This is a genomic window from Streptomyces sp. NPDC088733 (assembly GCF_044751185.1).
Taxonomy (GTDB): domain Bacteria; phylum Actinomycetota; class Actinomycetes; order Streptomycetales; family Streptomycetaceae; genus Actinacidiphila.
On record NZ_JBIVLH010000015.1, the window covers coordinates 1 to 57198 of the forward strand.

The 57198-nt window shown below is 72.5% G+C and carries 51 protein-coding genes and 1 pseudogene (1 of these 52 only partly in view); 12 read left to right on the forward strand and 40 right to left on the reverse strand.

Annotation, left to right across the window (positions count from 1 at the left end; translation table 11 throughout):
• Window positions 1-338: 338 nt before the first annotated feature.
• The 4 genes and pseudogenes from ACIP64_RS25680 to ACIP64_RS25695 all read right to left on the reverse strand — a co-directional run.
• Entirely contained in the window at window positions 339-2024 is a 1686-nt protein-coding gene (locus ACIP64_RS25680; RefSeq protein WP_401591129.1) for a ribonuclease J, read from the reverse strand.
• 127 nt (window positions 2025-2151) lie between these two features.
• Window positions 2152-3060, reverse strand: a complete 909-nt coding sequence (gene dapA / locus ACIP64_RS25685; RefSeq protein WP_401591132.1) for a 4-hydroxy-tetrahydrodipicolinate synthase — start codon at window positions 3058-3060, stop codon at window positions 2152-2154.
• A 168-nt stretch (window positions 3061-3228) separates the two neighbouring features.
• Window positions 3229-4608: an FAD-dependent thymidylate synthase gene (gene thyX / locus ACIP64_RS25690; protein WP_401591523.1), complete on the reverse strand. Its 1380-nt coding sequence runs from the start codon at window positions 4606-4608 to the stop codon at window positions 3229-3231.
• Window positions 4588-4893 (reverse strand): annotated as a pseudogene (locus tag ACIP64_RS25695) (FAD-dependent thymidylate synthase); the annotation flags it as partial. The pseudogene ACIP64_RS25695 and the gene thyX, both read right to left, overlap by 21 nt.
• Before the next feature lie 172 nt (window positions 4894-5065).
• On the opposite strand from ACIP64_RS25695, the gene ACIP64_RS25700 reads away from it, so the two are divergent.
• Window positions 5066-5611, forward strand: a complete 546-nt coding sequence (locus tag ACIP64_RS25700) for a hypothetical protein (protein WP_401591134.1) — start codon at window positions 5066-5068, stop codon at window positions 5609-5611.
• A gap of 338 nt (window positions 5612-5949) precedes the next feature.
• Window positions 5950-6810, forward strand: a complete 861-nt coding sequence (gene argB / locus ACIP64_RS25705; protein ID WP_401591137.1) for an acetylglutamate kinase — start codon at window positions 5950-5952, stop codon at window positions 6808-6810.
• 16 nt (window positions 6811-6826) lie between these two features.
• Here the strand turns inward: argB and ACIP64_RS25710 are convergent, their stop codons facing one another.
• From ACIP64_RS25710 to eccD, 6 genes are all read right to left on the reverse strand, one after another.
• Window positions 6827-7276, reverse strand: a complete 450-nt coding sequence (locus ACIP64_RS25710) for a hypothetical protein (protein WP_401591139.1) — start codon at window positions 7274-7276, stop codon at window positions 6827-6829.
• Between the two features lie 43 nt (window positions 7277-7319).
• Window positions 7320-8072 (reverse strand): 4-hydroxy-tetrahydrodipicolinate reductase, encoded by a 753-nt coding sequence (gene dapB, locus ACIP64_RS25715; RefSeq protein WP_401591142.1) that lies wholly within the window; start codon window positions 8070-8072, stop codon window positions 7320-7322.
• Window positions 8073-8142: 70 nt separating this feature from the next.
• Window positions 8143-9519, reverse strand: coding sequence for a M16 family metallopeptidase (locus ACIP64_RS25720; RefSeq protein WP_401591144.1), 1377 nt, complete (start codon window positions 9517-9519; stop codon window positions 8143-8145).
• The gene (locus ACIP64_RS25725) at window positions 9516-11759 is read right to left on the reverse strand and encodes a polyribonucleotide nucleotidyltransferase (protein ID WP_401591146.1); all 2244 of its coding nucleotides are present in this window, start codon (window positions 11757-11759) and stop codon (window positions 9516-9518) included. Before ACIP64_RS25725 ends, ACIP64_RS25720 begins: the two co-directional genes overlap by 4 nt.
• Window positions 11760-12051: 292 nt before the next feature.
• Window positions 12052-12339: a 30S ribosomal protein S15 gene (rpsO, locus tag ACIP64_RS25730; RefSeq protein WP_018562610.1), complete on the reverse strand. Its 288-nt coding sequence runs from the start codon at window positions 12337-12339 to the stop codon at window positions 12052-12054.
• Between the two features lie 217 nt (window positions 12340-12556).
• Window positions 12557-14026, reverse strand: coding sequence for a type VII secretion integral membrane protein EccD (eccD, locus tag ACIP64_RS25735; RefSeq protein ID WP_401591149.1), 1470 nt, complete (start codon window positions 14024-14026; stop codon window positions 12557-12559).
• Between the two features lie 295 nt (window positions 14027-14321).
• Between eccD and eccCa the strand changes: the two genes are divergently transcribed.
• On the forward strand, window positions 14322-18272 hold the full coding sequence (gene eccCa / locus ACIP64_RS25740) for a type VII secretion protein EccCa (protein ID WP_401591152.1): 3951 nt from the start codon (window positions 14322-14324) through the stop codon (window positions 18270-18272).
• Between the two features lie 75 nt (window positions 18273-18347).
• Here eccCa and ACIP64_RS25745 read toward each other — a convergent pair whose 3' ends face one another.
• Window positions 18348-18785, reverse strand: a complete 438-nt coding sequence (locus ACIP64_RS25745; protein WP_401591155.1) for a hypothetical protein — start codon at window positions 18783-18785, stop codon at window positions 18348-18350.
• 84 nt (window positions 18786-18869) lie between these two features.
• Window positions 18870-19262 carry a VOC family protein gene (locus tag ACIP64_RS25750; RefSeq protein ID WP_401591157.1) on the reverse strand — a complete coding sequence of 131 codons (393 nt, stop codon included), beginning with the start codon at window positions 19260-19262 and terminating at the stop codon, window positions 18870-18872.
• A 65-nt stretch (window positions 19263-19327) separates the two neighbouring features.
• On the opposite strand from ACIP64_RS25750, the gene ACIP64_RS25755 reads away from it, so the two are divergent.
• Window positions 19328-19867, forward strand: a complete 540-nt coding sequence (locus ACIP64_RS25755) for a GNAT family N-acetyltransferase (RefSeq protein ID WP_401591160.1) — start codon at window positions 19328-19330, stop codon at window positions 19865-19867.
• 33 nt (window positions 19868-19900) lie between these two features.
• Here the strand turns inward: ACIP64_RS25755 and ACIP64_RS25760 are convergent, their stop codons facing one another.
• Window positions 19901-20419 (reverse strand): GNAT family N-acetyltransferase, encoded by a 519-nt coding sequence (locus ACIP64_RS25760; RefSeq protein WP_401591163.1) that lies wholly within the window; start codon window positions 20417-20419, stop codon window positions 19901-19903.
• A 157-nt stretch (window positions 20420-20576) separates the two neighbouring features.
• Between ACIP64_RS25760 and ACIP64_RS25765 the strand changes: the two genes are divergently transcribed.
• Window positions 20577-20981 (forward strand): SRPBCC domain-containing protein, encoded by a 405-nt coding sequence (locus ACIP64_RS25765; RefSeq protein WP_401591165.1) that lies wholly within the window; start codon window positions 20577-20579, stop codon window positions 20979-20981.
• Between the two features lie 22 nt (window positions 20982-21003).
• On the forward strand, window positions 21004-21702 hold the full coding sequence (locus ACIP64_RS25770; protein ID WP_401591168.1) for an alpha/beta fold hydrolase: 699 nt from the start codon (window positions 21004-21006) through the stop codon (window positions 21700-21702).
• Window positions 21703-21794: 92 nt separating this feature from the next.
• On the opposite strand, the gene ACIP64_RS25775 is transcribed toward ACIP64_RS25770, so the two are convergent.
• From ACIP64_RS25775 to eccB, 15 genes are all read right to left on the reverse strand, one after another.
• Window positions 21795-22112 (reverse strand): hypothetical protein, encoded by a 318-nt coding sequence (locus ACIP64_RS25775; protein WP_401591171.1) that lies wholly within the window; start codon window positions 22110-22112, stop codon window positions 21795-21797.
• A gap of 8 nt (window positions 22113-22120) precedes the next feature.
• A complete protein-coding gene (locus ACIP64_RS25780; RefSeq protein ID WP_401591173.1) occupies window positions 22121-22450 on the reverse strand; it encodes a hypothetical protein in 330 nt (109 codons plus the stop codon).
• Window positions 22451-22453: 3 nt separating this feature from the next.
• Entirely contained in the window at window positions 22454-23212 is a 759-nt protein-coding gene (locus ACIP64_RS25785; protein ID WP_401591176.1) for a hypothetical protein, read from the reverse strand.
• On the reverse strand, window positions 23212-23538 hold the full coding sequence (locus ACIP64_RS25790; protein ID WP_401591179.1) for a hypothetical protein: 327 nt from the start codon (window positions 23536-23538) through the stop codon (window positions 23212-23214). Before ACIP64_RS25790 ends, ACIP64_RS25785 begins: the two co-directional genes overlap by 1 nt.
• A 248-nt stretch (window positions 23539-23786) precedes the next feature.
• Complete coding sequence (locus tag ACIP64_RS25795) at window positions 23787-24320, reverse strand: hypothetical protein (RefSeq protein WP_401591182.1); 534 nt, start codon at window positions 24318-24320, stop codon at window positions 23787-23789.
• 25 nt (window positions 24321-24345) lie between these two features.
• Window positions 24346-25866, reverse strand: coding sequence for a putative T7SS-secreted protein (locus tag ACIP64_RS25800; RefSeq protein WP_401591185.1), 1521 nt, complete (start codon window positions 25864-25866; stop codon window positions 24346-24348).
• 24 nt (window positions 25867-25890) lie between these two features.
• Window positions 25891-26586 (reverse strand): hypothetical protein, encoded by a 696-nt coding sequence (locus ACIP64_RS25805; protein WP_401591187.1) that lies wholly within the window; start codon window positions 26584-26586, stop codon window positions 25891-25893.
• Window positions 26587-26609: 23 nt separating this feature from the next.
• On the reverse strand, window positions 26610-26960 hold the full coding sequence (locus ACIP64_RS25810; RefSeq protein ID WP_401591190.1) for a hypothetical protein: 351 nt from the start codon (window positions 26958-26960) through the stop codon (window positions 26610-26612).
• Between the two features lie 51 nt (window positions 26961-27011).
• On the reverse strand, window positions 27012-28364 hold the full coding sequence (locus ACIP64_RS25815; RefSeq protein WP_401591193.1) for a S8 family serine peptidase: 1353 nt from the start codon (window positions 28362-28364) through the stop codon (window positions 27012-27014).
• A 100-nt stretch (window positions 28365-28464) separates the two neighbouring features.
• The gene (locus ACIP64_RS25820) at window positions 28465-29928 is read right to left on the reverse strand and encodes a hypothetical protein (RefSeq protein ID WP_401591195.1); all 1464 of its coding nucleotides are present in this window, start codon (window positions 29926-29928) and stop codon (window positions 28465-28467) included.
• Window positions 29929-29984: 56 nt separating this feature from the next.
• Complete coding sequence (locus ACIP64_RS25825; protein WP_360916109.1) at window positions 29985-30305, reverse strand: hypothetical protein; 321 nt, start codon at window positions 30303-30305, stop codon at window positions 29985-29987.
• A gap of 21 nt (window positions 30306-30326) precedes the next feature.
• On the reverse strand, window positions 30327-31625 hold the full coding sequence (gene mycP, locus ACIP64_RS25830; protein ID WP_401591198.1) for a type VII secretion-associated serine protease mycosin: 1299 nt from the start codon (window positions 31623-31625) through the stop codon (window positions 30327-30329).
• Between the two features lie 132 nt (window positions 31626-31757).
• A complete protein-coding gene (locus ACIP64_RS25835) occupies window positions 31758-32048 on the reverse strand; it encodes a WXG100 family type VII secretion target (RefSeq protein ID WP_360916103.1) in 291 nt (96 codons plus the stop codon).
• A gap of 100 nt (window positions 32049-32148) precedes the next feature.
• Complete coding sequence (locus ACIP64_RS25840) at window positions 32149-32475, reverse strand: WXG100 family type VII secretion target (RefSeq protein WP_360916100.1); 327 nt, start codon at window positions 32473-32475, stop codon at window positions 32149-32151.
• 198 nt (window positions 32476-32673) lie between these two features.
• Window positions 32674-34203 (reverse strand): type VII secretion protein EccB, encoded by a 1530-nt coding sequence (gene eccB / locus ACIP64_RS25845; RefSeq protein ID WP_401591201.1) that lies wholly within the window; start codon window positions 34201-34203, stop codon window positions 32674-32676.
• Window positions 34204-34460: 257 nt separating this feature from the next.
• Between eccB and eccE the strand changes: the two genes are divergently transcribed.
• The 3 genes from eccE (at window position 34461) to ACIP64_RS25860 (ending at window position 39200) form a co-directional block, all read left to right on the forward strand.
• Window positions 34461-35798, forward strand: coding sequence for a type VII secretion protein EccE (gene eccE / locus ACIP64_RS25850; protein WP_401591203.1), 1338 nt, complete (start codon window positions 34461-34463; stop codon window positions 35796-35798).
• Window positions 35798-36622, forward strand: coding sequence for a hypothetical protein (locus ACIP64_RS25855; RefSeq protein ID WP_401591206.1), 825 nt, complete (start codon window positions 35798-35800; stop codon window positions 36620-36622). The genes eccE and ACIP64_RS25855 overlap by 1 nt, the downstream gene beginning before the upstream one ends.
• Window positions 36623-36953: 331 nt before the next feature.
• A complete protein-coding gene (locus ACIP64_RS25860) occupies window positions 36954-39200 on the forward strand; it encodes an SCO5717 family growth-regulating ATPase (RefSeq protein WP_401591209.1) in 2247 nt (748 codons plus the stop codon).
• A gap of 80 nt (window positions 39201-39280) precedes the next feature.
• On the opposite strand, the gene ACIP64_RS25865 is transcribed toward ACIP64_RS25860, so the two are convergent.
• From ACIP64_RS25865 to rimP, 9 genes are all read right to left on the reverse strand, one after another.
• Window positions 39281-40234 carry a bifunctional riboflavin kinase/FAD synthetase gene (locus ACIP64_RS25865; RefSeq protein WP_401591211.1) on the reverse strand — a complete coding sequence of 318 codons (954 nt, stop codon included), beginning with the start codon at window positions 40232-40234 and terminating at the stop codon, window positions 39281-39283.
• 130 nt (window positions 40235-40364) lie between these two features.
• Window positions 40365-44018 carry a serine protease gene (locus ACIP64_RS25870; RefSeq protein WP_401591214.1) on the reverse strand — a complete coding sequence of 1218 codons (3654 nt, stop codon included), beginning with the start codon at window positions 44016-44018 and terminating at the stop codon, window positions 40365-40367.
• A gap of 742 nt (window positions 44019-44760) precedes the next feature.
• Window positions 44761-45633 (reverse strand): tRNA pseudouridine(55) synthase TruB, encoded by an 873-nt coding sequence (gene truB / locus ACIP64_RS25875; RefSeq protein WP_401591217.1) that lies wholly within the window; start codon window positions 45631-45633, stop codon window positions 44761-44763.
• Complete coding sequence (gene rbfA / locus ACIP64_RS25880) at window positions 45630-46115, reverse strand: 30S ribosome-binding factor RbfA (protein WP_401591220.1); 486 nt, start codon at window positions 46113-46115, stop codon at window positions 45630-45632. The genes truB and rbfA overlap by 4 nt, the downstream gene beginning before the upstream one ends.
• 42 nt (window positions 46116-46157) lie before the next feature.
• Window positions 46158-46454 (reverse strand): DUF503 domain-containing protein, encoded by a 297-nt coding sequence (locus tag ACIP64_RS25885; RefSeq protein ID WP_401591223.1) that lies wholly within the window; start codon window positions 46452-46454, stop codon window positions 46158-46160.
• Between the two features lie 144 nt (window positions 46455-46598).
• On the reverse strand, window positions 46599-49751 hold the full coding sequence (gene infB / locus ACIP64_RS25890) for a translation initiation factor IF-2 (protein WP_401591226.1): 3153 nt from the start codon (window positions 49749-49751) through the stop codon (window positions 46599-46601).
• Window positions 49752-49911: 160 nt separating this feature from the next.
• A complete protein-coding gene (locus ACIP64_RS25895) occupies window positions 49912-50190 on the reverse strand; it encodes a YlxR family protein (RefSeq protein WP_360911311.1) in 279 nt (92 codons plus the stop codon).
• A gap of 78 nt (window positions 50191-50268) precedes the next feature.
• Window positions 50269-51255 (reverse strand): transcription termination factor NusA, encoded by a 987-nt coding sequence (gene nusA / locus ACIP64_RS25900; protein ID WP_401591230.1) that lies wholly within the window; start codon window positions 51253-51255, stop codon window positions 50269-50271.
• A gap of 2 nt (window positions 51256-51257) precedes the next feature.
• Window positions 51258-51782, reverse strand: coding sequence for a ribosome maturation factor RimP (rimP, locus tag ACIP64_RS25905; protein ID WP_401591233.1), 525 nt, complete (start codon window positions 51780-51782; stop codon window positions 51258-51260).
• 148 nt (window positions 51783-51930) lie between these two features.
• Here rimP and ACIP64_RS25910 point away from each other — a divergent pair, with 148 nt between their 5' ends.
• From ACIP64_RS25910 to ACIP64_RS25920, 3 genes are read left to right on the forward strand one after another with little or no spacing between them, the layout of a single operon-like run.
• Window positions 51931-52521 carry a hypothetical protein gene (locus ACIP64_RS25910; RefSeq protein WP_401591235.1) on the forward strand — a complete coding sequence of 197 codons (591 nt, stop codon included), beginning with the start codon at window positions 51931-51933 and terminating at the stop codon, window positions 52519-52521.
• Between the two features lie 8 nt (window positions 52522-52529).
• Window positions 52530-52958: a ferritin-like domain-containing protein gene (locus ACIP64_RS25915; RefSeq protein ID WP_401591238.1), complete on the forward strand. Its 429-nt coding sequence runs from the start codon at window positions 52530-52532 to the stop codon at window positions 52956-52958.
• A gap of 30 nt (window positions 52959-52988) precedes the next feature.
• The gene (locus tag ACIP64_RS25920; protein WP_401591241.1) at window positions 52989-53927 is read left to right on the forward strand and encodes an aminoglycoside phosphotransferase family protein; all 939 of its coding nucleotides are present in this window, start codon (window positions 52989-52991) and stop codon (window positions 53925-53927) included.
• A 561-nt stretch (window positions 53928-54488) separates the two neighbouring features.
• Here ACIP64_RS25920 and ACIP64_RS25925 read toward each other — a convergent pair.
• The 3 genes from ACIP64_RS25925 to ACIP64_RS25935 all read right to left on the reverse strand — a co-directional run.
• The gene (locus ACIP64_RS25925) at window positions 54489-56165 is read right to left on the reverse strand and encodes a proline--tRNA ligase (RefSeq protein WP_401591244.1); all 1677 of its coding nucleotides are present in this window, start codon (window positions 56163-56165) and stop codon (window positions 54489-54491) included.
• Between the two features lie 81 nt (window positions 56166-56246).
• Window positions 56247-56780: a GNAT family N-acetyltransferase gene (locus ACIP64_RS25930; protein ID WP_401591246.1), complete on the reverse strand. Its 534-nt coding sequence runs from the start codon at window positions 56778-56780 to the stop codon at window positions 56247-56249.
• Between the two features lie 14 nt (window positions 56781-56794).
• Window positions 56795-57198, reverse strand: the end of a protein-coding gene (locus ACIP64_RS25935) for a GNAT family N-acetyltransferase (RefSeq protein ID WP_401591249.1). It continues 442 nt past the right edge of the window; only the last 404 of its 846 coding nucleotides appear in the window; its start codon lies off the right edge, out of view; it ends in the stop codon at window positions 56795-56797.

The window sequence follows — 57198 nt, forward strand, 5'->3', positions numbered from 1 at the left end:
ATCTGGCGTTGACTTTTGGCACGCTGTTGAGTTCTCAAGGAACGGAAGCTTCCTTCGAGACCGTTTCACCGGCCCCTCCGGGCTTTCCCTTCGTTTTCACCAGCTTATCAGACTCTTTCGGGCCCGATTCCCGCCGGCGGGGATTCTCGCTTTCCTGCTTTTGCGTTCCGGCCTTTCGGCTTTCCCGCTTCACCGAGTTTAGCAGATGCTTTCCGTCGGATTTACCACCTCGATTTCGAGGGCACACGTTTCCGTGCTCACTCGTCCCGGGGGTTGTGACAACGTACTGGAGCGGGCCGCCCCGATGCAAATCGGGGCGGCCCGCTCCTGGTGGGTCGTCAGACCTCCACGACCACAGGGAGGATCATCGGGCGCCGGCGGTAGGTGTCGGAGACCCACTTGCCGACCGAGCGGCGGATGAGCTGCTGCAGCTGCCGCACCTCGGCGACACCGTCGGACGCCGCGCGGGCGAGGGACTCCTCGACCTTGGGGAGCACGGCCGCGAATGCCTCGTCGTCGATGCCGGAGCCGCGGGCCTGGATGAACGGACCGCCGACGAGCTTGCCGGTGCTGGCGTCCACGACGACGAAGACCGAGATGATGCCTTCCTCACCGAGGATCCGGCGGTCCTTGAGCGAGCTCTCGGTGATGTCGCCCACGGAGAGCCCGTCGACGTACACGTAACCCGCCTGGACCTTGCCGACGACCTTGGCGACGCCGTCGACCAGGTCGACCACGACGCCGTCCTCGGCGATGACGCAGCGCTCCTTGGGGATGCCCGTCGCCGCGCCGAGTTCGGCGTTGGCGCGCAGATGGCGCCATTCCCCGTGGACCGGCATGAGGTTGCGCGGCTTGCAGATGTTGTAGAAGTACAACAGCTCGCCCGCGGAGGCGTGGCCGGAGACGTGCACCTTGGCGTTGCCCTTGTGCACCACGTGGGCGCCCCACCGGGTCAGGCCGTTGATCACGCGGTACACCGCGGTCTCGTTGCCGGGGATGAGGGAGGACGCCAGGACCACGGTGTCGCCCTCGACGATGCGGATCTGGTGGTCCCGGTTGGCCATGCGCGAGAGCGCCGCCATGGGTTCGCCCTGGGAGCCGGTGCAGACCAGCACGACCCGCTCGTCGGGGATGTCGTCGAGCGTCTTGACGTCGACGATCAGGCCGTTCGGCACCCGGAGGTAGCCGAGGTCGCGGGCGATGCCCATGTTGCGGACCATGGAGCGCCCGATGAAGGCGACCTTGCGGCCGCGTTCGTGGGCGGCGTCCAGGACCTGCTGGATGCGGTGGACGTGGCTGGCGAAGCTGGCCACGATGATCCGCTTGTCGGCCTTGGCGAAGACCTGCCGCAGCACCGGCGCGATGTCCCGCTCGTGCGGGATGAAGCCGGGGACCTCGGCGTTGGTGGAGTCCGACAGCAGGAGGTCGATGCCCTCCTGCGACAGCCGCGCGAACGCGTGCAGGTCGGTGAGGCGGCCGTCGAGCGGCAGCTGGTCCATCTTGAAGTCGCCGGTGTGCACGACCATGCCGGCCGGGGTCCGGATCGCGACGGCCAGCGCGTCGGGGATGGAGTGGTTGACGGCGACGAACTCGCAGTCGAAGGGGCCGATGCGCTCGCGCTGCCCCTCGGCGACCTCCAGGGTGTACGGCCGGATCCGGTGCTCGGCGAGCTTGGCCTCGATCAGGGCGAGGGTCAGCTTGGAGCCGATCAGCGGGATGTCCTCCTTCTCCCGCAGGAGGAAGGGGACGGCGCCGATGTGGTCCTCGTGGCCGTGCGTCAGGACGATGCCGACGATGTCGTCCAGCCGGTCCCGGATCGACGTGAAGTCCGGCAGGATCAGGTCGACTCCGGGCTGCTCCTCCTCCGGGAAAAGCACCCCGCAGTCGACGATCAGCAGGCGTCCCGCGTACTCGAAGACCGTCATGTTGCGGCCGATCTCGCCGAGGCCGCCGAGTGGGGTGATCCGCAGGCCGCCCGTGGGCAGCACGGGGGGTGGGCCGAGCTCAGGGTGCGGATGGCTCAAAGTCTCTCCTCACCACACACGCCGCATCCCCCGGGGGAATCCCCCGGGGGCACGGGACGCGTGTGACATCGTGTTTTCTTCTGTCTGGTTGCTTCTCTTGGCCGGTATTCAGTTGTGAAGTCTGTGATTACAGCTGTACCCCGCCGGCGGCCAGATCTTTCTTCAGCTGCGCGGTCGCCGCTTCGCCGAGTGCGTCGAGGCCGACGAGCGGCAGTCGCAGCGGTCCGGCCGGGAGTCCCTGCCAGGCCAGCGCGGCCTTGGTGGTGATCACGCCCTGGGCGCGGAACACCCCGGTGAAGACGGGGAGCAGCTTCTGGTGAATCTCGGTCGCCTTGTGGGCGTCACCGGAGAGATACGCCTCCAGGAGGGCGCGGAGCTCAGGGGTGACCAGATGTCCCACGACGGAGACGAAGCCGACGGCGCCGACGGACAGCAGCGGCAGGTTCAGCATGTCGTCGCCGGAGTACCAGGCGAGACCGCTGCGGCTGATGGCCCAGCTCGCGGCGCCGAGGTCGCCCTTGGCGTCCTTGTTGGCGACGATGCGGGGGTGCTCGGCGAGCCGGACCAGGGTCTCGGTCTCGATGGGCACCCCGCTGCGGCCGGGGATGTCGTAGAGCATGACCGGCAGGCCGGTGGCGTCCGCGACGGCGGTGAAGTGCCGGTACAGGCCCTCCTGCGGGGGCTTGTTGTAGTACGGCGTGACCGCGAGCAGGCCGTGTGCGCCGGCGCGCTCGGCCTGGCGGGCGAGCTCGACGGTGTGGTGGGTGTCGTTGGTGCCGATGCCGGCCACCACGAAGGCGCGGTCCCCGACCGCTTCCAGGACGGCCCGGACGAGCTGCTCTTTCTCCACGTCACTGGTGGTCGGGGACTCACCGGTGGTGCCGTTGACGACCAGGCCGTCATTGCCTGCGTCGACCAGGTGCGCGGCCAGGCGCTGCGCGCCGTCGAGGTCGAGAGCACCGTCCGCGGTGAACGGTGTGACCATTGCGGTCAAGACCCGGCCGAAGGGGGTCTGCGGGGTGGAGGTCGGAGCCATGAGTACAACGCTACTCGGTGCCGGTGTCCGGAGGACCCCTCGGGACCTGCGAGGAGGACTCCGGCGCTGCCTGCTCGGGGGTTCAAGCAGCACCGGAATCCGTTTCTGCAGACTAGACGAACTGCAGGAAACCCGGCAATCGGAACATTCCGGATGAGTGGCGCAGCGCTACGGAGCGATCCGGCCGTTCGCGTTGAACGCACTGTGCGTGAGCGGCATGAGCTTCGCCCATTCGGCTTCCATCCGCTCCCCCACCATCTCGATCTCCCGCTGCGGGAAGGACGGCACCTTGGCCAGCTCGTGCTGGGTGCGCAGGCCCAGGAAGTGCATCAGGGAGCGGGCGTTGCACGTGGCGTACATCGACGAGAACAGGCCGACGGGCAGCGTGGCCCGGGCCACCTCGCGCGCGACGCCGGCGGCGAGCATGCTCTGGTACGCCTCGTAGGACTGGCGGTATGAGGCCTCCATCGCCTCGCTGACCGCCTTGTGCTGCTCGGGGGTGCCGTGCACGAACTCGTACTTCCCCGGCCGCCCCTGCTGCACCAGCCTGCGGTCCTCGCCGGGCACGTAGAACACCGGCTGCAACTCGCGGTAGCGGCCCGACTCCTCGTTGTAGGAGTTGTGCACGACGATGCCGTCGGCGAGGAAGTTGTGCCACGGGCCCTCGACGGAAAGGTCGTAGGTCATCTCCTCGCCGTCCTGCGCGATGGAGACGATCGGGTCTGGCAGGGCCGGGCCGCTTGCGGCGCCGTCACGCGCCTGCGCCCGCTCCTCGCCGCTCCTGCGGGTGTGGCACTCCTCGCACACGGGGGCCAGGTTGCGCTCGTCCAGGGCCAGCGCGAGGTCCGCGGCGACGGGGACCCGGTGGTCCAGGGCCAGTTCCCCACCGGGGAAGGACCGGGCGCACACGTGGCACGTGCCGGTCGCGCCGATCAGGCGCTCGCGCTGCCGGGCGGTCCACACCCCGATGCCGCGCTCCAGAGCCGGGGGCACGGGCGACCGCGAGGGCTCCCGCTCGGGGCCCGCGCCCAGGACGGCGTCGCCCACGGCCAGCTCGCCGGCCTTCGCCCAGCCCTCGGGCGTCAGGACCGCATGGTCCGCGGAGCAGCGCAGGACCCGGCCGGAGGACGTGGTGATCTTCAGCAGTTGCTTGACCCCCGACTCCATCACGTCGGTGATCCGGGCCCGCCCCGGGAGCAGCGTCTCCTCGTCGTAGCAGCGCACCTGTGTGCGGCGCACCGACTCCAGGGTGCGCAGCCGGGTGCCGGGGTCCTGCTCGCGGAACTCGACGACCGCGCTCTCGGCGGCCTCCCGGCTCTCGTACAGGCCGAGGTAGTGGCTCCGGTCGGCCCGGTGGACCTCCGCCCGCCAGCGGCCCGCCGCGGGGTGCCAGGTCACGCCGCCCGCGGAGGCCGGCAGCCGGCCCTCGGCGTCCAGGTGCCACAGGCGGTGCAGCTCCCTGATGCTCCTGCGGCGGAGGGTGCCGGCCTCGCTCTCCAGCGTGATCTCGGTGTCGCCGGCGAGGCACCAGCCGACGCGGTGGCGCATGAACTCGCGGAAGACGAAGATCGGGGCGCTCACGAAGAAGGTCATCGAGTTGTGCTCGAAGGGGCTGCCGTGGCGGTCCCGCATGAGGTAGTTGATCAAGCCCTTGGACCGCTCGGGGTCCTTGCTGAGCTCCGCGAGGGACTGCTCGCCGGCGGTGGACACACGAGCGGCCCACAGGACATCGGAGTCCGAGGCGCTGTGCTTGACGAGCTCGACGGTCACGTCGTCGCGGAACTGCACGGACTCCGCGAACTGTGCGGAATCGTCGGCGGGGGTGTCGGTCACCGGGGCGTCCTTCCTCTGGCGCTGTGGACGGCGACCACTTTATGGGGCGGCGCAGACGGCGCCGACAGCACCGATATCGCCGACAACACGGCACGCGCGGCAAAGCGGCGCAAAGGCCGACGGTGGCCGACCAGCGGTGGCCCGGCCCGAGAGTCCCCTATAGCCTCACCGTGTGTCTCTGCCCTTCCTCGCCGCTGACAGCGGCCATGACGAGCACCTCGCCGACGCCGCACTCCCCTACCGGTCCGTCGACCGGTGGACGCGTCCGTACCGGCCGGGCCCCTGGCGGGTCGGGACGGCGGCGCTGCTGCTGGTGCTCGCCTCGTACATGCTCTTCGCCGCCGTGGTCATGGGGCTCGCCGGAAGCGGCTCCGGGGTGACGTGGACGGCCGGCGGCGCGGTGCTGGTGATCGCCGGCGTGCTGCGGCTGCTGCACGTGGGGTTCTGGGTGAGCGCCCGGGGCGTGCGGCAGGTCGGGCTGCTCCACACGGTGACGCTGCCGTGGGACCGGGTGGCCTCGGTCCGTACGGTCCAGCAGCCGGTGAAGTGGCTCGCGATGCCGCGAACCGTGCAGGGGCAGGCGCTGGTCGTCACCCGGACGGGCGGCGAGCGGCTGCGCCCGCTGCTGACGGACCACAACGCGGACTTCCTGGGCCGCACGGAGGCCTTCGACCAGGCGGCCGACGCCATAGAGGCCTGGGCCGCGGGGCCCCGCTAGGCCCTCCGCTTCGCGGGACCGGATCGCACGCCCAACCACCCCGGGGGACCGGGGTGGTTGGGCGTGCGGCATGTGAACGGCCGCCCTCCCCGGGACCCGGCGGGCGGGCACGGCGGTGTGACACCCACGACACGTCCCGCCGGGGCCGGACCGACAGCCGGCCGTCATCGCGCGTTTCCCTGGGCCTGTTACGTTCCGGCGCGGCCCACGCGACGCCCTGGCGACGGCGTCCGGCGGGCCGACCCCGACGAGGATCTGGAGCGACTGGTGCACGGACCGTTCGGCCCGTTCGGCCCCCCTTCCGACGCGTTCCCCCGCGACGACCGTCCGGCCCGTCCGTGACCGCCCTCCTCACCTCCGCCTCGCCGGGCAACGCGCTGGAACTCCTGCGCGGACGCACGGTGGTGGTCAAGTACGGGGGCCACGCCATGACGGACGACGCACTGCTCGCCGCCTTCGCCGACGACGTGGTGCGGCTGCGGCACGCCGGGGTGCGGCCGGTCGTCGTGCACGGCGGCGGCCCGCAGATCAGCGCGCACCTGGAGCGGATGGGCGTGCAGGCCCGCTTCCTGGCCGGGCTGCGGGTCACGACACCGGAGACCCTGGACGTCGTACGGATGGTGCTGGCCGGCAAGGTGCAGCGCGAACTCGTCGGCCTGCTCAACCGGCACGGCCCGTACGCGGTCGGGCTCACCGGTGAGGACGCCCACACCCTCACCGCGGTGCGCCGCTACGCCGAGGTCGACGGCGAACTGGTCGACATCGGGCTCGTCGGGGACGTGAGCGAGGTCAACACCGGCGCCGTCGACGTGCTCCTGGACCACGGCCACATCCCCGTGGTGTCCCCCATCGGCCGCGGCACCGACGGCCAGGCCTACAACGTCAACGCCGACACGGCCGCCGGCGCCATCGCCGCCGCCCTGGGCGCCGACTCGCTGGTCGTCCTGACCGACGTACCAGGCCTGTACGCGGACTGGCCGTGCCGCGAGAGCGTGGTGGACCGGCTCACCGCCGACGAGCTGGAGACGATGCTGCCGTCGCTGGGCGGCGGCATGGGCCCGAAGATGCGCGGCTGCCTGCTGGCGGTCCGGGCCGGCGTGCGCTCCGCCCGGATCCTGGACGGCCGCGTCCCGCACGCGCTGCTGCACGCCCTGGTCGGCGGGCCCGCGGGCGGCGGCACGACGGTGCTGCCCGGCTGACGGACCGGGCGCGTCCCTACGTCTGCGGCGCCTTGCCGCGCAGCGCGATCGCGCGCTGCATCGCCTTGCGGGCCCGGGGGGTGTCGCGGGCGTCGTGGTAGGCGACGGCGAGCCGGAACCAGGCGCGCCAGTCCTCGGGCGCGGCCTCGGTCTCCGCCTTGCGCCGGGCGAACACCGCGTCCGCCGAGGAGCGGTCGATCCGCCCGCTGGGGGTGCGCACCAACTCGTCCTCGGGCAGCCCGCCTTCGGCCTCCAGCTCGCGGGCCAGCCGGCCCGCGTCACGCGCGAACCGGGTCGTACGGACCAGGAACCACACACCGATCACCGGCAGCACGAGGACCGCCAGGCCGAGGACGACCGTGACCGGGCGGCCGTCCTGGATCAGCCACACGCCGCGGGCGCCGACCAGGGCGAAGTAGACAACGAGGACGGCGGCGGTGACGAAGTAGGTGATCTTTGCGCGCATGATGGGCGATCCGGTTCTCGGTCTTCGACTCTGACTCTGGCTCTCAGTCCAGGTCCATGAAGTGTTCCAGGCCGAAGGTGAGTCCCGGCGTGGAGACGACCCGCCGCACGCCGAGCAGGACGCCCGGCATGAAGGAGGCGCGGTTCATGGAGTCGTGGCGGATGGTGAGGACCTCGCCGGCGTCGCCGAAGAGGACCTCCTGGTGGGCGACGAGCCCGCGCAGCCGTACCGAGTGCACCGGGACCCCCTCCACGTCGGCGCCGCGCGCCCCGTCCAGGGCGGTGGCGGTGGCGTCCGGCTGCGGGCCGAGGCCGGCCTCGCGGCGGGCGTCGGCGATCAGCTGGGCGGTGCGGGCGGCCGTGCCGCTCGGGGCGTCCACCTTGTCGGGGTGGTGCAGTTCGACGATCTCCGCGGACTCGAAGAAGCGGGCCGCCTGGCGGGCGAAGCGCATCGTGAGCACCGCGCCGATGCCGAAGTTGGGGGCGATGAGCACACCCGTGCCCGGGGCGGCGCCGAGCCAGCCGCGCAGGGTGTCGAGGCGTTCGTCGGTCCAGCCGGTGGTGCCGACGACGGAGTGGATTCCGTGCCGCAGGCAGAAGTCGAGGTTGCCCATGACCGAGCCGGGCGCGGTCAGCTCGATCGCGACCTGGGCGCCGTTCTCGGCCAGCGCCTCCAGCTTGTCCTCGCGGCCGATGGCGGCGACCAGCTCCATGTCCCCGGCGGCCTCGACGGCCTTGACCGCCTCCGTGCCCATGCGGCCACGGGCCCCGATCACACCCACGCGGATTGTGCTCATCGTTCCTGTCCTTCGGTCGGTAGGGCTGGAGGAAGGCGCTCGGGCCGGCCGGGCCGGCCGGCCCGGGCGCTCAGGCCACGCAATCGTGGAGGCGGGCCACCTGCTTGTCCTTGAGCGGGCCTATGACGGCCAGCGACGGTCGCTGCCCGAGCACGTCCCGGGCGACCGCGCGGACCTCCTCGGGGGTCACCGCGGCGATCCGCTCCAAGGTGGCGTCGACCGACATCTGCTCGCCCCAGCACAACTCGCTCTTGCCGATACGGTTCATCAGGGCGCCGGTGTCCTCCAGGCTGAGCACGGTCGAGCCGGAGAACTGGCCGACGGCGCGCCGCAGTTCCTCGTCGTCGAGGCCGTGCTCGGCGACCTGGTGGAGTGCCTCGCGGCAGATCTTCAGCACCTCGGGCACCCGGCGCGGCTGGCAGCCCGCGTAGACGCCGAACAGGCCGCTGTCGGCGAAGGACGACGTGTAGGAGTACACGCTGTAGGCGAGGCCGCGCTTCTCGCGGACCTCCTGGAACAGCCGCGAGCTCATACCGCCGCCGAGCGCCGTGTTGAGTACGCCCAGCGCCCAGCGCCGGTCGTCGTGCCGGGACAGACCGGGCATGCCGAGCACCACGTGGGCCTGCTCGGTGCGCCGTTCCAGCACCTCCACCCGGCCGTGGCTGCGCAGGGTCTTGCTGCCGCCGCGCGGCGGCCGGGGCACGGCCTCGGGGTCGCGGAGGGCGCCCGCGCCCTCGAAGGCCTCGCGCACCTGCCGGACGACGGCATCGTGGTCGATGTTGCCCGCCGCGGCCACGACGAGCCTGGTGGGGTCGTAGTGCTTCCGGTAGAAGCGGTGCACCTGGTCGCGGGTGAGGGCGTTGATGGTCTCGACGGTGCCGAGCACGGGGCGGCCCAGCGGGGAGTCGCCCAGCAGCGCGGTGGCGAACAGGTCGTGCACCTGGTCGCCGGGGTCGTCCTCGGTCATCGCGATCTCCTCCAGGACGACGCCGCGTTCGGCGTCGATGTCCTCCTGGCGGATGAGCGAGCCGGTCAGCATGTCGGAGACCACGTCGATGGCGAGCGGCAGATCGGTGTCGAGGACACGTGCGTAGTAGCACGTGTACTCCTTGGCGGTGAAGGCGTTCATCTCGCCGCCGACCGCGTCGATCGCGGAGGAGATCTCCAGCGCGCTGCGGCGTGCCGTGCCCTTGAAGAGCAGGTGCTCCAGATAGTGCGTGGCGCCGTTCAGGGCCGGGGTCTCGTCGCGGGAGCCGACGGCGGCCCAGATCCCGAAGGTCGCCGAACGCACGGTGGGCAGCGTCTCGGTGACGACGCGCAGCCCCCCGGGCAGGACGCTGCGGCGCACGGTGCCGATGCCGTCGAGGCCGGGGAGCAGGGTCTGCGTGCGGACGGCCCGCCCCTTGGTGGAGGGGCGGGCCGTCACGCGTGTGGAGCGGTCGGTCACTGCTCGGACGCGTCCTCGGACTTGTCGTCGGCAGCGGCGTCCGCACCGTCTTCGTTCTCTTCGCCCTCAATGACGGGGATCAGCGAGAGCTTGCCGCGCTGGTCGATCTCGGCGATCTCGACCTGGACCTTGGTTCCCACGGGGAGGACGTCCTCGACGTTCTCCACGCGCTTGCCGCCGGCCAGCTTGCGGATCTGCGAGATGTGCAGCAGGCCGTCCTTGCCCGGGAGCAGGGAGACGAAGGCACCGAAGGTGGTGGTCTTCACGACCGTGCCCAGGTAGCGCTCGCCGACCTCGGGCATCGTCGGGTTGGCGATGCCGTTGATGGTCGCGCGGGCGGCCTCGGCGGACGGGCCGTCGGCGGCACCGATGTAGATGGTGCCGTCGTCCTCGATCGTGATCTCGGCGCCGGTGTCCTCCTGGATCTGGTTGATCATCTTGCCCTTGGGGCCGATGACCTCACCGATCTTGTCCACCGGGATCTTGACGGTGATGATGCGCGGGGCGTTCGGCGACATCTCGTCCGGAGTGTCGATCGCCTCCATCATCACGTCGAGGATGTGCAGACGCGCGTCGCGGGCCTGCTTGAGGGCCGCGGCCAGGACCGACGCCGGGATGCCGTCGAGCTTGGTGTCCAGCTGCAGCGCCGTGACGAACTGCTTGGTGCCGGCGACCTTGAAGTCCATGTCGCCGAAGGCGTCCTCCGCACCGAGGATGTCGGTGAGGGTGACGTAGTGGGTCTCGCCCTCGATCTCCTGCGAGATCAGGCCCATGGCGATACCGGCGACGGGGGCCTTCAGCGGCACACCGGCGTTCAGCAGCGACATGGTGGAGGCGCAGACCGAGCCCATCGACGTGGAGCCGTTGGAGCCCAGCGCCTCGGAGACCTGGCGGATCGCGTAGGGGAACTCCTCGCGGGTCGGCAGGACCGGCAGCAGCGCCCGCTCGGCGAGCGCGCCGTGGCCGATCTCGCGGCGCTTGGGGGAGCCGACGCGGCCGGTCTCACCGGTGGAGTACGGCGGGAAGTTGTAGTTGTGCATGTAGCGCTTGCGCGTCTCGGGCGCCAGCGTGTCCAGCTGCTGCTCCATGCGCAGCATGTTCAGCGTGGTGACGCCCAGGATCTGGGTCTCGCCGCGCTCGAACAGCGCCGAACCGTGCACGCGCGGGATCGCCTCGACCTCGGCGGCCAGGGTGCGGATGTCGGTGACACCGCGGCCGTCGATGCGGACCTTGTCCTTGATGACGCGGGCGCGGACCAGCTTCTTGGTCAGCGAGCGGTAGGCGGCGGAGATCTCCTTCTCGCGGCCCTCGAACTGCGGCAGCAGCTTCTCGGCGGCGAGTGCCTTCACGCGGTCCAGCTCGGTCTCGCGGGCCTGCTTGCCGGCGATGGTCAGCGCCTGCTTGAGCTCGTCCGCGACGGCCGACTCGAGCGCCTCGAACACGTCGTCCTGGTAGTCCAGGAAGATCGGGAACTCGGCGGTCTCCTTGGCGGCCTTGGCGGCCAGGTCGGCCTGCGCCTTGCACAGCACCTTGATGAACGGCTTGGAGGCGTCCAGGCCGGCCGCGACGATCTCCTCGGTCGGCGCCTCGGCGCCGCCCTCGACCAGCTTGATCGTCTGGGTGGTGGCCTCGGCCTCCACCATCATGATCGCGACATCGCCGTCCTCGAGGGTGCGGCCGGCGACGACCATGTCGAAGACGGCCTCCTCCAGCTCGCTGTGCGTCGGGAAGGCGACCCACTGGCCGCGGATCAGCGCGACGCGGACGCCGCCGATCGGGCCGGAGAACGGCAGGCCGGCCAGCTGCGTGGAGCAGGAGGCGGCGTTGATGGCGACCACGTCGTAGAGGTGGTCGGGGTTGAGCGCCATGACCGTCGCCACGACCTGGATCTCGTTGCGCAGGCCCTTCTTGAAGGACGGGCGCAGCGGGCGGTCGATCAGACGGCAGGTGAGGATCGCGTCCTCGGAGGGGCGGCCCTCGCGACGGAAGAAGGAGCCGGGGATCCGCCCGGCCGCGTACATGCGCTCCTCGACGTCCACCGTCAGCGGGAAGAAGTCGAGCTGGTCCTTCGGGTGCTTCGAGGCGGTGGTGGCCGACAGCACCATGGTGTCGTCGTCCAGGTAGGCCACGGCCGAGCCGGCGGCCTGGCGGGCCAGACGGCCCGTCTCGAAGCGGATCGTACGGGTGCCGAAGCTGCCGTTGTCGATCACGGCTTCGGCGTAGTGGGTCTCGTTCTCCACTATGGGGATTCTCCTCTTTCGTGCCCCCGGGCGTCTTCCCGGTGGCCGTCGGTGGAGGGGCGTCCCGCCGGGCCGGTCTTCGATCGAAGCCACCGGGACGTACGTGCTGCCCGGCGGCCACTACCGAGGACCGGCGCTGGTGGCGCTTAGGAGGACGCTCCCTCCGCATGCTCTATGGCGTTGTGTATGGGACCAGCCTACAAAGCTTCGGCCCCGCTCTCGCGCCCAGCGCGGTACCCCACGTACGCCAAGGGAGCGGCTCCCGTACGGGAACCGCTCCCTCTACGGCGTCTCAGCGGGCGCCGGCCGCACCGCGGCGGATGCCGAGGCGGTCGACGAGCGCGCGGAAGCGCTGGATGTCCTTCTTGGCCAGGTACTGCAGCAGGCGGCGGCGCTGGCCGACCAGGATCAGCAGACCACGACGGGAGTGGTGGTCGTGCTTGTGGGTCTTGAGGTGCTCGGTGAGGTCCGAGATGCGGCGCGAGAGCAGCGCAACCTGGACCTCGGGGGAGCCCGTGTCGCCCTCCTTGGTGCCGAACTCGGCGATGATCTGCTTCTTCGTCGCGACGTCGAGCGACATACGGTCTCCTTGTGTGTCGGTGCCTTCGAGCGCCCCTGGTCTGTGTCACAGGGGAATCTGCGATGACTCGAAAGGCGGGACGCGCCGCACGGGGGCAGACGCATCGGTTACACAGAGTACCACCCCGGGCCCGGTGCGATGTCCGGATCCGGGGTGGCGGGCACCACGTGTGAGCGGCGGGGCGGCGGGACCGCCCCGGACGGCGTGACGGCCGGTCTCAGCCGCTCGTCATGCCGCGGGCCTTGGCGTACAGGTCGAGGACGGCGAGGCAGATCGGGATCAGCGAGAGCAGCACCGCGGCCTCGGTCAGGTCCAGCATCCGGCCCCAGAAGGGGGTGACGCCCTTGTTCGGGACGATCAGGGCGATCGCCACCAGGAGGGCGGCGCCCAGCGCCACCGCGGCCGACAGCCACACGGTGCGGATGTCGAGCGAGGAGTGGTTGCCGCGCATCAGGTCGGTGAGGATCCCGGACGGCAGGTTGAGCGCGAGCCCGGCGACCAGCAGGCCGATCGTGACGACGCCCGCGACCATCAGCGTCACGACCTGCGAGGTGTACCGGAACAGCCGGGCGCGCATCAGCGTCGCCAGGCCCATCACGAGCGCGAGCAGCTGCGCCCAGGCGCTGTCGGAGAAGCCCAGTACGACGCCGGCGGAGCCGACGATCGCGGCGGAGCAGCCGGCGACCAGGCCGAGCAGCAGCTCGTGGCCGCGGCGGGCCTGGTTGGTGATGACCTCGAAGTCGACCGGCTCCTCCTCGCCCTGCCGCTCGGCGTCCCCGCGGTGCCGCATGGCGACCTGGTCGGGCGAGCGGAAGCCGATCGGCAGCCGCGCGAACCGCGCCGACCAGCCGGGCAGGAACCCGACCACGGCGATCATGACGACGGCCGTGACGGCGGCCGCCTCGCGCGGCGCGGCCTCGGTGAGGATCGCCACGAAGGTGGCGAGGGTGCCGACGCCCGCGGTGAAGGACGCCGCGACGAACGGGGCGTCACCCTGCGGCAGCAGCAGGACGAGCAGCACGGACGCGGTCAGCACCACGACGCAGCCGATGAGGAAGTGCAGCCGGCCCGGGCCCTCGCCCTTGTCGACACCCATCACGCCCGAGCCGGCGACCAGCAGCAGCGGCAGGGAGGCGAGGCCGAGGGCGACGGCGGAGTGCCGGTCGTCGTACACCCGGGCGCGCACGCCCGCCAGCGCGACCAGCACCAGGCCCGCGGCCCCGGCGAGCACACCGGGCAGGCCGTGCATGTCGTGCTCGGCCGGCTCGGAGAACCACAGCACGAAGGCCATGAGGACGAGCAGGACCACACCCGCGGTGAGCCCGACACCGCGCATCAGGGCGTCGTTCCAGCTGCGCCGGTCGGTCTGCACGGCGGCGGCGACCGCGTCGACCACATCGTCGAAGACGGCGGGCGGCAGCGAGTCGGCGAAGGGACGCAGGAGCAGCAACTCGCCGTCGTGAACGCGCTGTTCGGTCAGGGAAAGGGTGTCGTCGAGCACCCTTCCGTCCCTGCGGACCAAGTTGTACCCGGTGGGTGCGGCTTCTTCCGGGGTCTGGCCCGACAGGCGCAGGATCTCCGGATAGATGTCGGAGAGCGGCACGTCCTCCGGGAGTGCCACGTCGATCCGGCTGTTCGGCGCCGCCACCGTGACTCTGCAGAATCCGGTTGCTGAGACCGTGCTCACCTGGAGTTGTCCCCCTCGTCCGGCGGTGGGTGGTTTGGGGTGGCAGTGACGCGGCCGTCCAGGGTCGGACCCCCGTCCGCGCTGCGCGATCCGTCACCCTACCCCGTGCCCCAAGTCCCTTGCCCCCCACCCGACCCACTGCCTCGCGGCTGTCATGCCCAGTAGGATCGCCACCTGCCTGTGGTCCAACGCCCGGCCCCCGAAGGGCCGGTGCGCGACCGGGACGTGTCATACGGGGGACCGTCGCCACGGGGGCGGCCCGAAACTGCGATTCGCGTGAAGGACTGGTGCATCGGTGAGCGTGGTCGTCATCAAACGCCCGCCGCGGGTATACCCGCCGGAGGTGCCGAACGAGGAGGTACGGCTCGTCGCGCCGCCCGAACTGCCGCGCGGCGAGGACCAGGGCCTGCTGATGAACCTGCTGCCCATGCTCGGCATGGGCTCGTCGGCCGCCTTCTTCTTCCTGCCCACGGGGAGCGGGGGCTCCGGCGGGTTCATGAAGATCATGGGTGTGCTGATGATGGGCTCCACCCTCGCGATGGTGGTCGCCCAGATCGTCCGCTCCCGCAAGGGCCCCTCCGGCCAGATGGCCGAGGCCCGCCGCGACTACCTCAAGTACCTGGCGCAGGTGCGCCGCGGGGTCCGCAAGACCGCCCGCAAGCAGCGTGACGCACAGTATTACCTGCACCCCGCTCCCGAGCAGCTGTGGGCGCTGGTCGCCGAGGGCTCGCGGGTGTGGGAACGCCGCGCCTCCGACGCCGACTTCGCGCAGGTGCGGGTCGGGCTCGGCCCGCAGCAGCTGGCCACCCCGATCGTCGCGCCCGAGACCGCCCCGGTCGACGAACTGGAGCCGCTGACCGCGCACTCGATGCAGCAGTTCATCGCCGCGCACGGCTCGCTGGACAACCTGCCGCTGGCGGTGGGGCTGCGCTCCTTCTACCACGTGACGATCTCCGGCGACCCGGACACCGTCTACGGCCAGACCCGCTCCGTCGTCGGCCAGTTGTGCTCCCTGCACTCCCCCGAGGACCTGGTCGTCGCCGTGGTCGCGGCGCCCGGCGCCCAGTCGGAGTGGGAGTGGACGAAGTGGCTGCCGCACGCGCAGCACAAGGAGCAGGACGGCGCCGGTTCGCGCCGGCTGGTCTGCGGCGATCTCGGCGAGGCCGAGGAACTGCTCGCCGACGAGCTGGACGGCCGGCCGCGCTTCAACCGCGACGGCCAGACGGTCCTCGACCAGCCGCACGTGGTGATCGTGCTCGACGGCGGCGGCGTCCCCGCCGACTCGGTGATCGCCTCCGCCGAGGGCCTGCAGGGCGTGACGATCCTGGAGGTCGTGCCCGGGGAGCTCGACGAGATGCGCGGCTCGCTGTCCATCCAGGTCTGGCGCGACCAGCTCTACCTGGAGGCCGGCTCCGGCACCTTCGTCGGCACCCCGGACGTGCTGTCCCCCGTGCAGGCGGAGTCGCTGGCGCGGCAGCTGGCGCCGCTGCGCCTGGGCGCGGCCGACGCCGACGAGCCGCTGCTGGCGAACCTGGACTTCACCGACCTGATGGGGATCGGCGACGCGTCCTCGGTGGACGTCTCGCGGACCTGGCGGCCGCGGACCCTGCACGAGCGGCTGCGCGTGCCGATCGGCCTCGGCGAGACCGGCGAGGCGGTCATGCTGGACGTCAAGGAGGCCTCGCAGGAGGGCATGGGCCCGCACGGCCTGTGCGTCGGCGCCACCGGTTCCGGCAAGTCGGAGCTGCTGCGCACGCTGGTGCTGGGCCTGGCGGTCACCCACTCCTCGGAGACGCTGAACTTCGTCCTGGCGGACTTCAAGGGCGGCGCCACCTTCACCGGCATGGGCACCATGCCGCACGTGTCGGCGGTCATCACCAACCTCGCCGACGAGCTGACCCTCGTCGACCGCATGCGCGACTCCATCACCGGTGAGCTCACCCGCCGCCAGGAACTGCTGCGGCAGTCCGGCAACTACGCCAACATCACGGACTACGAGAAGGCCCGCGCGGCCGGGGCCGCGCTGGACCCGCTGCCCTCGCTCGTCCTGATCATCGACGAGTTCTCCGAACTGCTCGCCGCCAAGCCCGACTTCATCGAGATGTTCATCCAGATAGGCCGCATCGGCCGGTCGCTGGGTGTGCACATGCTGCTCGCCTCGCAGCGGCTGGAGGAGGGCAAGCTGCGCGGCCTGGACACCTTCCTGTCGTACCGCATCGGTCTGCGCACCTTCTCCGCCGCCGAGTCCCGCACGGCGATCGGCGTGCCGGACGCGTACCACCTGCCCAACGTGCCCGGCGCGGGCATCCTGAAGTACGGCACCGACACGATGGTGCAGTTCAAGGCCGCGTACGTCTCCGGCACCTACCGCGCGCCGGGCACGCGGACGGCGAATGGGGCCCGCATCGACCGCTCCCCCGTGCTGTTCACCGCGGCGCCGGTGCCGGTGCGCATCCTCACCGAGCCGGAACCGCAGGCGCGTCCGGGCGCAGTGGACGACGCGCTGGCCGACACCGTCCTCGACGTGATCGTGGGCCGCCTCGAAGGGCAGGGCCCGCCCGCCCACCAGGTGTGGCTGCCGCCGCTGGACGAGCCGTTCAGCGTCGACCAGGTGCTGCCGCCGCTGACGGTGAGCGCCGAACGCGGCCTGCACGCCGACGGCTACACGGCGACCGGCAAGCTCGCGGTCCCGGTCGGCCTGGTCGACAAGCCCTTCGAGCAGCGCCGCGACGTGATGTACGCCGACATGTCCGGCTCCGGCGGCCACGCGCTGGTCGTCGGCGGCCCCCAGTCCGGCAAGTCCACCCTGGTGCGCTCGCTCATCGCGTCCTTCGCGCTGACCCACACCCCGAAGGAGGTCCAGTTCTACGCGCTGGACTTCGGCGGCGGAGGCATGCTGGCGCTGGACGGGCTGGCGCACGTCGGCGGGGTCGCCTCGCGGCTGGACGCGGAGAAGGTCCGCCGCACGGTCGCCGAGGTGCACGGCATCCTCAACGCCCGCGAGGAGTTCTTCCGCAGCAACGTCGTCGACTCCATGAACACCTTCCGCTCCCGGCGGGCGGCGGGGCACTTCCCGGACCAGCCGTGGGGCGACGTGTTCCTGGTCATCGACGGCTGGGGCACGTTCAAGACCGACTACGAGCAGCTCGACCCGGTCATCAACGACATCGCCACCCGCGGCCTCGGCTTCGGCATCCACCTGGTCGTCACCGCCACCCGCTACACCGAGATCCGGCCCGCGCTGCGCGACCAGATCCTCAGCCGGCTGGAACTGCGGCTCGGCGACCCGATGGAGTCCGAGTTCGACCGCCGGCGCGCCGAGAACGTGCCGGTCGGCAAGCCGGGGCGCGGGCTGTCCCCGAAGAAGCTGGACTACCTGGCGGCGCTGCCGCGCATCGACGCCTCCTCCGCCGTGGAGGACCTGTCCGAGGGCATGGCGCAGTTCGTGGCCCAGGTCAACGCCAACTGGCCGGGGCCGGTCGCGCCGAAGGTGCGGATGCTGCCGACGATGCTCCCGGCGACCGAGCTCCCCAAGGGCGGCGACTTCTCCGACCGCGGCATCGCGATCGGCGTCGACGAGCTCACGCTCTCCCCGGTGTTCGTGGACTTCGAGACCGATCCGCTGATGGTGGTCTACGGCGAGAGCGAGTCCGGCAAGTCCTCGCTGCTGCGGCTGATCGCCAAGCAGGTCAGCGAGCGCTACGAGCCCGGCAAGGCGCTGTTCGTGGTCTCCGACTTCCGCCGGGCGCTGCTCGGTCAGGTGCCGGAGAGCCACATGTACAAGTACTGCGCCTCGGGCCCGCAGTTGCAGGAGGTCATGGAGTCGCTGGCCGGCTCGATGGGCCGCCGGATGCCCGGCCAGGACGTGACGCCGGAGCAGCTGCGCAACCGCAGCTGGTACACCGAGCCGGACGCGTGGGTCTTTGTCGACGACTACGACCTGGTCGCGACCTCCATGGGCAACCCGATGCAGGTGCTGATGGAGTACCTGCCGTTCGCCCGCGACCTGGGCCTGCGCATCATCCTGTCGCGCAGCACGTCGGGCGCCTCGCGGTCCTCCTTCGAGCCGTTCCTCACCCGGACGAAGGAACTCGGCGCGACCGGGATCGTCCTGTCCGGCGACCCGGGCGAGGGCCCCGTCTTCGGCAGCACCAAGGCGGTCAAGCTGCCGCCGGGGCGGGCGCAGTTCCTCACCCGGCGGCGCGGCAACCAGCTGATCCAGACCGGGTTCCTGCCGGAGAGCTGACGGCACGGGGCGGGGCGGGGACGGACCGGGTGTCCGTCCCCGCCCCGTTGCCGTGGGGAGGCCGTGGGCTGCCGGTCAGTCGCGCCGGGTGGGCGGGCGGTAGGCGGGCGGGACGTCGCGCGGGTCGGCGGCACCGGCGCCGTGCGCTTCGGGCGGGCCCTGCGCGTCCCGGTCGTCCCGCTCTTCGTCCCGGTCCTGCTGGTCCCGCTGGTCCTGCTGCTCGAACCACCGCGCGGCACGCTCACGCGCCTCGGCGCGCTCCTCGGGGGTCATCCGCTCGTCGTTCCGGCGCAGTTCGGCCATGCGGTCACCGACGGCTCCGCGCCAGACGTCGGAGTCCAGGGCCTCGCGCATGCCGAGACGGCCGTTCAGGACCTCGCGCGCCATGTCCTTCAGCGGGCCGGTCACCCTCGGGTTGTCCGCCAGCGTCCTGAGCGCCTTGTGCAGGCGGCGGGCCTGCTCCGGGTCGGCGGCGACCTCCATCAGCTCGGCGTCGCTGATCTCCTTGCTCATCGGCTCGGTGCCCCCGGTCGTGTGCGTCGCGAGAAGGGTGTGCGGGCCATCGTGCCACTCCCCGGCACAGGACGGCGACGTACCTCAGGAGGTACCGGGCGACGGCACGAAGGACGCGTCGATGACGCAGAAGCGGTTGCCCTCGGTGTCGGCGAGCACGACGAAGTCGGGGTCCGGCGGGTACAGGTCCCAGTCGACGCGCCCGGCCCCGAGGGCGACCAGCCGCTCGACCTGTGCCGCCTGATCGGCGGCGTCCTCGGCGTACAGGTCGAGGTGGACCCGCGGGTGCTCCTGGACGGGGGTGGCGCTGCGGCCCACGGCGATGCCGGGGCCCGCGCCGCCCTCGGCGGGGACCAGCACCGCCCAGTCGTCCCCGACGTCCCCGTCCCGCGGCACGTACCCGAGTGCGGCACCCCAGAAGGCCGCGGCCCGGTGCACGTCCGCGGCTCCCAGCACGATGGTTCCCAGGCTCAGCATGCCTCGATGATGGCAGCACCCACCGACACCGCCCCTGCCGCGAAGCCTGCTGCGAGGATGGGCACATGACCCGTATCCGCGTCGACGTGGCCCACACCGCCGACCTGGACGGCGCCGTCCTGGACGCGGCACGCGCCCTGCTCGTCGAGGCCTTCGACGGCGGCCTGGACGCCGCGGACTGGGAGCACTCCCTCGGCGGCCTGCACACCCTGGTGTGGGAGGGCGCGGAGCTGATCGGGCACGCCGCCCTCGTGCAGCGCCGTGTGCTGCACCGCGGACGTGCCCTGCGGGCCGGTTACGTCGAGGGGGTGGGCGTGCGCGCGGACCGCCGCGGGCGCGGTCACGGCGCCGCCCTGATGGACGCGCTGGAACGCCGGCTGCGCCGCGCGTACGACCTGGGCGCGCTGGCCGCCGCCGACGGCGCCGGAGGCTTCTACGCGGCCCGCGGCTGGCGGCCGTGGCGGGGACCCACCTCCGTGCTCACGCCGTCGGGGGTCCGGCGCACCCCGGAGGACGACGACTGCGTGTACGTGTTCCCGGTGGCCGCGCCGCTCGACCTCGACGGCGGCCTCGTGTGCGACTGGCGGGACGGCGACGCCTGGTAGGCCCGGCAGCCGGTCCGCCGGTCGGCCGCCGCGTCAGCCGGCGGGGGTGAGCTCCAGCCGCCAGTCGTTGCAGCGGATCGGATGGCCGGCGGGGTACTCGAAGTCGCACTCCTCGACGAGCGTGAAGCCGAGTCTGCGGCAGATCGCGTTCGACGCGGGGTTGTCCACCTTCGGGTACGCGTGCAGGGACCGCGGCCCGTCCCCGGCCGACGCCGCCTCCGTCGCCAGCCCGATGATCTCGCGTCCCGCCGCCACGGCAATGCCGCGCCCCTGGTACTCCGGCAGGACGCTCCAGCCCGTCTCGTACACCGTCTCCCCCCGCCAGGTCCGCTCCCAGTAGCCGATGGTGCCCGCCGGTTCGCCCGTGGGCGACAGCACGATGCGGAACATCCCCCCGCCGCCGTGCCGCTCCAGATACCGCGCGTGCCGGGCCCGCAGTTGCTCCTCGCTCTCCGGGCCCCCCAGGTGCGCCATCATCTCGGGCGCGTTCGTGCGCCGCAGCAGGGCGAGATCGTCCTGCCCCCACGCTTCGATCCTCACCTCGACGGTCATGCCCCGGCTCCTCTCCTCGCTCCTGCCGATGAGATCACGAGGGTCGGACATCGGGGCGGGCCGACCGATGAGTCCGGGGCCCGCCGCCGGTCTGCCCCCTCGTGAGAAGGAGTGCGCCGCACACGCTCCGCCGCCGTACCGAGGAAGGCATGCCTCCATGAACGACATCACCGTCACCCGGGTCTTCGACGCGCCGCTCGCCAAGGTCTGGAAGGTGTGGACCGAGCGCGAGTACTTCGCCCAGTGGTTCGGCGCCCCGCTGCCGACGGTCGTCAGCGACGTCCGCACCGGCGGCACATGGAGCGCCACCGTCACCACCCCCCAGGGCGACATGCCGCTGGGCGGCACCTACCGCGAGGTCGTACGGCAGGAGCGGCTGGTGTGGACGATGGGCGGCCCCGACGGCGCCGAGGTCGTCATGGACGCCGCGTTCACCGACCACGGCGACAAGACCGAGGTCGTCTATTGCCAGCCCGACGTCCCCGCCGAGCACTTCGCCCGGACCGAGGCGGGCGTCCACCACATCCTCGACAGCTTCGCCTCCGTCCTGGCGAGGGCATGACGGCAGGACGGAGCCCGCGACCGTGACGACCACAACCTACGCCCTGATCCCCGGAGCGGGCGGCGACAGCGCCTGGTACTGGCAGCTCGTGGTGCCGGAGCTGCGCCGCCGCGGCCACGAGGCCCTGGCGGTCGAACTCCCCACGGACGACGACACGGCGGGGCTGGAGGAGTACGCGGACGCGGTCGCCGCCGCCGTGGGCGACCGCGAGCACCTGGTGCTGGTCGCCCAGTCGATGGGCGGGTTCACCGCGCCCCTGGCCTGCGAGCGTCTGGGCGACCGGGTCGAACTGCTCGTCCTGGTCAACGCGATGATCCCGGCCCCCGGGGAGACCGCGGGGGACTGGTGGGCGAACACGGGCCAGCCCGGGGCCCGGCGGGCGCTCGACCTCGCCGAGGGCCGCCCGCCGGACGCGGACTTCGACCCCCTGGTGACCTTCTTCCACGACCTGCCGCGGCCCCTGGTGGAAGCGGCCCTCGCCCGGGAGCCCCGCCAGTCCGACACCCCGTTCGGCGTCCCCTTCCCGCTGCCGGCCTGGCCGGACGTGCCCACCCGTGTCGTCGCCGGCCGCGACGACCGGCTCTTCCCCGAGGAGTTCCAGCGACGCGTCGCCCGCGAACGCCTCGGCGTGGAGGCGGACGTCCTGCCCGGCGGCCACCTGGTGGCACTGAGCAACCCGGCGGGCCTGGCGGAGCTGCTCGTGGGCCACCGGACACCTTGACGCGGTCCACAACGCGACCGCGGGGCACCCGGGCCTCTCCGGGGCCCTGCGGCTCCCGCCGGCCGCCTGGTGACCGGGACCGGCGCTGCGGCTCACATCGGCAGGTGCTTGGTGAGGGTCATGACGGCGAACAGCAGCACGAGTCCGCCGCAGCTCCAGCCCGCATGCCGCAGCCGCCGGCCGCGCCATGCGAGCCACGCGGACAAGGAGACGAGCAGGGCGGCGATCAGGCCCGCGGGCGAGAAGTCACCTGCCACCGCAGTACCGACGAACACCGCCCAGAGCCCGAGCGCGAACACGGCTCCCGACGTCAGACCGACCCCACCGAGAAATGCACCGGCACTGCTGCCCGCGTCACGCTCGGCCACGTCCGATTCCGGCTCCGGCTCGGGTTCGGGTTCCGGGAACACTCGGCCTCCTACCGTGCGTCACGCTGCGCCTGGGCGAAGCGCAGGGCTTCCGCCTCGTGCTCCGCCCTCTCCTGGGGGCTCATCTCGGCCCACGTCCGGCGGAAGGCACGCACGCGCTCCCCGAGGGCCTCCGCGTAGGCGGGAATCCGCAGGGCTTCGCGCAACCCGACCCGGCCGGCCAGCACTTCGGCCGCCATCTCCTGCAGGACGGGGTCCCCCGCGCCGCCCTTCGCGAGACGGCGGAGCTGTTCGCGGAGGACCCTTGCGCGCACGGGATCGACCGCCGGCCCGAGCAGTTCCGCTTCGCCGACCTCGAAGGCGTCTTCTTCCCTCCGCACACGTCACCTCTGTCCCGGCAGGGCAGGCCCCACTGCGGGATTGTCGTAGGCCGCCCCGGGAAGCGGGACGTCGTGGAACGCGGTGGCGAGACCGCCACCCGCCTGCTCGACGGCCCCGAGGGCGGCGTTCACCAGGCGCTGTGCGGCGTTCACCGCCTGGGTCGCCTCGCCCCAGAGTTCGACGATGCGCGCGATCTCGAGGGCCGCCGCTCCGTACCCGACGGCGGCGCCCCAGCCCGTCCAGGAGGTCATGGTGCCCGCCGCGGCCGAGATCGCCGCCATGGCAGCGGCGTCGGCGATGCCGCTGAGGACCGCGCCGACGGCCTCCGCGGCGGACCAGACGCCGTGGGAGATCACCTTGTACTGGGTCCCGAGGGCGTCGAGTTCGGCCTGCAGGCCGTCGCAGCGCCCGGCGATGCCGTCGAAGTAGGCGCGGGCGGCGTCGGCCGCGTTGCCGTCCCAGGTGCTGTCGACGCAGTCCCTGCCGGCACCGATGTTCCTGGAGACGTCGCCGAGTGTGCTGCCGAGCCGTTCCCACACCTGGGCGCACTTGGCGTAGGTCTCCCAGTCGCCGGCGAAGTACTCCTTGGCCTCGTCCATGGGTTGGAAGCCGAGGGCGACGTCGCAGATCTCCGCCATCCAGAAGGCGGGGCTGATGAGGTCGCCGGCCTGGTTGAGCACTTCGAGCGGGCTGTGGAACTCAGCGGGCGCACCGGGCGCCACGAGGTGCCGTGCCGGTTCCACGACGTCGGCAGGACCCATCACGTGCCGCCCCGGTGTCCGGCCGCGGGCCGCAAGGCGTCAACCCGCGCGGCCTCCGCCCGGTCGGTCACGCGGTAGTACGCGGCGGACCTGGTCAGTTCCGCGGCCGACGCCTCCAGCAGGGTGCGCAACTTCTCGCAGGTGGCCGCCATGTCCCGCAGCACGGTGCCGTGGACGTCGAACACCTGGCTGCACAGGCCCTGGGCGGATTCGGCGACCGTACCGTGGCGCCTCAGATAGGCCCCGCCCTCCGCCACATCGCCCGCGGCCCTGTCGATCAGGCGTCCGTACCCCTCGAGGTCCTCCGGGCAGACCTTGAACACCACATGCCCTCCCGCCCGGACCGCGGGTCGTCGCGGCCGTCGTCGATTCCACCGCGCACAACGACAGCCGGTACGGCGGGACACTGCCGCGCGAACCGATCCACCGGGCGAATCGGTCCTGCACGCAGCATCGGGGCACGGGCTTGACGGCCCGCGTCACGACGGGAGCGGATCGCTCCCCGGGCGAACGCTCCCCGGACGAAGGACGACCCGGGCACAGGCGCCCGGAACGAGCACCGCGCCGCGTACGGTCAGGCGCGGGGCGCGGCGCGCAGCACCAGCCACACGGGCAGGTCCTCGGTGCCCTTCCGGTCCGGGGTCCAGCCGAGTTCCCGCGCGACCGCGAGGGCGCGCGCGGCGCCGATCTGCCGGAAGTAGCTGTCGTCGATCTCGACCCGGCCGTCGCGGTGGCGCCACACCGTCCCGCTGCTCTGCCGGCCCAGGAGGATCGGCGCGCGGCCGTCGAGCAGCGCGCGGAACTGGTCCTCCAGCCACGGCAGATCGCCGGAGCACTCGCGGCGCATCCGCTTGCGGTTGAGCCACATCCGGCGCCGCCACCGGAAGCGGCGGCCGCTTCCCGGCGGTGCCGGCACGTCGATGTCCCAGACGAAGGCGAGCGGGAAGAAGACCGTGAAGTAGCCCACCACCAGCAGGAGGTAGGGCAGGAGCCAGACCGCCGCCAGACAGGGGAACCACACCCACTGCAGCGTGTAGCGCAGCCGCGCGCCCGCCAGGGACTTCGGGGACCGGACCGCGGTGCGGGGGTCGGTGTGCATCACATTCATGGGGGCAAACCTGTCCGGTCTCTGCTCATCCGAAGGGATTGGCTCGGGAAATGCCGTCCAAGACCCTACCGGCCGTCTCTCGGGCGTGGTCGATCGATTCATGGACCTTGTCGGACGCGTACTGCACGTCATCCGTCACCAGGCGCACGCCTTCGGTGTACAGGCCCTTGGCCCCGGTGATCGCCTCGTAGCCGCGCGCCGTCCAGGAACGCGGATCGACATAGTGCCGCACCACATTGCCGGCGTCGTCCATCACGGGCTTGACGGAGTCGGCGATGGCCGGGATACGCCCGAGCGGGGTGTGTTCGACGAGCTTCGGTACCACCTGGTCGAGGGCGCTCCCGAGCCGGCCGCTGGCCGCGCGGTACAGCGTCGAGTCGCCGAACTCCTTCGCCACGGCGATCTGGAAGCGCTCCTTGAACGTGTCGGCGGTGATCTTGACCGCGTCGACCTTGCCGCCGATGATGCCCAGCGAGCGCATGCCCTCGCGCTCCGCGTAGTTCCAGGCGCTCCCGCCGACCGAGGCGACGATGTCGTCGGCGCGCTTGAAGGCGTCGGCCGCCTTCGACCCCATCTGCAGCACGTTCGAGGGGATCGAGACCCCCTTGAAGGCGCCCTTGAGCACCTTGCCGCCGCGCGCGAGGTCCCCGAAGGGGATGAAGCCCGCGATGTCGAGCCCGATGTCCGTCCACGAGCCCTTCTTGGAGCCCGCCGCCCAGCCCGCGGCGTGGAAGGCGAGCGCCCCGCCGTTCAGGACCATGCCGATGGCCTCGAAGACGACAGCGCCGATCACGGTCTCCGAGAAGACGACCGCGAGCACGTCGCAGGCGGCACTCGCGTACCCGAGCCAGTCGCCGATCTTGTAGAGGGTGTCGGCGTGCTCCTTCATCCACGCCCAGACGTCCCCGGCAAGCTCCTTGATCTTGTCGCCCAGACCCTTGAGGGCGTCCATGAAGCGGTCGAAGAGACCGGGCTCGTCGGGCGCGCGTTCGGCGGCCTTGCGGACCGCGGACGCCGCGGTCCGCGCCGCCTTCTCGTGCTCACCGAGCAGATCCTGCGCCTTCTTGATGACGGCGCTGAGGTCGCCGGTCGCGTCGTTGACCCTCTTGACCGCGAAGTCCAGGCGCTGTTGTGCGTTCTGCAGGGCGGCATCGGTGTCGAAGGTCTGCCCCGCCAGCTTCAGGTCCGGATCGCCCTCGGCCGCCTTGAGAACGCGGCGCGCCTCGGCGGCCTCCGTCTCGTAACGGGCGGCGAGCGTCTGGAAGTCCACGAGCTGCGCCTGCCACTGGTGCAGGCTGTGCGCGGCGTCGATGAGCGAGCCGTAGCCGTCGTTCAGGTACTTCGGCAGCTCACCGACCTTCTGCGCGAAGCCGGCTGCGGCATCGCCCTCCCAGATCCCGTCGCTTCGGCCCAACCGGGTGAGGGTGGAGTGCGCCTGGTGCAGTTCGTTGCCGACCTTGCTCAACGTGGTGACAAGGCGCTCCACGGAGGCGGGTATGCCCGGTGCCGGATCGAAGCCCAGGGCCTCGTAGGTCATGGTGCTCATGGTGTGCGGATCCTCCCTGGGCGCTCAGCCGAACGTACGGGGCTTCGGGGCGGACCCCGCAGCGACGGGCGCGTCGTCGGCGCCGAAGGTCACGGTGTCGGCGATGTCCGCGAGGACCGCCTGGTACATGAAGAGGTCCTGCACGTCGGAGGTGCTGAGGCAGAGCAGCAGCACCTTGTCCTCGTCCGGGAACGGCACCCAGACCTCGACCCGGACGAAGAACCGCTCGACAACGCCTTCTTCGGCGTTCGCACCCCCGTCGCGCTCCCATACGGCGCGACTGCCCCCCACCCGTACGACGGCGGGTCCGGCAGGCAGCGCTATCAGCTGGACGGTGCCCTCTTCGCCGGCCTCGCGCGCCAGCAGTTCGGCGATGCCCGCGGCCGCCAGCCCCGGATCCGGCACGTCCAGCTCGCGCACGCTCACCAGCAGGCTGCAACGGCTCACCCGTTCGGGGGGCGTCGCGCCGTCCGAGGTACCGCCGATGGGGAAGACACCCAACGCGTTGTAGACGGCGCCCTCTTCGGCGAGCTGCCGGGAGTTGGCCGCGTACATCGCCTTCATCAGCATGCGGAGCGGTTCCAGCTCCTCCGCGTCACCCCAGTAGTCGCGGGCGAAGGCGCGCATCTGCTCGTCGAAGGGGTCGTCCTCGACACCGAGGCCGAGGGGTATCTCGTGGAAGTCCTGCTGCACCTGGAATCGGAACGCCGGTATCGGCACCGGCGCTGTCCCGGTGGCGGCCGTCACTGGGCGCCGCCCTTGCCGGCGCTTGCGGTGCTTCCGCCGTTCCCGCCGTTCGCGCCGTTCCCGGACGTGAAGGACGCGGCGATCTGCTGCTCCAGGGTCGCGTACACCTGATGCGTCGCCTTGAGCCCCTCCGTGATCCCGCCCGTCGCGTCCGCGATCAGCCCGATCCCGTACCCCCAGGCGTCCTGGAACTCGTCGCAGGCCGCCTCCAGATCGGCGAAGCCGGAGCCCTTCGGGCCGATGTCCTTCAGGACCTTCATCGCCGAGCGCATCTCGTCGGCACAGTTCCCCAACTGCGTACCGAGATCAGCGAGCGCGTCGAGTTCCACCTTGTAGTAACCGGCCATGGCCGATGTCGTCTCCCCGTTGAATGTGTCGGACGTGCGAGCGGCTGTGCGTTACTGGCGCCCCGAACCCCACGACGAGGGCGGCGGCGTCTGCTGCTGCTGCCCCCCGTACGGGTTGTTCTGGGCGTACGGATTGACCTGCTGCTGCGGCGGCTGCGGACCGCCGTACGGCTGATACACGCCGCCGGGCGCACCGGGACCGCCCGGACGGTCGTTGCCGCCGCCCTTGTTGCGGCGGGCGATCCTGACGATCACGAAGACGATCAGAGCGAGGACGAGGAGGCCGACCAGGCCGATCGCACTGAGGGCGATGACCTGCTTGCGGTCGGCCGCCGCCTGCTCGTCGTCGCTCATGGCACCGCCGGTGGCGTTCGGCGCGGTGGCCGACGGGTCGGGCGTGGCCCCTTGGCCGCCGTCGTTCTGCCCCGTCTTCAGCGACTCCGGCACGGCCAGCGGACCGTACGTGGGCCCGGCGGGGATGTCCCGGGTGAGGGCGGCCAGGGGCTGGATGAAGCCGTAGCCGTAGTGCTCGTCCGGGAGAGCGAGGCCCTTGGCCGACGCGGGGAGCCCGGCGGTCCTGGTCAGGCGGTTGACGATCTGACCTGCGGTCAGATCCGGGAACTTGGCGCGCAGGAGCGCGGCGGCCGCGGAGACGAACGCCGTGGAATCGGATGTGCCGGTGCCGGACCGGTAAGCGGTGTCGGACTTCGTTCCCGCAGCGAGGATGAACGTCGCGGGCGCCGTCAGGAGCAATTGCGGGCCGTAGTTCGAGTTCTCCCAGATTTGCGTGTCGTTCTTCACGCCGCCGACAGCCACTGCGCCCGGATAGCCGGCCGGGTAGCCCGTTTCGGAGCCGTCGTTACCCGCACCGGCCACGACCAGGACGTTCTTCTGAAGCGCGTAGGCGATCGCCTCCGCCTCCGCGTCCAGCCTCGACGACCCCTCTGACGAGATGTTGATGACCGACGCGCCGTGATCAACGGCGTACCGGATCGATGAGGCGAAACCACCCGTGCTGCCACCGTCATCGCGGATGTCAAGGATCTTGGCCTCGGGAGCGAGCCCCATGATGCCCTCCGAGGAATCAGGGCCGTGGCCGTGACCGGCAATGACCGAAGCCATCTCCGTGCCATGTGACTCATTGGGGCCGGGGTCGGTGGAGCCCCCATCCATGAAGTCCTTGCCCTCGATCACATTTCCCTTGAGATCGACATGGTTCGCGTTCACCCCGGAGTCGATGACGGCTACGGTCACCCCCTTGCCCCGCGTGATCTTCCAGATGGCTTCTGCGTCGAAGGCGACGAGAGGCCACTGCTTGTCCCTGACGTCGTCAGCCGCCGCCACCGGCGCCGAAGCGAAGATCAGGGCACTTGCGAGCGCCGCCCCACCTGCGATCCGCAGCATTCGCGCGAGAGCCACCTGAACGTCCTTTCCTGGGCAGGTCGGAGGCACAGCCAACAGCCGTACCCCCGAGCCTTTCTACATCGTGCGGTGGACCAATTGGTTACTCGATGACCCGAGGAGCGTTGTTGCGCTCGGGTGTCCAGGTCTCCTCGTCCTCGACCAGATAGTCGGGACGCTCGCCGTCGCGCCGCTCTTCCTCTTCCGCCCGATCGGTCTGGCCGCGGCCCATCATGCGGTTCGCGCCCTTGCCGACGTTGCTCCCGCCCGCGCCCGTGGCGCCGCGGCTCTTGTGCAGGCCCGAACCGCCCGGCGTGCCTCGGGTGCCGGACCCGGTGCCCTTGGCCGCTCCCACAACGCCGCCACCGCGACGGGCAAGGCTGCCCCCTCGTCCTGCGGTGGCACCGCCCCGGCCGCCTGCCCCAGCGCCCGCACCGCCTGCGCCGGGCATGCCACCTCGGCCGGCCGCGCCCGCGCGCCCCGCACCTCCGGCGCCGGAAGCAGGGGCCTTGCCACCGCGTCCGCCAAGGCCGCCCAAGGCGCCCGGAAGACCGGCACCGGCGCCGCCGACACCCGCGGTACCACCGGCTCCGGGGGCACCGACTCCACCGACGCCGCCACCGATGCCGGCGGTGCCTCCGCCGTACCCACCGGTGCCGGTCGTACCCCCGGCGATGCCGTCGATGGCCGTACCGACCTGAGGCTTCGTACTCGAAGGCGGCTTCTGCACCCCACCGGTGATGCCGCCTTCCCGGGGTGACTTCACCTCCTTGACCGGCGTCACCGTGCCGGTCGAGGTCCGACCCGTCGGGCGACGTGAGGACTCCGTGCTCGGCTGGGTGATTTCCGGAGGCAGCATCACCGGAACGGGCGCGACCCCGCCCGGATCCCCCGGGTAGTCATCACTGTCGTTGACCCGGCCCTTGGGCGGCGGCTTGACGGTCCACGTCCCCATCGCACGCGACTGCGCGTTGTACCCCGCGCCCAGCTGCTCCATCTTCACAGCCATTTCGAGCTGCGCTTCCTTGCCCGCCGACAGCGAGCCGCGGCTGCGGTCGAGCGCGGACTGCGTGTCCACCCCGTTCGCGAGGTCGGTGTGCAGCTGCGCGTCGCTGCGGTCGAAGCCGTCGCCGAGGGCGTCGCCCCAGCTGGACAGGGTGCCGGGCTTCTCCATCGCGTCGACCTGCGGCTTGATGGTCTTGAGCACGGACGCCGCGTTGGTCATCGCCTGCGAGGTGTACTTGGCGTACGTGGAGCAGTCGGTGATCATCTTGCTGATCACCGTGGCCTGCGCGCGGAACCCCTCCGCCGCGGCGCCGTCCCAGTGCTGGGTGATGTGCTCGACGGCGGCGTCGAAGACGGCCTTGGCGCTGCCGGATCCGGTGACCAGCTGGTCGTGCACCTGGAGCCAGCCCTGGGCGCAGGACTCGACCTCCACGTGGTCGGCGTTGGCGAGCATGGCCTTCATCTGGTCCATGTTCTTCGTGCCGGCGAAGTTCGTGGTGTGCTCCCCGGCGTAGCACTGCGTCGGGGCCTGGTACTCGTAGTAAGTTCCCTCGTCAGCCATGATGCGTGTCCCCCTTTGCGACCGGCACGACGATCATCGATCCGCGCTTGATGTGTTCACTTGCCGCTGCCGGACATGCCGCCCTGCGCGTCGTATTCGGCGTCCGAGTAATGGCCGTGCACCTTCTTGGTCTTGCCACCGAAGTCGTTCATGACGCCGTGGATGTAGGCCACAACCGACTCGATGTGCGTCTTCATCTCCTCGTGCGCACGGGCGAGTTGATCGGCTTCCTCGAATGCCGATCCGAGCGCGCCGGGCGGCAGGTAGGTGTCGTTCTTCGCGCAGACGTTGGCAACGCCCAATTGGCTGATCACCCCGTTGAGCTTGGTGATCGTGTCCTCCAGCTCACTGAGATCGACCTTGTACTGGTCAGTCATCGTGTCGCTCCCCGTTCCTGCTCATGTGTGGATCCCTCGCTTGCGACGCCAGTCGCCGAGGACGACCCCGCCTCCCACCAGCAGGGCAATGCCCCCGGCCGCGCCGCCGACCGTGTAGACGGCGTAGCGCTCGATGCGTTGCTCGGGGCTCTCGCCGAGGACGACGGTGGCGGCCTCGATCTTCTCGTGGCCACCGGGGTTGACGACCGGGTCGGGCGTCGGGGCGGCCTGGGGGGTGGTCGCGTCGTCGTTGACCGCGGCGACCGGGTCGACGACGCCCCAGCCGACGAAGTCGTCGCGGCCGGGCTTGCCGCGGTCGGCGGTCTGCTCGATCTGGGTGATCACCTGGCGGTAGGTCCAGTCGGGGTGCTTGGCCCGGATGAGGGCAGCGACGCCGGAGACGTACGGGGCGGAGAAGCTGGTGCCCTGGTCGATGCAGTGGCCGCCGTAGGGAACGGTGGAGACCATGTCGACGCCGGGGGCCGCGACGCCCACGAAGGGGCCCGGCTGGGAGAAGTTGGCGCGGGCGTTGTCGCGGTCGGAGGCGCCGACGGCGAGGACGCCGTCGTAGGAGGCGGGGTAGGTCGGCTTGACCTTGCCGTCGGCGCCGTCGTTGCCCGCGGAGGCGACGATGAGGACGTCCTTGTCCTTCGCGTACTCGACGGCCTGCTCCAGGGCCGAGTCGGGCGGCATCCTGGAGGCGGTGTCCTGGGAGATGTTGATGACCTTGGCGCCGCTGTCCACCGCGTAGCGGATCGCCTTGGTCATCGTCCTGACCGTGCCGCCGCCCTGGTTGTCGTTCTGCCGGATGGCGAGGATCGAGGCGCGCGGGGCGATGCCGACGAAACCGGTGTCCGGGGCGGGTCGGGCGGCGATGATGCCGGCGACCTTGGTGCCGTGGCCGACGTCGTCCTTGGTGCCGTCGCCGTTGCGGTCGAAGACGTCCAGTCCCGCGTGCTTCTTGCCGGCGCCGCTGCCGATCTCGCGGGTGACGGCCGTGGCGAGCTGCTTGTTCTGGTCGTCCACGCCGGTGTCGATGACGGCGACGACGACGCCGAGGCCCTGGGTGTCCTGCCAGAGCTGGTCCAGGACGATGCGCTGCAGCGACCACGGTGTGCCCGCGATGGGGTCGGACGGGAACGAGCACTGGGTGTCGTCGATCTGGAAGCGCTCCCCCAGGCCGCCGTCGTCCGCGAGGACGGTCCGCGCGCCGTCGGCCGGGGCGTCCACCGCGGGGGCGGCACCGGCGGCGGGCGCGGCAGCCGGTGGGCCGAAGGCGGTGATCGCCGCGGCTGCGGCGAGTGCGGCGGTGCGCCTCACGGCGTGCGATCCCACTGGTGTTCCGTCCTCCCGTTGTGTGCGGTTCGTGGGCCGAACCGCCGATGAGGGCGAGCACGTACGTCGTCCGTACCGCCCGCCCTCATCGCGTGTGACGCGGCCTGGCGCGCGCCATCAGCCCCAGATCTGCCGGTTCTTGTTCTCTGTGTCCTGGTAGTTCTGCGCGGCGGTGTCGAGGGCGCGGGCGATGGCCTCCAGCGTCTGGTGCATGGAGGCGGCGCGCTGGTCCCACTCGGTCTGCTTGGCGCGGTAGGCCTCCTGCGCCGAGCCCTCCCACGTGGCGGCGATCTTCTTGACGCCGGCCTCGAGGTCGTCCAGCTGGCGCTTGATGTTGTTGGCCGTCGTACGGACGTCCGTCGCGGCCTGGGAGATGGTCTGGAAGTTGACCAAGATCTGCCCGGACATGTGATGTCTCCTCAGATGTTGGATTCGGACGGGAACGGCAGCTGCGGCGTGCGCGGCCGCGCGCCCGTGACGGGCGGCGGGCAGCGGCGCACGGAGCCGGTCATCCGAACGGGTTGCCACCCTGGCCCGAGATGCTCTGGATGGACGCGCGCTGCTCCTCCTCGGAGGCGGAGTAGTTCCGGGTGCTCGCGTCGACGGCTTCCTTGATGTCGCCCAGGATCTGGTTGATCTTGTTGGCGTCCTGGTTCACCTGCGTCTGCAGGTTGTTGTACGCCGTGGCGGCGGAGCCCTTCCAGCCCGAGGTGATCGTGTCGATCACGGTCTGGAGGCGGCGAATCTCGCCCTGGATCGAGGAGTTGACCGTGGAGATACGGCTGCTGAAGGCAACCATCTCCTCCTCGGTCATGGTGAACTGCTGTCCAGCCATGTGTGGAGTCCCCCATGAGACGTAGAAGATCCGGTATGCGATCGGCGACGGTTGAGTGTCGCCGGTCTTCAACTCTAGCCAATACCCACGACAGGGCGAACAGATAACCGGTTCCGTATCGGGATCCTGACCGTCATCACCAAACCCTCACGTTACTGCGGGCGTTGAAGGGCGACGACGGTATTGTTCCGGTCTTGATCAGGAACCCTGTGCCTGTTTCGCGGCGCCTTCGTCGAGGGTCGGACCGGTCGCCAGAAGATCGGACCAAATCTTCGGCACGGGCACCGGGGAGTTCTTCCCGTACCCCAATTTGGTCTGGACGACACCGACTTCCGCGTCCTGTTTCGCGGCGCCGCCCGCATCGCTGTCGCCCGTCGTCGGCACCGAGTAGCGCAAACCGGTGTCGGTGACGAGGTAGATGGACCCGATGCGCTTGTCGGTGCCGTCGTACGCCTTGTAGAACAGGCCGCTGCCAGGGGAGACGTAGGTGTTCGTACCGCTCTGCGCCACGTCCCGGGGGAACTTGCGGCCCGCCCACATCGTCATCGACGGCTGCTGGGTGAGCCTGTCGTCGCCGCCGCCGTACACGCTGCACGCCACCCGGCGGCCGGTGTCCGCGTCCTGGGTGTTGGCCTGGGTGACCGCCTTCTCGGGCCAGCCGAGGTTGTTCAGATACGTCTCGCTCGCCTGCGCCGAGGCGACCTCGCCGATGCCGACGGACGCGGGCTGCGGCGAACCGGTGTAGAACGACGCCGCCTGCGGGATGTTGAGCAGCAGCTTCGCCACGAAGTCCGTGACCCGCACGACGCGGTCCTTCTGCACCACGTACTGGTCGTTGTTGGCCTTGAGGACCAGGCCGACCTTCGCGTGCTCCGGACTCAGTCCGGGGGCGGTGGACGGGGCGCCGAGGTCGGCGACGGGCGGGAAGTACAGGGCGCCGTTCCTGCTGTTGAGCGTCGACAGGAAGGCGGCGTCCACCTTCTGCGGCTGCGCGGAGGCACCGAAGACGACCTGGCGCAGGAGGTTCACGACGACCGGGTCCTGCCGGCCGGCCGGGTCGCCCAGCAGATAGGCGTTGCCCTTGTCGGTCACCAGGTACTGCGCGCCGCCGGGCACCTCGATGTACATGGCCTCGTCGTCGCGCAGCCGGTTGCGTCCGCCGACGAGCGCCGCCTCCTTGGGCTTCTGCTGGTTGATGACGAACACCGCGCGCTGCGTCGCCTCGTTCGTGCCGCCGCCCGGGGACTCGCACAGCGCCCAGGTCTTGGCCCTGCCCGCGTCGTCGGCGCCCGGCAGCCGGTCGGGGGCGTACGGGATGCCGATCGTGGTGCCCAGCGTCATCCCGCTGTTGTCCAGCACCGATTCCTTGACCTTGATGACCCCGAACTTCTCCGGGTCCAGGAGCAGCCGGGCGGAGGCGAGGTTGAGGACGGGGTGCAACTGCGGCTCGCCGTCGGTCTTCAGTACCACGTAGCGCGTGGTCGACTCGTCGCCGACGATGACCTTCTCGGCCGGCTTGTTCCAGCCGGTCGGCGCGGAGGGCTTGAGTATGCCCCAGAAGCCGAAGGCGACAACGATCAGCAGGGCCACGACGAGGCTCGGGGCGACGGTCCTGAGCGGACGCGGGGCCGCTTCCTCCGAACCGTGCGGCGAGGGCTGGAGAAACGCGGCCACCGTGCGCTTGCGCGCGAACGAGTAGGCGTTCAGCTCATCCCTGCGTGTCGCCATCCCTGCGTCAACTCCCCGTTGTTCGCTGCTGTGTCGGCGTGCCCGGCGCCGGGGCCCGCACCGCCGCGACGACGGCGGGGGCCGATGGGACCCCTACTATGCCGTGTGACGATCGCACCGTACGGTACGGGGTAGGGTGATCGGCCCGCCAGCCGCTGCCGGCGGCGTCCCGTGGGACGACCGGGGCCCGGGGCCCCGATGCGCACGCGGAGCGGCGGAGCAGACGTACGAACGGAAGCAGAAGGGTTGTACGGGGGATGACCACCGCGACCAGGTCCGGGCGCACGTCCGGGAGCCAGCCACCGTCCGCCCACGGCGGGCCGCCCGGGATGCCGGGCGACGCCACCCGCGCCCCGCGGGGCCGGTCCGCGGCCCCGGTGACGACCCGCCGGCCGGGCGGCATAGGCCCGGTCCGGGTGCAGCAACTCGTGCTGATTGAGCTGGCGTTCGCGCTCGTGCTGGGCGGCTGGCTGATCCACAGGGTGATGGGGCCGGTCGTGGCGGCCGCCGTCGCCCTCCCCCTGGTGCTCTTCGGCCTGCTGCGCAGACGCGGCCGCCCGATGCCCGAGTGGATGTCCGCGGGGCGGGCGCTGAAGGCCCGTCAGCGGCGCAACGCGGCCCAGGTGCCGCCGGGCACCGACCCCGGTTTCGTGCCCGCCGTCGAGTGCGATCCGGCGCTGCGCACCTACAGTTTCACCGACGAGCGCGAGCAGCGCGAGATCGGCATGGTCGGTGACGGCACCTTCCTGACCGCCGTGGTGCAGGTGCAGGCGGTCGACGAACCCCTGCGCCCGGCGCGCGGCACGCGCTCACTGCCGCTCGACCTGCTGCACGGCGCGCTGGAGGTGGACGACATCCGCCTGGCCTCCGTGCAGGTCGTCCAGCACACCCAGCCGGCGCCGGCGCCACACCTGCCGCCGCAGGCGGTGGCCGCGCGGTCGTACGCGCCGCTCCAGGCGCAGTCGCAGACCCCGGGGCTCCGGCTGACGTGGATCGCCCTCAAGCTCGACCCGGAACTGTGCCCGGAGGCCGTCACGGCCCGGGGCGGCGGCATGGCCGGTGCCCGGCGGGCGCTGCTGCGCGCCGCCGACCATCTGACGAGCCGGCTGGTGGGCGCGGGGCTGCGGGCCCGTGTGCTGACCGAGCCGGAGATCATCGCCGCGGTGGCGACGTCGAGTTGCGTGAACCCGCTGGCCACCACCGGCGGCGCCGCGCTGGACGGCAGCCGCCAGGCCCGCCGTACGTCGGAGAGCCCGCGCGCCTGGCGCTGCGACGACCGCTGGCACACCACGTACTGGGTGAGCCGCTGGCCGCAGCTGGGCGACCGGGCGACGGGGCTGCCGGACCTGGTCGGGCTGCTGACCTCCTCCCCCGCCCTGGCGAGCACCTTCTCGCTGGTCGTCGCGCCGGGCGGGAGCCGGGCGTCGCTGCTGTCGGGCTATGTGCGGCTGACCGGCCGCAGCGAGAACGAACTCCTGGATGCCCGCACCCAGTTGGAGCTGCGGGCGACCGTGTCCAAGGTGGGCCTGGTGCGGCTGGACCGCGAGCAGGTGCCCGGCATTCTCGCCACGCTGCCCCTGGGAGGTACCCGCTGATGGCGTCCCCGACCGTTCCCGCCTTCGGCGGACAGCGCCCCGGCGGCACCGAACCGCGCCCCTCGCACCTGCCGCTCGGCCCCGACCACGGCGGCCCCGCGGCCGGGGTCGCACCGCGGCGCTCCCTGCGCGCCGCCTTCGGGCTCCTCGGCCCGCGCCGCGACCGCCACACCCTGGCGACCGGGCAGCTGTCCGGCCTGTCCCTGCCGATCGGTGACGACGGTGTCGTCATCGGCGTCGACGCCACCGGCCTGCCCGCCGTGCTGGCCCTGAGCCGGCCGGCCCGGCTGGACGTGCTGCTCATCGGCAGCATGTGGCTGGCGCAGGTGCTGTCGCTGCGTGCCGCGGCGACCGGGGCGCGGGTGGCGGTGGAGACCGCCCGTCCGCAGTCCTGGGCGCCCATGGCGCAGGCGGCGGGGGGCGGCCAGCAGTGCGTGACGGTGCACGAGGTCGGCCGGATCGCGCCGCAGGGCCCGTCCGTGCAGAGCCCGGTGGTGATCGTCCGCGACTGCGGCGCCCGGCCGCCGCGCAGCCGGGTCGCCGCGCAGTCCTGGCAGTCCGTCATGACGCTGCTCCCCTATCTCGGCCCGACCGCGCCGCGCCTGCTGAACAGCGCGGACGTGGTCGGCCTCCAGCGGGTGTCCCCGCAGGAGGCCGAGGTCATCGGCCAGGTGATGGGGCTGGCGGAGACCGACGTCGCCGCGCTGCCGACCCTCGGCGACAACGTGACCATGTGGTGCACGCGCAAGCACCGGCAGTTCGTCATGACGCAGCCGACGGACGCGGAGACGGGACTGCTGGGCCCGGCCCGCCGGGTCGACTAGCCGCCGTGGCCCTCTCCCGGACGATGCGCTTCCGGGCCCGGTCGCGCACGGCCGGGGACGGGCGTTTCCCGTTCCCGGTGGCGGGCATGGGGCACAGGGGCCCGGTGCGGGTACCGGGACGTCAACTCGGCGGGGCCCGGCGCCCGTACGGGACAGGGCGGGCCCCGTGTCATGGTGCGGACCATGAGGCCAACGGCACTTGCCGTCCGTGCGGGGCAAGTGATTAGGCTTTTGCGGTGAGCCGCGAAAGGCTTGCCGCGGAACTCCATGACGGGGGAAGCGTGCCGTTCCCGACGGGCCCGGCACGTACATCAGTTGACCAGGAGGCACAGTGAGCAGCGATCAGGACGACATCCGCGCGGGCGCGGCCGCCCCGGACGGGGATCAGTCCGACGCGGACCTCACGGGTGAGTTCCAGATCGACTACGCGCCCCCGTCCTGGTACACGCAGCAGGCGGGCGGCGGTCCGACGGCCGCCGCGGGCGGCACCCCGCCGCAGCCGTCGCAGGTGGGGCCGCCCGTCGCCCCGGCCGTGACGCCCCCTCCCGCCGCCGAACAGCCCGGGACCGGCGGCACCGGGCAGACGCCACCGGCACCGCAGGTGCCCGACTCCGCCGCGGCCGCCGACCCGGAGCCGGAGGAGCAGGCGCCCGCGGCCCCGGAGCAGACCCAGGAGAACCGGCAGCCCGAGCCCGCCGCCGAGCCGCCGGCTCCGGGCCCCGCCCCCGCCCCCGCGCCGCAGTCCCTCGTACCGCCCCTGCCGCCGGAGTACCGGGCCGCGGCCGCACAGCAGCAGCCCCCGCAGCCGCCGCATCCCCAGCAGGGCTACGGCTATCCGCCGCCCACCGAGGGCGCGCCGTGGGCCGACCCCAACGCGCCGCAGCAGGCCCCGCCGGCCCAGCCCCCGTACGGCTACGGCTATCCGCAGCCCGCGCAGGGCGGTTACGGCTACCCGCAGCCCGCCCAGGGGGCGCCGTGGGCCGACCCCAACGCGCCCCGGCCGCCGCATCCCCAGCAGGGCTACGGCTATCCGCAGCAGCCGCCGGCGCCGTACCCCCAGCAGGGCCAACCGCCCTACGCACAGCCGCCGTTCCCCGGCCCCGGCCCGGCGCAGCCCCTGCCGCCGCAGGCCGGTCCCGACCCGTCGGCCCCGCAGCAGGGCCACGGTCAGCCCCAGCCGCCGGCTCCGCAGCCGCACCAGCCGCAGCAGGGCCGGCCGGACGCGGAGGCCCAGCCGCCGCAGCAGCAGCCCCCGGTCGACCCGCGGATCGCGACCGGCTGGGGAGGCCCCGGTCCCGGCCAGGACCAGCAGCAGCGCGTCATGCACGGCGCCCCGCTGGGCTACAACGCGGCCGTCGAGCTGTCCTCGGACCGCCTGCTGCGCCAGCAGCCCAAGGCACGCAGGAACAACAACCAGCCGTCCCGCTTCAAGATCGGCGCGAAAAAGGAGGAGCAGGAGCGCCAGCGCAGGCTGGAGCTGATCCGCACCCCGGTGCTGTCCTGCTACCGCATCGCGGTGATCAGCCTCAAGGGCGGCGTGGGCAAGACCACGACGACCACCGCGCTGGGCGCCACGCTCGCCTCCGAGCGGCAGGACAAGATCCTCGCCATCGACGCCAACCCGGACGCCGGCACCCTCGGCCGCCGGGTGCGCCGTGAGACCGGCGCGACCATCCGCGACCTGGTCCAGGCACTGCCGCACCTCAACAGCTACATGGACATCCGCCGCTTCACCTCGCAGGCGCCCTCCGGTCTGGAGATCATCGCCAACGACGTGGACCCGGCCGTGTCCACGACCTTCAACGACCAGGACTACCGGCGCGCGGTGGGCCTGCTCGGCCAGCAGTACCCGATCATCCTCACCGACTCGGGCACCGGCCTGCTCTACAGCGCCATGCGCGGCGTGCTCGACCTCGCGGACCAGCTGATCATCGTCTCCACGCCGTCCGTGGACGGGGCCAGCAGCGCCAGCACGACCCTGGACTGGCTCTCCGCCCACGGCTACGCCGACCTGGTGCAACGCAGTCTCACCGTCATCTCGGGGGTCCGCGAGACCGGCAAGATGATCAAGGTGGAGGACATCGTCGCGCACTTCGAGACCCGCTGCCGGGGCGTCGCCGTGGTGCCCTTCGACGAGCACCTGGCGGCGGGCGCCGAGGTCGACCTCGACATGATGCGGCCCAAGACCCGTGAGGCCTACTTCAACCTCGCGGCCATGGTCGCCGAGGACTTCGTGCGCGCCCAGCAGGCACAGGGCCTCTACCAGCACCCGATGCCGCAGCAGGGCGGCTACCCGCCGCAGCACGGACAGCCCTACCCGGCGCAGCCGATGCCGCCGCAGCAGGGCGGCTACCCACCCCCGCCCCCGCCGCCGCACCACCAGACGTACGGGCACCCGGCCCCGCCGCCCCCGCCCGTCCCGGGAGCCGTGCCGCAGGGCTGGACCCAGCAGCCGCCCCCGCCGCCGCAGGCCCAGCAGGCGCAGCAGGCGCAGCAGGCGCCGCAGCAGCGGCCCGAGGAGTCGGAGCAGCAGGGCGCTCCAGGACCGATCCCGCCGGGCTGGACGCACCAGCAGTAGGAGAAGTCCAAAAGACCGAGGGCCCGCCCCGCCGTGACGGCGCGGCGGGCCCTCGGTCGTGGATGCCCGGGTGCGCCCGCTCAGTCGGAGTCGTGCGTCTCCACGATCTCGCGGGCCCGCTTGACGTCGTCCGCCATGCGTTCCAGCAGCGCGTCGATGGTGTCGAACTTCTCCATCCCGCGCAGGTAGGCGAGGAAGTCCACGGCGACGTGCAGTCCGTACAGGTCCAGGCCGACGCGGTCGATGGCGTAGGCCTCGACCGTGCGCGCGGTGCCGTCGAAGGTGGGGTTGGTGCCGACGGAGATCGCGGCGGGCATGGCCTCGTCACCGACGTGCAGCCAGCCCGCGTACACGCCGTCCGCGGGGATCGCCGTGTGCGGCACGGTCTCCACGTTCGCGGTCGGGTAGCCCAGGTCGCGGCCGCGCTGCGCGCCGCGGACGACGACGCCCTCGACGCGGTGCGGGCGGCCGAGGATCTCCATGGCCCCGGCCACGTCGCCCTCGGCGATCAGGCGCCGGGTCATCGTGGACGAGAAGGGCTGGCCGTCGCCCGCGGCGCCGGTCAGGTACAGGTCGACGACATCGACCTCGTAGTCGTACTTCAGGCCCATCGCCGACAGGAACTCCACGTCCCCGGCCGCCTTGTGCCCGAACCGGAAGTTGGGGCCCTCGATGACGGCCCGCGCGTGCAGTGCCTCGACCAGCACCGTACGGATGAAGTCGCCGGGCGAGAGCCGGGAGAACTCGGCGGTGAAGGGGAGGATCAGCAGCGCGTCGACGCCGAGCTCCGCCATCAGCTCGGCCCGGCGGTGGTGGGCCGCCAGCAGCGGAGGGTGACTGCCGGGCCGCACGACCTCGCTCGGGTGGGGGTCGAAGGTGACGACGACGGAGGCCGCGCCGAGCTCACGCGCACGCTCCACGGCACGGCCGATGATCAGCTGGTGCCCACGGTGCACGCCGTCGTACGAGCCGATGGTGACGACGCTGCGTCCCCAGTCGCCCGGGACGTCCTCCAAGCCTCGCCAGCGCTGCACTGTGACCGCTCCTCGACCGCTGATGGTTGTCCGATTGCAGGTCCAAGACTGCCATGCCGGGCGCCTCACCGGCGCGGCGCCCCCACGGACGCGGCAGGCCGCGCGGCGTGGTGCCGCCCGCACAGCCCGTTCACGGGACCAGGGCGGTCGCCTCCGGTGCCCGGGCGGTCCGGGCCCCCGGCGCCGGCCGGTCGAAGGCGCGCCGGGCGCTCGGCCCGACGAGCGCGTCCCACACCCCGTCGGCGTCCGCCGCGAGCCAGCCGCGCACCTGGCGGGCGAAGCCGGGATGGGCGGCGGCCAGCTGCACCAGCCGGCGGTCGAAGAGCGTCGCCCCCTCGGGGGCGCGGCAGAGCGTGACACCGAGGCGGTGCACCAGGTCGCGGGTCAGCGGCGCGGGCCGCAGGGCGCAGCCCTCGGCGGCCGCCGTGAGCAGGGCATCGAGCACACCGTGGTCGCGTTCGCGCTCCAGGAGGACGTCCAGGAGCTCCTGGCGCAGCGGCCGCGAGGCGTGGCCGCCGGGCGCGGCCAGCACGGGCGCCAGGGCGCGCCGCACCTCGGGCGGATGCTCCCGCAGCAGCCCGGCGGTCAGCGGGAGCAGCACGGCGCGGACACCCGGACCGTCCTCCAGGCGGCGGTCGAGGTACTCCGCGACGTGCGCGGCGCCCTCGGGACGGTGCTCCAGGTGGTCCCGGACGAGGTCGGCGGCGCGGCGGGCCAGCGACTGGTCGCCGATCCCGGCCAGGGCGCGCAGCACCTCGGCGCCGCCCCCGCCCGGCTCGCGCAGCCGGGTGCGGAAGGCGGCGAGGACCGGTTCGGGATGGGTGGCCAGGGCGGTGGACAGCGCGTCGGCGGGCAGCCGCGGGTCGCCGGCGGTGAAGCGCTCCAGGGCGGCCGGCAGGTGGAAGGAGCGGGTGGCCGGGTCCCGTACGAGGACGGCGAGGGCGGCGCCGTGCAGGCTGCAGTCGGCGGGGCGGGCGAGGATCGCCAGCGCGGCGTAGCGCAGCAGGCGGCCGTCGGCGGGAACGGTGACGTACGGGGCCGTGCGCAGACTGTACGCGGCGGCGGCCACATGGCGTTCCGGCCGACCGTCGTGGGCCCAGCGGTCCACGGCCCGGCAGACGGCGGCCGGTTCGTCCTCGGCGAGCGCGGCCAACAGCTCGTCGGCCCGCGGATGGGCGGCGGCGACCAGGGTCTCGGTGAGGTCGTCCACGGCGCGGTGCCGGTGGGTGTGCAGCAGGGCCTGCGCGGCGGTGGCCACGCTCGGGCGGGGACCGCCGGGGAGCGCCTGCAGCGGCCGCTCGTCGGCGAACCAGGCGCAGACGGCGGGCAGCGCCTCGCGGGGCGCGGCGGCCAGCTCCTCCCCCGCGGCGGTCAGGAAGCGCTCCTCGTCCCCGCGCTGCGGCGGGGCGTCGGCGGGCAGCAACTGCCGTAGCAGCGCCAGCCGTTCGTCGAGCGGCAGTCGCAGCCGGCGCCAGAACCACGGCCCGAACTGCCCGAGCCCCGGCGCTTCCCGGAATCCCCCGGCCTCGATCGACCGGGCCGTGATCCGTTCCGCCAGCAGCCGCAGCACACCCCGGTACGGCAGCGCGTCCGGCACCCTCAGCAGCGCCTCGCCGAGCAGGTGCGCGGCCCACCACACGGCGTCCGCCCGGCGCGCCCGCTCCCACTCCGGATCCGCATCGCCGCCGTCACGCGGGCGCGGCACCCCGTCGAGCAGCGGCAGCCCGCCGCCACGGGCGGTCGGCGCCGTCGCGTGCCCGTCGAGGGCGAGCACCAGTTCCTCCAGCCTGCGGGCGAGTTCGGCGGCCCCCGAGCGGCGGGCGGTCAGCAGCAGCGACTGCACGACCGGCCCGATGCGGTGCCTGGGCACGGGCAGCGAGCGCGGCGCGGACGGCGGCGCCAAAGGCGGCGCGGGCGGCACCGGCGGCGTGCCGCCCCGCCCCGCGGCGGCCGGGGGCCGCGACGGCAGCCGCACGGGGGCCTCCGCCGTACCGCCCGCCGGGGCCGACCAGCGGTGCACCAGCGCGTGCAGCGCCTGGTCCAGCTCCAGATGGCCGCCCTGGAGCCAGTCCGCGAACTCCTCGTGCGCGAAGCGGTATCCGGCGCCCGCGGGGACCACCAGGCCCTCGGTGAGCACCGCGGAGGCCCATCCCGTACGCCACGGGAACAGCTCCTCGAACGACTCCCGGTCCAGCTCCCCCTGCCCCGGACCCAGGCAGCACCGCGCCGCCTCGTGCGCCCGGCCCGCCACGCGTGCCGCGAGGCGCCGCACCGCCGCGCCGCGCGGGTCGCCCCGGCCGTCCGCGGCCAGCCGCACCGCGACCCGCAGGCAGACCAGGTCCAGGTACGCCCCGAAGACCTCCGCCCGGTCCGGGCACCCCCCGCCGCCCTCCGGAAGCGCCGCCCGCACCTCCGACAGCAGCCGCAACGCCAGCGGATGCGCCTCGTCCTCCGCCGCCAGGGCCCCCTCCGGGACGCCGAACCGCTCACGCGCCGCGCGGGCCTGCGGCTCCGGCAGCGCCCCCAGGCGCACACAGGCGGGCAGCGACCGGGTGCCGGCACGCCGGCCCGGATCGTGCAGGACACCCCGCGGGAACAGCCCGCCCGCCTGCTCCCAGAACTCCGGGCGGCACGCCACGACCAGCCGCACCCCGGCCGCCCGCAGCCAACTCGCGGTCCCCGCCACCCAGTCCGGCAGGCAGTGCGCCAGCACCGGCGGCATCTCCTCGGGCCCGTCCAGCACCACCAGCAGCGGACGCCCGGCGTCCTCGGCCAAGTGGGCCACCGCGTCCGGCGAGGTCTCCGGCACGGCGTCCCCGGGCGCCGCCCCCGCGTGCACGATGCGGCCGGCCGCACGCAGCGACCGCTCCACCGCGTCCTTCAACCCACCGTCGCCCGCGTGCAGTTCGGCCCCGCGCAGCCACAGTGTCGGCGCGGGTTCGGCCCCCGTCGCACGCCGCACGGCCAGCGCCGCCAGCTCCGTCGTACGGCCGCAGCCCGGATCCCCCACCAGGCCCAGCACCAGCGGCCGCCCCGCCTCCCCGGAGCCGCCCTCCGCGAACCCCCGCAGCACCGCCTCCGTCGCCGGGCGCACGACCGGCTCCCGCCCCCACACCCCCTGCGGCACGCCGGCGGAGCCCACCGAGGTGGCCGTCAGCTGCAGCGCCCCCGCCAGATTCAGATACGCCCCGTACGCCGGGACCGTCGCCGCGTTCCGGTCCAGCAGCTCCCCCAGCCCCCGCAACGGCACCGCGAAACCGTCCGCCCGGTGCCCGGCGTGCAGCGCGGTCACCACCGCGCCCAGCACGGCCCCCGTCCCCGGATCGAGCACCGGCGCGCCCGACACCTGCGCATCCGGCTCCCACCCCCGCGCGGACAGCTCGTACACCTCGTCCAGCAGATGGAAGCGGTCCGTCGCGGTGTACGTGACGGACGCCGTGCCGACGATCTCCGCCTCCGTCCACTCCCGGCCCCGCAGCCGCACCCTGCCCGGCCGCACGGCCGCCGCGACCGGCAGCGGCGGCACGCCCTCCAGCCCCTCCACCGCCACGAGCGCCAGCCCGAGCGCGGGCAGCGGCGTGATGGCGTCCGCCTCCACGAGGATCGTCTGTTCGCCCCACGCGTGCAGCACGACGCGCACCAGCCCGTCGACTGCCTCATGACTCGTCACGAGCGTCCCGCACCCGCCGGCCGCCTCCGCGAGGAACCCCGTCCCCCGCGGCCGTCCGGCCAGGTCACAGACCCGCACCAACGCCCTGTCCACTTCGGCGGACCACACCGCCATCCGCGCACCTCCCCGCCACAGTGCCCGTTTCGACCGTAGACGTCCGGTGATCGTTCCAACAGATCCCCAGGTGAACGCGCCCCCTGGCGCTCCCTCTCTTCACTCCGAGCGCCTGCCCGTTGGGGTGAATTGATCTTTCGGGCTGGATAGGCACCACTGCGGGGGGAATCGTGCGGCGCGGGCCGCGAGGGGGGAGGGCCCGCGCCGTGCGCTGCGCTTCGCCGTACCGGGTTGTTTCCCCGCCCTCCCGCCCGTGTGCCCCATGAAGTCAGGGCGCCCCGACGCCAGTTGTTGGGGGGCCGGGTTCGGGGCCTCCGGGGCTGCCATTCTGGACAGCACATTTAGGTGCCTCAGGAACTCTCGGCTGCGCGCCCCGGGGCACGCACCCAAATATGCTCCAGTGTCCAGAACGCCACCCCTACGACCCCGCCCCCTCCGTTTCGTCCCGCGCCTGATCCTCGGTAGGTGGTCTGAAGGGGCACCGTGCTCGGGCACCCGTAGGCGCAGCGCTGTCCGAGTGCGCAGCCGTCACCGCCCACCGACACCCCACCGGCCGTCAGTCGCCCCAACCGGCCCGGGAGGGGGTGCGCCGGGGTCCGCCCGCTGGGGGCACCTCCCAGCGGTAGCTGGGGGAGACGAGCGGAGACTGCGGTGCGCAGCGCGTTGGCGTAGACCGCGAGCGCCGTGGGGGCACCCCCGGCCGAAGGTTGGGGGAGGGCGGGAGGGCGGGGGAAAGGCCGGGTCAGGCGAAGTTCGCCAGGATGCGTGCCTGCCCCTCGCGCCCCTCCACCAACGCCAAGAACCTCCCGTCCGGCCCGAACACCCCCGTCGGCTCCGCCCCCACCGTGGCCGGCGCGTCGAGCCGGACCCCATTGGCGAGCAGACGGGCCGCCCGCTCGTCGACGTCCCAGCGGGGGAACGCCGCCGCCGCGGCCTCCGCGATGGGGAGGACCGCGAAGGACTCGGCCAGTTCCTCCAGCGTGCGGGCAAGGCCCGCCCCGTAGGGACCGACCCGGGTGCGCCGCAGCGCGGTGAGGTGGCCGCCGACGCCGAGCCCCGCGCCGAGGTCCCGCGCGAGGGCGCGGATGTATGTGCCGGAGGAGCACTCGACCGTGACGTCGACGTCCACGAGGTCGTCGCCCTCGCGCCGCACGTCCCGCACGACGAACGAGGAGACCGTCACCGGCCGGGCGGCCAGTTCGAACTCCTCGCCGCCGCGTACGCGCGCGTACGAGCGGACGCCGTTCACCTTGATCGCGCTGACCTTGGACGGCACCTGCATGATGTCGCCGGTGAGCGCCGCGATGCCCGCGTCGACGGCCTCGCGGGTGACCGCGCCCGCGGGGACCGCGGCCGTGATCTCGCCCTCGGCGTCGTCCGTGACGGTGGTCTGGCCGAGCCGGATCGTGGCCTCGTACTCCTTGCGGGTCAGCGCGAGGTGTCCGAGCAGCCGGGTGGCCTTCTCCACGCCGATGACAAGTACGCCGGTCGCCATGGGGTCGAGCGTGCCGGCGTGGCCGACCCGCCGCGTCCCGGCGAGCCTGCGGAGCCGGGACACGACGTCGTGCGAGGTCATACCGCCCGGCTTGTCGACGATGACAAGCCCGTCCTTCACCGTGCCTCGCCCCCGGCGCCCTCAGCGCCCTCGGCGCCTTCGTCATCCTCGTCGTCGCCGTCCTCGGCCGGCTTCCGGTAGGGGTCGGCCTCGCCGGCGTACGTGGCGTCGGTGGCGCTCTTGCGCACCTCCTCGTCGGCCTCGCGGGCCTTGGCGAGCAGGTCCTCGATGGTGCGCGCGTTCTCCGGGATCGCGTCGGCGACGAACGTCAGCGACGGCGTGAAGCGCACGCCCGTCTGCCGTCCGACCTCCGAGCGGAGGACGCCCTTGGCGCTCTCCAGGGCCGCCGCCGAGGCGGCACGCTCCTCGTCGTCCCCGAAGACCGTGTAGAAGACGGTCGCCTCCCGCAGGTCACCGGTGACCCGGGTGTCGGTGATCGTGACGTACCCCAGCCGCGGGTCCTTGATCCGTCGCTGGAGGGTCTCGGCGACCACGACCCGGATGCGGTCCGCCAGCTTGCGCGCCCGCGCGGTGTCGGTCATGCCTGCTCTTCTCTCTACTCTTCACTCTTCGGTACGTGAGTGTCAGTCGTCGTCGTCCCCGTGGATCCGCTGCCGAGCCGACAGCAGGTCCACCTCGGGACGGGCGACCATCCATCGCTCGCAGCGTCCGAGTACGTCATTGATGTGCCCGAGGTCCCCGGACACGACCGCCACGCCGATTTCGGCCCTGCGGTAAAGATCATGGTGGTCGACCTCCGCCACACTGACCGCGAACTTGCGGTGCAGCTCGGCCACGATGGGCCGGACGACGGAGCGCTTCTCCTTGAGCGACCGGACGTCGCCGAGAAGCAGATCGAAGGACAGCGTCCCTACAAACATGGGCGTCAGGTCAAGCCGACCTGTGGGGCCTCGTGGCGAACAGTGCGAACACTGCGAACAGTAAGCACCACACTAAAGGCAACGGCCGGGGCCGATCGACGGAATTTTTCTTCCACCGACCGGCCCCGGACACGGCACCAGCGATCAGACGCGCGGCTTCTCGCGCATCTCGTAGGTCGCGATGACGTCGTCGATCTTGATGTCGTTGTAGTTGCCGAGGTTGATACCGCCCTCGTAACCCTCACGAATCTCGGTGACGTCGTCCTTGAAGCGCCGCAGACCCTCGATGTTGAGGTTCTCGGCGACGACCTTGCCGTCGCGCAGCAGGCGCGCCTTGGTGTTGCGCTTGACCTCGCCGGAGCGGATGAGCACACCGGCGATGTTGCCGAGCTTGGAGGAGCGGAAGACCTCGCGGATCTCGGCGGTGCCGAGCTCCACCTCCTCGTACTCGGGCTTGAGCAGACCCTTGAGCGCCGCCTCGATCTCCTCGATGACCTGGTAGATCACCGAGTAGTAGCGGACGTCGACACCCTCACGCTCGGCCAGCGACGTGGCGCGGCCCTCGGCCCGCACGTTGAAGCCGATGATGATCGCGTCGGAGCCCGCCGCCAGGGTGACGTCGGTCTCGGTGACCGCACCGACACCCCGGTGGAGGATGCGCAGGTCCACGTCCTCGCCGACGTCGAGCTGGAGCAGAGAGGACTCCAGGGCCTCGACCGAACCGGACGCGTCGCCCTTGATGATGAGGTTGAGCTGCTGGACCTCGCCGGCCTTGAGCACCTTGTCCAGGTCCTCCAGGCTGACCCGGCGGCGGGACTTGGCGAAGGCCGCGTTCCGCTCGCGGGCGGCACGCTTCTCGGCGATCTGACGGGCCGTACGGTCCTCGTCGACCACCAGGAAGTTGTCGCCGGCGCCCGGCACGTTCGTCAGACCGAGCACCAGGACCGGGGTCGAGGGGCCCGCCTCTTCGAGCGTGTTGCCGGTGTCGTCGAGCATCGCGCGGACACGGCCGTACGCGTCGCCGACCACCATGGTGTCGCCGACCCGCAGGGTGCCGCGCTGGACCAGGACGGTCGCCACGGCGCCGCGGCCGCGGTCGAGGTGGGCCTCGATCGCGATGCCCTGTGCGTCCTGCTCGGGGTTGGCGCGCAGGTCGAGCGCGGCGTCCGCAGTGAGGACCACGGCCTCCAGCAGGCCGTCGATGTTGAGGCCCTGCTTGGCGGAGATGTCGACGAACATCGTGTCGCCGCCGTACTCCTCGGCCACCAGGCCGAACTCGGTCAGCTGACCGCGCACCTTCGTCGGGTCCGCGCCCTCGACGTCGATCTTGTTGACCGCGACCACGATCGGCACGTCGGCCGCCTTGGCGTGGTTCAGCGCCTCGATCGTCTGCGGCATGACGCCGTCGTTCGCCGCCACCACGAGGATCGCGATGTCGGTGGACTTGGCACCACGGGCACGCATGGCGGTGAACGCCTCGTGACCGGGGGTGTCGATGAAGGTGATGGCCCGGTGCTCGCCGTTGACCTCGGTGGCCACCTGGTAGGCACCGATGTGCTGGGTGATGCCGCCGGCCTCGCCCGCGACCACGTTGGTCTTGCGGATCGCGTCGAGGAGGCGGGTCTTTCCGTGGTCGACGTGACCCATGACGGTCACGACCGGCGGACGCGCGACGAGCGCTTCCTCGCCGCCCTCGTTCTCGCCGAACTCGATGTCGAAGGACTCGAGCAGCTCGCGGTCCTCCTCCTCCGGGCTGACGACCTGGAGGGTGTAGTTCATCTCGTCGGCCAGCATCTGCAGCGTGTCGTCGGAGACGGACTGGGTCGCGGTGACCATCTCACCGAGGTTCAGCATCACCTGGACGAGCGACGCCGGGTTGGCGCCGATCTTCTCGGCGAAGTCCGTCAGCGACGCGCCACGGGACAGGCGCACGGTGTCGCCGTTGCCGCGAGGCAGCATCACACCGCCGACGGACGGGGCCTGCATGGCCTCGTACTCCTGGCGCTTCGCACGCTTCGACTTGCGGCCACGGGCCGGACGGCCACCGGGGCCGCGGCCGAAGGCACCCTGCGTGCCACCACGGCCACCCGGGCCGCCGGGACGACCGCCGAAGCCGGGACGGCCACCGCCGCCGGCGAAGCCGCCGCCGCCACCCGCACCGGGGGCACCGCCACCGGGGCGCGGGCCGCCGAAGCCGCCGCCACCACCGGGACGACCGGCACCGCCGCCGCCACCGGGACGGCCGGCGAAGCCGCCGCCACCGGGACGACCGGCACCGCCGCCACCGCCGGGACGCGGGCCCGGGCGGGCACCGGCGCCTGCGCCGGGACGACCGGGACCGCCGCCCGTGGAGGCGGGACGCTGCGGCATCATGCCGGGGTTCGGACGAGGACCGCCGCCCTGGGGACGGGGCATGCCGCCCGGGGTCGGACGGGGACCGGACGGGGCACCGCCGCCGGGACGGGGCGCGCCACCGGGACGCGGACCGGCGGCACCCGGGGCGCCACCGGGGCGCGGGCCGGGCTGGCCGGGGGCTCCGCCACCGGGACGCGGCGCCTGCGGGCGCGGCATGCCGGTGGAGCCGGAGGTGAAGGGGTTGTTGCCCGGACGGGGACCGGCCGGACGAGCGGCACCACCCGGACGCGGCGCCTGGCCGCCCGGACGCGGAGCGCCGGGGCCGCCCTGACCGCGACCGCCGTCACGCTGGCCGTCGCGCTGACCGCCGTCACGCTGGCCGTCGCGCTGACCGGGACGCGGCGCGCTGCCGCCGGGACGCGGACCGGGCTGACCGGTACGCGCGGCGGGGCGCTCCGGGCGCTCGGCCTGGGCCGGACGCTCGGGAGCCGGGGCCTGCGGAGCCGGCGGGGCGGAGAACTCCGCCTGCGGCACAGGGGTGACCGGCGCCGGGGCGGGCTTGGCCGGTGCCGGCTTGGGGGCCGGCGTCGGGCGCGGACCGGGGGTCGGCGCGGAGCCGGCCGCGGGCCGGGGGGTGGGGGCGGGTCCCGCCGCCGGCTTGGGAGCCGGGGCAGCGGGACGGGCCGGCGCACCCGGAGTGGGGGCGGCCGGCTTGGCGGGCGCTGCCTTGCGGGGCGCCGCGGGCCTGGCGGCGGAGGGCTTGCCGGGGGCGGAACCGCCGCCGGGGCCCTGCAGTGCGTCAGTCAACTTGCGAACAACCGGCGCCTCGATCGTCGAGGACGCCGAACGGACGAATTCGCCAAGTTCTTGGAGCTTGGCCATGACGACCTTGCTCTCAACTCCGAACTCCTTGGCGAGTTCGTATACCCGGACCTTAGCCACTTCGCTCCTTCATGAGGTCCGGGGTGGTCGTCCGCCGGACCGTCGCTACTTCATGGGCGTACTCATCGCGTGCTCATCGAGTGCTCATCGCAATCTCGACCTACTTCCAACTCGCGGGGTACCTGGACCGCACGGTCGCCCGAGCGGTCTCCTTGCTCACTCACAGTGTCGCCTGCTCGACATGATCGCGGAGTTCCGCGGTGTCCAGCGGTCCCTGGGCCCGGAAGGCCCGCAGAAACGCCCGGCGGCGGACCGCCAGGTCGAAACAGACGGTGTCGGGGTGCACATAGGCACCCCGACCGGGCAGCGTACCGCGAAGATCGGGAACACAGGAGTCCCCGGCCATCACCACACGCAGCAGATCGTGCTTGGCCGCCCGCTCCCTGCAGCCGATGCATGTGCGCTCCGGGCGTGCTGGGCCGTGCGTCCGGCCAGACATCTTTAGTCTACCTCCCCGCGCCGACCTCACCCCTCTGGGTTATCCGGCGCACGGTCGATCCTCGATTGCCAACAGGTGCTACTGCTCGACCGGCTCGGTGTCCGGGCGGATGTCGATCCGCCAGCCCGTGAGCCGCGCGGCCAGGCGTGCGTTCTGCCCTTCCTTGCCGATCGCCAGCGAGAGCTGGTAGTCCGGCACGGTCACCCGGGCTGAGCGCGCAGCCATGTCGACGATCTCCACCTTGCTCACCCGAGCGGGTGACAGGGCGTTCGCCACCATCTCACCCGGCTCGTCCGACCAGTCGACGATGTCGATCTTCTCGCCGTTCAGTTCGGCCATCACGGCACGCACCCGCGCGCCCATCGGGCCGATGCAGGCGCCCTTGGCGTTCAGGCCCGAACGGGTGGAGCGCACCGCGATCTTCGTACGGTGCCCGGCCTCGCGGGCGATGGCCGCGATCTCCACGGACCCGTCCGCGATCTCCGGGACCTCCAGCGCGAAGAGCTTCTTCACCAGGCTCGGGTGGGTGCGCGACAGCGTCACGGACGGGCCGCGCACGCCCTTGGCGACCCGCACGACGTACGAACGCAGCCGCGTGCCGTGCTTGTAGTCCTCGCCGGGCACCTGCTCCTGCACCGGCAGGATGGCCTCCAGCTTGCCGATGTCGACCAGCACGTTCTTCGGGTCCTTGCCCTGCTGGACCACTCCGGTGACGATGTCGCCCTCGCGGCCCGCGTACTCGCCGAAGGTGATCTCCTCCTCGGCGTCCCGCAGCCGCTGGAGGATCACCTGCTTGGCGGTGGTCGCCGCGATCCGGCCGAAGCCGCTCGGTGTGTCGTCGAACTCCCGGGGCTCGGCGCCCTCGGGGGTCTCCGCCGCGTCCTCCTTGGCCCACACGGTCACATGGCCGTTGGTGCGGTCCAGCTCAACCCGCGCGTTGCGGCGGCTGCCCGGCTCGCGGTGGTACGCGATGAGGAGCGCCGACTCGATCGCCTCGACCAGCAGTTCGAAGGAGATCTCCTTCTCCCGGACCAGCCCCCGCAGGGCACTCATGTCGATGTCCACGGCTACGCCTCCTCAATGCTCTCGTCGCCGTCGGTATCGGCATCGGCCGGGTCCTTGCGACTGAATTCGATCTCCACCCGCGCCTTGGCGATCTCGCCGAAGGCGACACGGGCGGGCTTGGGCTTGCGCCCCTTGACACCGGGGACCTCGAGGTCGAGACCGTCCTCGTCGACCGCCATGATCCGCGCGACCAGCTCACCGCCGTCGGTCCGGTTCAGCTTGACCAGCCGGCCCTCGTTCCGCCGGAAGTGCCGCGGCTCGGTCAGCGGGCGGTCCACACCCGGGGAGGAGACCTCCAGCAGGTACGGCGTGCCGCCCATGGCGTCGGCGTCGTCCAGTGCCTGCGAGATCTCCCGGCTGAGGTCGGCGAGGGTGTCCAGCGGGGCGCCCTCGTCGGAGTCCACGATCACCTGGAGCTGGCGCCGGTTGCCGGCCGCCGTCACCTTGATCTCTTCCAGCTCCAGCCCCGTCTTCGCGACGAGGGGCTCAAGCAGCCCGCGCAGCCTCTCGCTCTGGGTGGTGCTCATCCGGGTGACTCCTCGGCCGCGTGTGCTGTTGTGGTGGAAGGTCGTGTGTCGGCCCAAAGCCTATCGGTTCGGGTGCCGGAACGACGATTCGGCGCCGCGGAGGGCGCCGTCGCGGGGCGCGCCGCCCGCGCCGGTACCCTCTCCCGTGGTGATCACGGGAAGGGGCACTGTGCCGCTCAGGAACATGCCGCGCCGGCGCGCGGTCCGCACCGCTCTCGTCCTGCCCGCCCTGCCGGCCGCGGCCGGGCTGCTCGGCGGCTGCTCCGACCCGCCGGGGCGGCGCTCCGGTGCCCCCGGGCCCTCCACGCCCTCGCCCGATCCCGGCGAGATCCTGCGCGAGCGGGCCGCCCGGGACAGCGGCGCGCTGCTCGCCCGCTACGACGCCACGGTCGCCGCCCACCCCCGGCTCGCCACGCGGCTGCGTCCGCTGCGGGCCGAAGTGGCCCTGCACGTCGCGGCGTTCGGGCCGGCAGCCCCCCGGCGGCCCGCCACCCCTTCGCCGTCGGCGTCGGCGTCGGCGTCGGCGTCGGCGTCGGCGTCGGCGTCACCGTCGCCGTCGGCCTCCGTGTCCGTTCCCTCCGCCGAGTCCGCGGCACTGGCCGCCCTCGCCACCCAGGAACGGACGCTCGCCGGCGAGCGGGCGGCCGCGCTGCTCGACGCCCCGCCCGAACTCGCCCGCCTGCTCGCCTCGGTGGCCGCGTGCGGCGCCGGGCACGTCCTGCTGCTCAAGGAGAAATGACCCCGCCCATGGCACAGCAGCAGCCGCTCGCGGCCGTCCAGGCCGCCCTCGCCGCCGAGCACGCGGCCGTCTACGGCTACGGCGTGGTCGGCGCCCGCATCGGCGCGGACCCCACCGGACGGGCCACCGCCGGCTACGACGCCCACCGCGCCCGCCGCGACTCCCTGCGCCGCACCGTCACCGACCTCGGCGGCGAGCCCGTCGCGGCCTCGGCCGCGTACACGCTGCCCTTCCCCGTCCCGGACCGGGCGGCGGCGATCCGCCTCGCCGCGGAGCTGGAGGACCGGGTCGCCGGTGTCTACGCCGACCTCGTCCGCGCCGCCACCGCCGGCCTGCGCCGCGAGGCCGCCGACGCACTCCGCGAGGCCGCGGTGCGGGCGGTGGGCTGGCGCGGCGGGAGCGTAGCCTTCCCCGGGCTGGCCGAGCGCGGCCGGTAGACCCGATCCGCAGGAGGGACAAGCCCCCGCATGACCCCGGCACCGCAGCACCTCGAACCGCCCGAGCGGCTGATCCGCACCATCAGCGCCTGGGAGGGCGACCCGGGCCGCGCCTGGCTCGCCACGCTCCCCCAGCGCGCCGCGGACCACCTCGCGCGGTGGGACCTGCGGCCGGAACGCGTGCTCTCCCCCGGCGGCCGGATCAGCATGGTCGTCCTGGTCCGCCAGGCCGACGGCACCCCCGCCACGCTCAAGCTCGGCCTCGTCACCGACGAGACCCGGCACGAGCACGCCGCGCTCGCCCGCTGGGACGGACGCGGCGCGGTACGGCTGCTGCGCGCCGACCCCGACGAGGGCGTCCTGCTCATGGAACGCCTGCACGGCGAGGTCTCACTGCGCTCGCTGCCCGAGCCCAAGGCGATGCTGGAGGCGTGCGCCACGCTCCAGCGGCTGTGGGTGCCGCTGCCGCCGGACGAGGCCCACCCCTTCACGTCCGTGGCCGACCACACGGCGGGGCTCGCGGCGCGGCTGCGGGAACGCGCCGCGCGGCCCTGCGTCGACGCGGAGATCCGGCCCCTGGTCGAGGAGGCCCTCGCGCTGCGGGACGCCCTGACGGGCGGGCCCGGGCCCGTGCCCGCTGTGCTGCTGCACGGGGACTACCACCACGGGAACGTGCTCTCCGCCGACCGCGTCCCCTGGCTCGCCATCGACCCCAAGCCGCTCGTCGGAGACCCCGCCTTCGATCTCGCGTGGCTCGTCCGCGACCGCCTGGAGACGCTGCTGGCCACCGGGGGCGCGCAGGCCGCGGCGCGGCGGCGGGTCGCCAAACTGTCCGACGCGCTCGAGGTGGACCGGGAACGGGTGCGGGGGTGGGGGCTGTTCCGGGCGGTCGAGGCGGGGGTCTGGGCGTTCTCGGTCGGGGACCGGGCGGGGGGCGAGCTGCTGCTCGAGTTCGCGGGCCTGCTCTAGCCTGTGCCGGTTCCCCTCCCCGCCCTCCCGCCCGTGTGCCCTGTGAAGTCTGGGCGCCCCGACGCCAGTTGTTGGGGGACCGGGTGCGGGCCCTCCGGGGCTGCCATTCTGGACAGCACATTTAGGTGCCTCAGGAACTCTCGGCTGCGTGCCCGGGTAATGCACCCAAATATGCTCCACAGTCCAGAACGCCACCCCTCCGACCCCGCCCCCTGCGTGAGTTGTCGCGCCTGATCCCCGGTAGGTGGTCTGAAGCGGCACCGTGCTCGGGCACCCGTTGGCGCAGCGCCAACAAAGTGCGCAGCCGTCACCGCCCACAGACATCCCACCGGCCGTAAGCCGCCCCAACCGACCCGGGAGGGGGTGTGGCGGGGTGCCCCCGCAGGCGACGAGCGGCGACCGCGTGGTCGATGCCGAACGATGTGGGGGCAAACCGCGAGCGCCGAGGAGGTACCCCGGCGCGGCACCGACCCCACGGGAAACAGAGCGGGGCCCGCACTTACCGCGCCGGGCACTCGGGAGGGAGGGTGGGGAAAAAACCCGGCACGGCGAAGCGCAGCGTTACGCGGACAGGCGGGCCACCGCATCCCCCACGGTGAGCTCCTCGCGCTCTCCCGTACGCCGGTCCTTGACCTCGACGACCCCGTCCCCCGCCCCACGCCCGACCACCAGAATCGTGGGCACGCCGAGCAGTTCCGCGTCCGTGAACTTCACGCCCGGCGAGACTCCGGCGCGGTCGTCGACGATGACCCGGACGCCGGCCGCGTGCAGCTTGTCCGCGACCTCGAGGGCCAGCTCCGTCTGCAGTGCCTTGCCCGCGGCCACCACGTGGACGTCCGCGGGGGCGATCTCGCGCGGCCAGCACAGGCCCTGCGCGTCGGCGGTCTGCTCGGCGATGGCGGCGACGGCGCGGGAGACGCCGATGCCGTAGGAGCCCATGGTGACGCGGACGGGCTTGCCGTTCTGGCCGAGGACGTCGAGCTCGAAGGCGTCGGCGTACTTGCGGCCGAGCTGGAAGATGTGGCCGATCTCGATGGCCCGGTCCAGCTTGAGGCCGGCGCCGCAGCGCGGGCAGGGGTCGCCGGGCTCGACGGTGACGACGTCGAGGTACTCGTCGACGTGGAAGTCGCGGCCCGCGACCACGTTGCGGGCGTGGGTGTCGGGCTTGTTGGCGCCGGTGACCCAGGCGGTGCCGGGGGCGACCCGGGGGTCGGCGAGGTAGCGGACGCCGGTCAGGCCCTGGGGACCGACGTAGCCGCGGACCAGGTCGGGGCGGCCGGCGAAGTCCTCCGCGGTGACGAGTTCGACCTCGGCGGGGGCGAGGTGCTCCGCGAGCTTGCCGAGGTCGACCTCGCGGTCGCCGGGGACGCCGACGGCGACGATCTCGCCGTCGACCTTGACCAGCAGGTTCTTCAGCGTGGCGGAGGCGGGGACACCGAGGTGCGCGGCCAGTGTCTCGATGGTCGGGGTGTCGGGGGTGTCCACCTCCTCCAGGGCCGGGTGGTCGACGCCCTCGACCGGGGGCACCACGGTGGTGACGGCCTCGGTGTTGGCCGCGTAGTCGCAGGCGGGGCAGTCCACGAAGGTGTCCTCGCCGGCCGCAGCGGGGGCGAGGAACTCCTCGGAGGCGGAGCCGCCCATGGCGCCGGAGACGGCGGAGACGATGCGGAAGTCGAAGCCGAGGCGGGAGAAGATCTTGATGTAGGCCTCGCGGTGGAGGCGGTAGGCCTCGGCCAGGCCCTCGTCGGTGGTGTCGAAGGAGTAGGAGTCCTTCATCTGGAACTCGCGGCCGCGCAGGACGCCGGAGCGGGGCCGGGCCTCGTCGCGGTACTTGGTCTGGATCTGGTAGAGGATCACCGGCAGGTCCTTGTAGGACGCGGCCTGGTCCTTGACGACCTGGGTGAAGATCTCCTCGTGCGTGGGGCCGAGCACGTAGTCGGTGCCCTTGCGGTCGCGGAGCTGGAAGAGCAGGTCGCCGTACTCGCCGGCGCGGCCCGTCGCCTCGTAGTTGTCGCGCGGGAGCAGCGCGGGCAGGAGGACCTCCTGGCCGCCGATGGCGTCCATCTCCTCGCGGACGACGCGGGTGACGTTCTCCAGGACCCGCTTGCCGAGCGGCAGCCAGGTCCACACCCCCGCCGAGGAGCGGCGGACGTATCCGGCCCGGACCAGGAGCTTGTGGCTCGCGGTCTCGGCGTCGGCCGGGTCGTCGCGCAGCGTCTTGAGCATCAGCTTGGACATGCGCAGGACCATGGGGCTCTCCAGGGGGTTTCGTGCCGTTGCGGCGAGGATATCGACCCGCCGGGCGCCCCCGGAAACCGATTACCTCAGGAGCGGCAGCCAAGCGCCCATGACGGCGTACGGGCTCGTCGCGCTGGGGAAGTGCACCGGGCGGGCGAGATCGGTGTAGCCGAGGGCGCGGTACAGGCGCCGGGCGCGGCTCTCGGTGTCGATGGCCGACAGGATGCTGCGCGGCTGGACGGCGGCGTCGGTGATCGCGGTGATGAGGGCGCGCCCGATGCCGCGGCACTGGAAGTCGGGGTGGACGTGCAGTTCGGTGATGGTGAAGGAGTCGTCGAGCCAGTCGTCGGTGCCGGTGCGGCGCAGGTAGGGCTCGACGACGGTGGACCACCAGTGCGTGCGGTGGTTGGGCATGCCGTAGACGAAGCCGGCCAGCCGCCCGTCGGGGGTGAGGGCGCCGAGCGCGCGGACCCCGGGGAAGCCGAGGTGGCGCAGCACGATCTGGCGGCGGATGGCGACTTCCTCCGCGCCCAGCCCGAAGGCGACCGCCTGGACGGCCAGTGCTTCGTCCACCCGTGCCGTCAGGTCGATCGGCTCGACCGCCACGTCATCCATGGGCGGGGACACTACTAGAACAGGACGCTCATGAACGCGCCGACTTCGGTGAAGCCGACGCGCCGGTAGGCGGCGCGGGCGGGCGCGTTGAAGTCGTTGACGTAGAGGCTGGCCACGGGCGCGACGTCGCGCAGCGCGTAGTGGAGCACGGCCGCCATGCCGGTCTCGGAGAGCCGCCGGCCGCGGTGGTCGGGGTCGACCCAGACGCCCTGGATCTGGCAGGCGTGCCGGGTGACGGCGCCGATCTCGGCCTTGAAGACCACCTTGCCGTCCTCGATGCGGGCGAACGAGCGCCCGGTGGAGACGAGTTCGGCGACCCGCGCCTGATAGATCAGCCCGCCGTCGCCGGCGAGCGGGGAGACGCCGACCTCCTCGGTGAACATGGCCACGCACGCGGGCATGATCACGTCCAGCTCGT

Bases quoted from the DNA above. Each gene is read 5' to 3' on its own strand.
- ACIP64_RS25815 (WP_401591193.1), bottom strand. From the start codon at position 28,364: ATGCTGCGGATCGCAGGTGGGGCGGCGCTCGCAAGTGCCCTGATCTTC.
- ACIP64_RS25870 (WP_401591214.1), bottom strand. From the start codon at position 44,018: ATGGCGGTGTGGTCCGCCGAAGTGGACAGGGCGTTGGTGCGGGTCTGT.
- ACIP64_RS25760 (WP_401591163.1), bottom strand. From the start codon at position 20,419: ATGACCGTCGAGGTGAGGATCGAAGCGTGGGGGCAGGACGATCTCGCC.
- ACIP64_RS25750 (WP_401591157.1), bottom strand. From the start codon at position 19,262: ATGCTGAGCCTGGGAACCATCGTGCTGGGAGCCGCGGACGTGCACCGG.
- ACIP64_RS25825 (WP_360916109.1), bottom strand. From the start codon at position 30,305: ATGACTGACCAGTACAAGGTCGATCTCAGTGAGCTGGAGGACACGATC.
- ACIP64_RS25835 (WP_360916103.1), bottom strand. From the start codon at position 32,048: ATGTCCGGGCAGATCTTGGTCAACTTCCAGACCATCTCCCAGGCCGCG.
- ACIP64_RS25930 (WP_401591246.1), bottom strand. From the start codon at position 56,780: ATGGATGACGTGGCGGTCGAGCCGATCGACCTGACGGCACGGGTGGAC.
- ACIP64_RS25915 (WP_401591238.1), top strand. From the start codon at position 52,530: ATGGCACAGCAGCAGCCGCTCGCGGCCGTCCAGGCCGCCCTCGCCGCC.
- ACIP64_RS25840 (WP_360916100.1), bottom strand. From the start codon at position 32,475: ATGGCTGGACAGCAGTTCACCATGACCGAGGAGGAGATGGTTGCCTTC.
- dapB (WP_401591142.1), bottom strand. From the start codon at position 8,072: ATGAGCACAATCCGCGTGGGTGTGATCGGGGCCCGTGGCCGCATGGGC.
- rbfA (WP_401591220.1), bottom strand. From the start codon at position 46,115: ATGACCGACACCGCGCGGGCGCGCAAGCTGGCGGACCGCATCCGGGTC.
- ACIP64_RS25795 (WP_401591182.1), bottom strand. From the start codon at position 24,320: ATGAATGTGATGCACACCGACCCCCGCACCGCGGTCCGGTCCCCGAAG.
- ACIP64_RS25855 (WP_401591206.1), top strand. From the start codon at position 35,798: ATGGCGTCCCCGACCGTTCCCGCCTTCGGCGGACAGCGCCCCGGCGGC.
- thyX (WP_401591523.1), bottom strand. From the start codon at position 4,608: ATGCGCCACCGCGTCGGCTGGTGCCTCGCCGGCGACACCGAGATCACG.
- rpsO (WP_018562610.1), bottom strand. From the start codon at position 12,339: ATGTCGCTCGACGTCGCGACGAAGAAGCAGATCATCGCCGAGTTCGGC.
- ACIP64_RS25800 (WP_401591185.1), bottom strand. From the start codon at position 25,866: ATGAGCACCATGACCTACGAGGCCCTGGGCTTCGATCCGGCACCGGGC.
- ACIP64_RS25765 (WP_401591165.1), top strand. From the start codon at position 20,577: ATGAACGACATCACCGTCACCCGGGTCTTCGACGCGCCGCTCGCCAAG.
- eccE (WP_401591203.1), top strand. From the start codon at position 34,461: ATGACCACCGCGACCAGGTCCGGGCGCACGTCCGGGAGCCAGCCACCG.
- ACIP64_RS25755 (WP_401591160.1), top strand. From the start codon at position 19,328: ATGACCCGTATCCGCGTCGACGTGGCCCACACCGCCGACCTGGACGGC.
- ACIP64_RS25885 (WP_401591223.1), bottom strand. From the start codon at position 46,454: ATGTTTGTAGGGACGCTGTCCTTCGATCTGCTTCTCGGCGACGTCCGG.
- ACIP64_RS25785 (WP_401591176.1), bottom strand. From the start codon at position 23,212: ATGGGTCCTGCCGACGTCGTGGAACCGGCACGGCACCTCGTGGCGCCC.
- ACIP64_RS25745 (WP_401591155.1), bottom strand. From the start codon at position 18,785: ATGAGCAAGGAGATCAGCGACGCCGAGCTGATGGAGGTCGCCGCCGAC.
- ACIP64_RS25810 (WP_401591190.1), bottom strand. From the start codon at position 26,960: ATGGCCGGTTACTACAAGGTGGAACTCGACGCGCTCGCTGATCTCGGT.
- dapA (WP_401591132.1), bottom strand. From the start codon at position 3,060: ATGGCTCCGACCTCCACCCCGCAGACCCCCTTCGGCCGGGTCTTGACC.
- ACIP64_RS25820 (WP_401591195.1), bottom strand. From the start codon at position 29,928: ATGGCTGACGAGGGAACTTACTACGAGTACCAGGCCCCGACGCAGTGC.
- rimP (WP_401591233.1), bottom strand. From the start codon at position 51,782: ATGAGCACCACCCAGAGCGAGAGGCTGCGCGGGCTGCTTGAGCCCCTC.
- ACIP64_RS25895 (WP_360911311.1), bottom strand. From the start codon at position 50,190: ATGTCTGGCCGGACGCACGGCCCAGCACGCCCGGAGCGCACATGCATC.
- eccB (WP_401591201.1), bottom strand. From the start codon at position 34,203: ATGGCGACACGCAGGGATGAGCTGAACGCCTACTCGTTCGCGCGCAAG.
- ACIP64_RS25925 (WP_401591244.1), bottom strand. From the start codon at position 56,165: ATGTCCAAGCTGATGCTCAAGACGCTGCGCGACGACCCGGCCGACGCC.
- ACIP64_RS25710 (WP_401591139.1), bottom strand. From the start codon at position 7,276: ATGCGCGCAAAGATCACCTACTTCGTCACCGCCGCCGTCCTCGTTGTC.
- ACIP64_RS25920 (WP_401591241.1), top strand. From the start codon at position 52,989: ATGACCCCGGCACCGCAGCACCTCGAACCGCCCGAGCGGCTGATCCGC.